The following is a 56,602-nucleotide window of genomic DNA, read 5'->3' on the forward strand; positions in this document are numbered from 1 at the left end:
CTGGGCGAGGACCATCGCGGCGCCGTGGGCCTCCTCCTCGGCCCACAGCGCCCGGCCGGCGGCGAGCAGCTCACCCAGCGTGGTGACGGCCGCGAACCGGGCCCGGTAGCGGCCCACCCGTTGCTCGGTGGTGCGCCGGGCGGCCTCGGCGAGCAGCGCGTCCACCGTGTCGAAGTGGTAGAAGATCAGGGCCTGGTTCACGCCGGCCGTCCGCGCGATGCTGCGCGCCGACGTCCCGCCGAGACCTTCCGCGCGGACGGTGTCGATGGCCCCGTCGAGGAGCTTGCGGCGGGTGTCGGCAGCGCTCACGGGTCGATCATGCCCCTGACGCGCGGCGGGGGCGACGCAGGCAGCGGCGGGCTGCCGGGGTGAGTGGTGACGGCGGCAGCAGAACCACGACGAGGGCGGTCGCCACCGCCGCCACCCGCCCGCACCGGGCCGCGGCCAGCCCGACCGCCGCGACCCGCACCCCGGCGTCGGCCAGCGCGTTGCGCAGCGCCTGCTCCGGGGTGATCCCGCGCTCCACCCACAGGCGGAGCCGGTCGAACGCCCACGCGGTGCGCCAGCCCATGAGGGGGCGGAAGGCGCGGTCCGCAGCGCGGCCCGCGATGCCCCAGCGAACCTCGTAGTCGCGGGCGGTGTGGGACGGTGCCTCGCCCGTGGACTCGGCGCGCAGCAACGACAGCAGGTGCGGCGAGCGGAACCGCAGCAGGGACCCGGCACATCCGTCGGCCCGGCGCTCGGCGTCGAGGTCGGGGACCTCGACCCCGGGCAGCACGCGCACGGCGTGGCGGAGCTGCCCGGGAGCGGCCGGTTCGATCGTGGTGAAGCGCAGGTCCCAGCGCCGGTGCTGGCGGGGGTCCTGGCTGCGGGCCCAGAGCGTGGGCAGGTCGCCGCGCACCGTCGTCTCGACGTAGATCCGCCGGTTTGAGCGGGCGCTCAACATGGGGCGGAGCGTAGCGTGCGATTGAGCGGCCGCTCAAGAGTGCGGGGTCAGCGGCGCTGCAGCGCCCGCACGTCCTCCACCACGGCCTTCGCCCGCTCGCGGATGCCGCGCAGCTCCGTGAGGTAGAGCCAGTAGTCCGGGTGCACCCCGGTGAGCCGTTCCTGCGCGTGCTCCAGGCGCACCGCCTGCGCGTCGAGGATCGGTCCGAACCGGGCCACCAACCCGCGGTCGACGACGAGCCGCTGCGCGTCGCGGAGCACGAACCGGGTGCTCGCGGCCTCCTTCGTCGGGTCGGCCTTCACCTCGCGCAGCTGGGTCAACCGGTCGGTGGCCGCCTGTGCCCGTTCCTCGGCACGGCCCAGCTCGGCGCGGGCCCTGGCCACCGCGTCGGCGGCGTCGTCCCAGTCGCCGGAGCCGGCCAGCCGCTCGGCGTCACCCAGTGCCGTGCCTGCCGCGGCCACCGCGGCCCGCGCCACCCGCTCCGCGTCGACGAGGTCGCGGGAGCACGGCTCGGAGAACTCGCGGCGCAGGGCCGACAGTGCCGGCTCGATCCGCTCGATCTTCGTGGTGGCCGCCTCCCGGCGGGTGCTGACGCTGCGCAGCGCCGAGCGCACCGCCGACGCCGTGTTCGGCGCCTCCGCTGCGAGGCTCGCCGCCGCCCGGGCCAGTTCCACCGTGCGCTGCGCCGCGCTGCTGCGCTCGCGCAGGCCGGGCGCCGTGTCGATGCCGCTCTCCGCCCGGACGGCCTCGACGAGCTTCTCCGCGGCCCGCCGCGACGGGAACCCGGCCGCCTCCGCCGCGCTGACCGCCTTGTCGGCGTCGACGAGCGCCACCCTGGCCAGCTGGATCGACTGCGGCAGGTTGCGGATCAGCATGTCCGCCTCGTCGATCTGCCGGGAGTGCTGCGACCGGAAGCGCGTGATGGCCTGCCGGGCCGCCTGGATCTCGCGCAGCGCCTGCTCGTCGGCCGCCTTCGCCCCGCGCAGCGACACGCTGCCGTCGAGCGGGAACTGCTGCGTGGCCGCCAGGTACGCCTCGGTGGCCCGGTCGCACTGCGCCGAGACCTGCTCCCACTGCGGCCACAGCCGCGCCCCGCCGGCCAGCTCGTCGGCCGCCCGCACCGCCTCCGCCGCCGCGCGCTGCTCGTCGTCGAGGGCGAGGAAGCCCTGGGTGGCGGCGTTGCGTGCGGCGAACGTGGCTTCGTCGGGCACGGGGGACGGTCGGTCGTTGCGTCGGAACAACGCGCCTCCTCCCGCTCCGCCCGGCTCTCCCTGAACGTTACCCGGACGGGCATGCTCTGGGGCGTGCTGCGCGCCCTCGCGACCCTCCTGCTCCTCCTGCTGGCGGGCTGCGGCGCACCGCCCGCCGGCTCGGACCGCACCCTCACCACGAACACCGCCGACGGCGACCGGACGGCGCTCGTGCACCGGCCCGCCACCGCCCGGCCGGGCGCACCGCTCGTCGTCGTGATGCACGGAGCGCGGGGCACCGGCGCCACCGCCCGCAGCCGGTTCGGCTGGGACGCCCTCGCGGACGAGGAGGGGTTCGTCGTCGCCTACCCGGACGGCCTCGACCGCACCTGGAACGCCGGCACGTGCTGCGGCACGTCCGCGGCACGCGGCGTCGACGACGTCGGGTACCTGCACGGTCTGGTGGCCCGGCTGGCCGCCGAGGAGGGCATCGACCTGCACCGGGTGATCGCGGCCGGCTTCTCCAACGGCGCGATGATGGCCTACGCGTGGGCCTGCGCGCGGCCGGGTGACCTCGCCGGCATCGGGCCTGTCGCCGGCCAGCTGCTCGTCCCCTGCGCGCAGCCCGGACCGCTCCCCGTCGTCGCGGTGCACGGGCTGGCCGACGACCGGGTCCGCGTCACCGACCCACCGCCCGGCCAGCCCACCGCCCAGCAGAGCATCGCGCCGTTCCGGGCGGGCTGCGCCGAACCGCCCGCCGTCGACCGCGACGCGCCGGCCACGATCACGACGTGGACCTGCCCCGGCGGGCGGACGGTGACCCTCGACCTGATCGACGGGTTCGGCCACGCCTGGCCCGACGACGCCGCCGAGTTCCTGTGGGCCCGGCTCCGCCCCTAACGCTCGCCGCGGGCGTGCGCCCGCAGCCGCTCGGCCCACGACCGCGCCACCGGCGGTGCGCCGACCTCGGCGAACCACCGCCCGTCCCGCTCGACGACGGGGTACGTGCGGAGCCGGTACTGCGGGGTGGTCGCGCACGCGCCCGTCGCCAGGTCGAAGCGGTACCAGTGCCACGGGCACACCAGCGTGCCGCCGTCGCGCACCCAGCCCTGCGCGAGCGGACCCTTGTTGTGCGGGCACACCGCGTCCGTGACGCGGAACTCGACGCCGGACTCGTCGCCCACCCGGAAGACGGCCAGCTCCCGCCCGTCGTCCGCGCGCACCGTCCAGGCGGGCGCGTCGCGCGGATCGAGCGGGACGAGCGTCATCTGCGTCCGGAGGCCCGCAGCTCGGCCAGCGTCTCGCCGCCGGCGAACCACAGCTCCGGCTCGCACTCGGTGAGCACCACCCGGATCGACTCCCGCTTCGCCCCGATCGCCTGCTCGGCGGCGTCGGTGAGGGCCTGGCCGAGCGCCCGCAGCTGCTCCGGCGTGCGGCCCTTCGCCAGCGTGACCTGGATCAACGGCATGCGGTTCTCCTCGTGACGCTCAGACGCAGCCCAGCTCGACGGTGCCGAGCCGGTCGATCGACGCGACCACCACGTCGCCGGGGCCCACCGGTACGGCTGCCGTGAGCCCGCCGGAGAGGACCACGTCACCTGCCCGCAGCCCGTCCCCGTCGGCTGCCATGGTGCGCACCATCCACGCGACCGCGGCAGCGGGATGCCCGAGCGAGGCGGCGCCCGACGCGGTCGCCACGACCTCGCCGTTCTTCTCCAGCACCACGCCCACCAGCCGCAGGTCGATGCCCGCCGCCGGCACCGGGGTACCGACGACGAACCGACCGGCCGAGGTGTTGTCGGCCACCACGTCGGCCATCGTGAACCGGTAGTCGCGGTAGCGCGAGTCCAGCACCTCGATGCCGACGGCCACCCCGGACGTCGCGGCGAGCACGTCGGTCGCCGTGACGTGCGGGCCGGAGAGGTCGCGCCCCATCACGAAGACGATCTCGGGCTCGCAGCGCGGCTGGATGCAGGTCGCGGTGTCCAGCGGCTCGCCGAGGTCCAGCGCCGACGCTGCGGGGAGGAACCCGAACACCGGGCTCGACACGCCGACCTGCGCCTGCTTGGCGCGGCTGGTGACGCCGAGCTTCCAGCCCGCCAGCGGGCCCGCCGCCTCGCGGAGCACCCGTTGCACCGCGTAGCCGCCGGCGAGGTCGAGGTCGGGGACGTCGGTGGAGAGCTGCTCGATGGCCGTGCGGTCCGCGACGGCCTTCTGCAGCCGCGTCGCGAGCTCCTGGATGTCCATCAGGCCCCCACTCGGATCGTGATCGGGCCGAGCCGGTCGAACTCGGCCCGGAAGACGTCGCCAGGGGTCAGCGGCACCGCCGCGTGCAGGGCGCCCGTCATCACGACCTGGCCCGGCTCCAGCGCCACGCCGTTCTCGCCGAGCACGTTGGCCAGCCACGCGACGACGGCGATCGGGTCGCCCAACGCGGCGGCGCCGGCGCCGGTGTCGACCAGCTCCCCGTTGCGCGTGAAGGTCATGCCGATCAGCCGGGTGTCCAGCACTCCGTCGATCCCTGACAGCGGCACCACCCGGCTGGACAGCGCCAGCGCGCCGTTCGAGGCCAGGTCGGCGACGGTGTCGGCGAGCTTGATCCGCCAGTCCGCGATCCGCGAGTCGACGATCTCCATGCCGGCGACCGCACCGGCGATGGCCGCGGACGCCTGCGTGACCGTCACGCCCGGGCCCTGCAGCCGCTCGCGCATCACGAACACGATCTCGGCCTCGACCTTGGGGGCGATGAACTCCCCGAGCGGGATCGTGTCGCCGTCGCGGTACACGGTGGAGGCGAGCACCGGTCCGTGGTCGGGGGAGTCGACGCCCACCATCTTCTGCATCGGCTTGCTGGTCAGCCCCACCTTGCGGCCGATGATCGTGTCGCCGTCGGCGAGCAGCAGCTTGATCAGCTCCTGCTGCACGGCGTAGCCGTCGGCCATCCCCAACGTCGGATCGGCGTCGGTGAACGGTGCGATCGGCACGCGGGTGCGGCGGGCGTCGTAGAGGGCGCGGGCGAGCGCCGGCGCATCGGAGACGGTCACCGCCCGATCCTGGCGCGCGGGGCGCGGTCGGTCACCACGGACGTTCCGGTGAGCGGAACATGCCCGGCCTCCGGGCTCCACCCCAGCCGCCGGCTGACGGCCTCGCCCGCCTCCACGAGCGCTGCGGCCAGCCGGTCCCGGGGCACGGCGCGGAACCGCGCGAGCGGCGCCCCGATGCTCACGGCGGCGACCACCTCGCCGGACGCGTCCCGGATCGGAGCGGCGATGCTCGCCACCCCGATCTCCCGCTCGTTGACCGCGTCGGCCCACCCGCGCTTGCGCACGACGGCGAGCGCGGCGCGCAGCACATCCGGGTCGACGACGGTGTGCGTGGTGAACCGGGGGAGCGGCGCGGCGGTCAGCACCTTCTCCCGGTCCGGCTCGGCCAGGTGGGCCAGCAGCACCTTGCCGGAGCTGGTGGCGTGCGCCGGGACCCGCCGTCCGGTCTCGGTGAACAGGCGCAGCGAGTAGGCGCTCTCCAGGCGGTCGACGTACACCACCTCGCCGCCGTCGAGGATCCCGACCTGCGACGACTCGCCCGTCTGCTCGCGCAGGTGCGCCAGCACCGGCCCGGCCGCGGCGTGCAGCTCCTGGTGCACGGCCACGGCCGCGCCGAGCTCGAACACGACGAGCCCGAGCCGGTACCCGCCCGTCCGCGGGTCCTGCTCGACCAGCCCTTCGGCGACGAGCGTGGTGAGCAGCCGGTGCACCGTCGACTTGCCCAGCCCGAGCTGCCGCGCCAGCTCGGACACCCCGATCGGGCCGCCGGTGTGCCGGAACGCCTTGAGCAGCCGCGCCGCGTTGCGGACCGTGGAGAGCGTCGCGTCGGTCACCGGCATGGCCTCCGGTCCTGGTCGGATCGGGCCGTCACAGCGGCTGCTCCGGCGTCCAGCCCGTCCGGCCGCCGACCGCCTCCAGCAGGGCCTTGCGGATCGCCACCGGGTCGGGGTCGGCCGCCGTCACCAGCTCGTCGAGCGACCGGTTGTGCGGCACGATCGCCTTGGCCAGCAGTGCCGACGCGTGCGGCAGCCCGGCGGTCGTCGCGCCGATCAGCTCGTCGACGAGCCGTTCGCGTCCGCGGACGCGGCTGCGGATCGTCTCGAAGTCGCGCGCGGCGGCCGAGTCGCCCGCGGCCAGCCCCGACCCGACGTGGCCGGCGTGGTGCGCGCTGAGCCCTGACCCTGGCTGGGCCACGACGTGGTAGACGGTGGTGGCGACGCCCAGCGCCTGGCGGACCTCGGCGTAGGCGGGCCCGGCAGACTCGTCGACGGTGCCCAGAGCGGGCGTGACGACGGGGTCGTAGAACCGCAGCGACCAGGCGAGGCCGGGCAGCTCTCCCGTCAGCTCGACCTCCTGCCCGCGCAGCGGCCCGAGCCCTTCCCGGGTGGCGAGCAGGTGGAGGTTGCGGGCCCCGACGGCGGCCACCGTGAGCGGTCCGCCGGTCAGGAGCGGCATCCGGCCGCGCACCGCCGGCGGGAACGTGTCGGCCTGGGCGAGGTAGGCCGAGTGCAGCGCGGTCACGTAGCTCGCGACGGCGGCGCGCATCTCCTCGGGTCCCGGCATCGCGTCTCCGATCGGCGTTCCGATATGCGGAACGAGCAGTCTTTCATCTGGAACGTTAGGAGGGTTACCGTCGGGCGGTCAAGCGCAGGAGGCCCGACCAAGGAGCGGAAATGGGCATTCTCCGGCTCGCTCACATCGACGTCCGCACGCCCGACCTCGACCTCGCCGCGGCCTACTACACGCAGGTCATGGGCCTGCAGCAGGTGCAGCGCGACACGGTCGACGGGTCCGACGCCATCTGGTTCAAGTGCTGGGACGAGGAGGACCACCACTCCCTGCGGATGCGCTACCACCCGCGCGCGGGGATGGACTCGTTCACGTTCCGCGTGGAGGCGGAGGACGACCTGCACCAGCTGGAGAACCGGCTGGAGGCCTACGGCGCGCAGGTCACCAGGGTCTCCCGCGGCGAGGCCGTGGGGCAGGGGGAGTCGATCCGCTTCGAGGTCCCGTCCGGCCAGATCATGGAGCTGGTCTGGGACATCGAGAAGACCGGCAACGTCCTCGGCAAGCGCAACCCGGCGCCCGTCCCGCCCCCGGACCTGCCGGGCATCGCGCCGCCCCGCATGGACCACATGCTGGTCAACGCCGAGGAGGTGGCCGAGGCCAGCCGGTTCTTCATCGACGTGCTGGGCCTGCGCCTCACCGAGCAGGTCCTCGACGGCAACGGCCACCAGCTGGGCGTGTGGCTCGCCGGGCGCACCAACTCGCCGCACGACATCGCGATCGTCAACGGGCCGAACGGGGCCCTGCACCACTGGGCGTACTGGCTCGACGACTGGGACCAGATCCGCAAGGCGGCCGACATCCTCGCCTACAACGGCGTGCAGATCGACCAGGGCCCGACGCGGCACGGGGTCACCCGCGGCAACACGATCTACTTCTTCGACCCGCTCGGGATCCGCAACGAGGTGTTCACCGGCGGCTACTGGGTCGACCCCGACAAGGAGATCATCACCTGGACCGAGCAGGAGTTCGGGAAGGGCCTCTTCTACTACGAGAACGTCGTCAGCCAGCGCTTCCTGAGGATGCACACATGACCGATCGGATCCTGCGCCTGCAGCACGTCGAGATCAGGGTCCCCGATCTCGAGCTGTGCACCGCCTACTATACCGAGGTGCTCGGTCTGATCGAGACCGCGCGCACGGACAACCAGGTGTTCCTCAAGTGCTGGGACGAGCAGGAGCACCACTCGGTGATCCTGCGCCAGGCCCCCACGTACGGGCTGGACCACATGTCGTTCAAGGTCGCCGAGCTGGGCGACCTCGACCACTTCACGCGGAAGCTCGAGGCCGCGAGCGTGCCGGTCAAGCGGTACGCCGCCCGGGAGCTGGGGCCGGGATGGGGCGAGGCGATCCGCTTCGAGGCGCCGTCGGGGCACCTGGTCGAGCTCGTCCACGGCATGGAGCGCGTCGGCAACATGCTGCCGATGACGAACCCGCCGCCGCGACCGCAGGACCTGGTCGGGATCGCGCCGCCGCGGCTGGACCACGTGTTCGTCATGGCGGAGGACGTGGAGGCGTTCACGCGGTTCTTCACCGAGCTGCTGGAGTTCCGCCTCACCGAGCAGATCGTCGCGAACGACGGGCACCAGCTCGCCACGTTCCTCGAACGCAGCCACACCCCGCACGACATCGCCGTCATCACCGGTCCGAACGGCGGCCTGCACCACTTCGCGTTCTGGATGGACGACTGGAACGGCATCCGCGAGGCCGCCGACACCCTGGCCTACCACGGCGTCGAGATCGACGTGGCGCCCACGCGGCACGGCGTGACCCGGGGCTACACCACCTACTTCTTCGACCCCGTCGGCAACCGCAACGAGCTCTTCACCGGCGGCTACTGGGTGGATCCCGACTTCGAGCCGATCACCTGGACCGAGGAGGAGATGGGCCGGGCGATCTTCTACTACCAGCGTCAGGTCAACGAGCGCTTCTTCACGGTGCACTCATGACGCGCCCCGTCGACCGCTACGAACCGCCGAACTACCTGTCGAAGTACCGGGAGCGCCGCAGGCGGGTCGCGACCGCTCCGCAGGCCGACGACGCGACCCCGCTGTACCTGCGACGGTTCCGCGAGCGCGTGGCAGCGCCGGCTCCGCAGGTCGTCGAGCACGAGGGCGCCACGTTCACCCCGGCGCTGGCCGCCGCCACCCGCGGCAAGGAGATCGCCGCGCCCGTCGAGCGGAAGGCGACGGAGCGGTTCGTCCGCGAGATCTCGATCATCCGCCACGGCATCACGCAGGGCTACTCCACCGACGCCGGCCTGACGCCGATGGGCGGCTGGCAGGCCCATCAGCGCGGCCACGAGCTGGCTCGCCGCTGGGACGACGGCGACCGCGTGCGGCTCGTGCACGCCGACACCAACCGCGCCCGCCAGACCGCGATCCAGCTCTACAACGGCGCAACGGACGGCATGGACATGTGGGGGAAGAAGATCACCCTCACCGAGCCGGAGCCGATCCCGGAGCTGCGCAACTTCGGCGTCTGGACCCCCGACGGGCTGCGCGACGTCACGTCGGCGTTCCGCCAGTACCAGTCGACGATGGAGAAGCTGGAGCGGATGGCGGTGGGGGAGCGCCCGCGCTGGCTCGTCGAGATCGACCGCTTCTACCGGGTGCAGCTGGGCGGGGCCGACCCGATCCAGATGTGGTTGACGATCCCGTTGATGTACTTCGAGCCGCCTGCACTGTGCGTGCGGCGGTTCTGGCGGGGGTTCCACCGCCTCATCGCCGAGTACCCCGACGACCAGCGGATCCTCGCCGCCACGCACTCCGGGCCGATGCGCGCGTTCGCCACGTGGGCGCACGGCTACGACCCGGGGGAGCCGCTCAACACGGAGGAGATCCGGGTCAAGGTGCGGGAGGGCGGGCAGACGGCGTTCGTCTCCTACCGCAACCGGGTCACCGAGGTGAACGTGCCGCCGCCGGACGAGTTCCCTGCCTGGGAGGCGTGATGACGCTCGCGGACCTCGAGATCAGCGCTGATCTGCGGGTCATCCCGCCGCTGGAGCCCGTCGAGCGGGAGGACGGCCCGCTGCGGTCGGTGTCGATCGCGATGGCGGTGCTCGGCTGCTTCGAACGCGAGGCCGAGCTGGGCGCCACCCGGGTCGCCCAGGAGCTGGGCGTCGCGAAGAGCACGGCGTGCCGCATGCTGGCCGCGCTCGCCTCGGGCGGGATGCTGGAACGCACCACGTCCGGACGCTATCGGCTCGGGCTGCGCCTGTTCGAGATCGGCCAGCTCGCCGTCGACCGGCTGATGCTGCGCGAGCTGGCGCTGCCCGTGCTCGGTGACCTGCGCGACCTGCTGCGCGAGACGGCCCAGCTGGCCGTGCCCGTCGGCGCCGACGTGCTGTACGTAGACCGGCTGGAGGGCAGCGGGGCCGGCACGATGTTCCACACCGAGCTGTACCGGCGCGGACCGGGGCACTCGTCCAGCGCGGCCAAGGTGATCGCGGCGCACAACCCGTCGATGGCACGGTTGATCCTGGAGCGCGGGTTCGTCCGGCGCACCCCGTTCACGATCGTCGACCCCAACCGCTACCGGCAGGTGCTGGCGCAGGTCCGCAAGGACGGGTTCGCCGCCTCCCGGGAGGAGCACACACTGGGCATGTCGTCGATCGCGGCCCCGGTCGTCCTGCGCCGTGGTGATCGAACGGTTGCGGTGGCGGCCATCTCCGTGGTCGGCTCGACCTCGCGCGTGCTGGGCGCCCGCAAGATCGCGGTCGTGCAGAGCGTGCGGAGGGCCGCGGCCACGGTCTCGGCGGCACTGGAGCGTTCGCAGGAGTGATGCCATGACGGCACAGGAGCTCGGCCCGGTCGAGATCGATCTCGGCGACCGCTACCGCAGCGGCGGAGGTCCGGTGCTCCTGACCGGGGTGCAGGCCATCGCGCGCCTGCTCGTCGAGCAGTACGCCGCCGACCGCGCCGCCGGACTGAACACCGCGACGTTCGTGTCCGGGTACCAGGGCAGCCCGCTCGGCGGGCTCGACCAGACCCTCGCCCGTGCCTCCGAGCTGCAGGAGAACGCCGGCCTCACGCTCGTCCCCGGCGTCAACGAGGAGCTGGCCGCCACGGCCGTGTGGGGCAGCCAGCTGGAGGTGCCCGACCACGACCGGTCCGTCGACGGCGTGGTGGGCGTCTGGTACGGCAAGGGCCCCGGTGTCGACCGCGCGGGCGACCCGATGCGGCACGGCAACATGTGCGGCGCGCACCCTCGGGGCGGGGTCCTCGTGCTGGCCGGCGACGACCCGAGCTGCAAGTCCTCGACGATCCCGTGCATCAGCGAACGCACCCTCGCCGGGTACGGGCTGCCGGTGCTCTTCCCCGGCGACGCCGAGGAGGTCGTCCGGCTCGGGCGCTACGGCGTGGCGCTCTCCCGCGCGTCCGGCATGTGGGTCGGCATGAAGATCGTCGCCGACGTCGCCGACGGCCTCTTCGCGGTCGGCAAGGACATCGCCGACGTGTCGCCGGTCGTCCCCGAGCTGGAGTGGGAGGGCGCGCCGTTCGCCTATCGCCAGTACCCGATCCTCGCCCCGCCCCACTCACTGGACGCGGAGGAGCAGCTGTACGGGCCGCGCTGGGCGATGGTGCACGCGTTCCTGGCGGCCAACCCGGTCAACACCGTCGAGCTGGACCCGCCCGACGCCCGGATCGGCATCGTCGCGGGCGGCAAGACGTTCACCGACGTCCGGCAGGCACTGGCCGACCTGGGCCTCTCCGACGCCGACCTGCGCCGCGCCGGGGTCCGGCTGCTCCGGCTGGGCATGATCCACCCGATCCAGCGCGACCTGGTGCGCGAGTTCGCCCGCGGACTGGACCGGGTGCTGGTGGTGGAGGAGAAGTCGTCGTTCGTCGAGGCCGCGGTGCGCGACGTCCTCTACGGCATGCCCGACGCCCCGTCCGTGGTCGGCTCGACCGATGCCGACGGACGCCCGCTGGTGCCGGTGGCGGGGGAGCTGACCGCGGAACGGCTGGTCGGCCCGCTGCGCCGGGTGCTCTCCGCTGTGGTCGAGCTGGCGCCCGAGCGGCGGCAGCCACCTGCGCTGCAGCTGCTGCCCGTGCAACGCACTCCGTTCTTCTGCTCCGGCTGCCCGCACAACCGCTCCACGAACCTGCCGGAGGGGGCGGTCGCGGGCGGCGGGATCGGCTGCCACGCGATGGTCGCGTTCAGCGTCACCCGCGACTCCAGCGCCGTCAGCTCCATCACGCAGATGGGCGGCGAGGGCGCGCAGTGGATCGGGCAGGCGCCCTACACGTCGGCGCGGCACATGTTCCAGAACATGGGTGACGGCACGTTCGCGCACTCCGGGCAGATGGCCGTGCAGGCCTGCGTCGCCGCCGGGGTCTCGATCACCTACAAGCTGCTGTACAACCGCGCCGTCGCGATGACCGGTGGGCAGGACGCCGCCGGCGCACTGGAGGTGCCGCAGCTGGCCGCGAAGCTGCTGGCAGAAGGCGTGGCGCGGGTGCTCGTGGTGGCCGACGAGCCGGAACGGTTCCGCGCGCTCGACCCGCTGCCGCGCGGCGTGGACCTGTGGCACCGCGACCGCCTTGACGAGGCCCAGCGGGCGCTCGCCGCCGTCGACGGCGTCACGGTGCTGATCTACGACCAGCGGTGCGCCGCCGAGTCGCGGCGGCTGCGGAAGCGCGGTGAGCTGCCGGTGCGGCCGATGCGGGTCGTGATCAACGAGGCGGTGTGCGAAGGGTGCGGCGACTGCGGCGTGGCCAGCAACTGCCTGTCCGTGCAGCCCGTCGAGACGGAGTTCGGGCGCAAGACCCGCATCGACCAGACCTCCTGCAACACCGACTACTCCTGCCTCGCCGGCGACTGCCCGTCGTTCGTGACGGTGGAGGCGCCGGCCCGCCCGCCGAAGCGGCAGGTGGACCGGGCCGAGCCGCCCGCGGTGCCCGACGTCGAGCCGCCCGTCGCGGGCGAGGTGTTCCTGGCCGGTATCGGCGGCACCGGCATCGTCACCGTCAACCAGGTGCTGGGGTCCGCCGCGATCCGCGACGGGCGCGCCGTGCACGGCGTCGACCAGACCGGGCTCTCGCAGAAGGCCGGCCCGGTCACCTCGCACCTGCGGATCGCGCCGGACGAGGCCGGGCTGGGGCCGGCCAACCGCGTCGGCACGGCGTCGGCGTACCTGGCGTTCGACGCGCTCGTCGGCGCCGACGCGAAGAACCTCGCCCGTGCCTCCGCGGAGGCAACCACGGCGATCGTGTCCACGAGCCCGGTGCCCACGGGCGCGATGGTCGCCGACGTGCAGGTCGCCGCCCCGGACGTCGACGGGCTGGTCGCGCGGATCGGTGAGCGGTCCCGCGCGCTCGTCCGCCTGGACGCCCAAGCGGCGGCACAGGCCCTGTTCGGCGACGCGATGCCGGCGAACCTGCTGGTCGTCGGCGCCGCGTACCAGGCAGGAGTGCTGCCGCTCTCTGCTTCGGCGATCGAGTTCGCCATCGAGCTCAACGGCGTCGCGGTGGCGGCCAACACCGCCGCGTTCCGGTGGGGGCGGGTGGCGGTCGCCGACCCGGAGGCGTTCGGCGCGGCCACCGCCGGACCGGCCGCGGTGGCCCCGCCCACCTGGGACGACCTGGGGGAGCTGGCGGGGGAGACCCGACGGCTCGCGGGCATCCGCGCCGCCCAGCTCGTCGCCTACCAGGGCGAGCGCACCGCCCGCCGCTACGTTGCCGACGTGCAGGCAGTCTGGCGGGCCGAGCAGCGGCTCGGCGTGGGCAGCGCCTTCGCCGAAGCCGCTGCCCGCGGCCTGCACAAGCTCACCGCCTACAAGGACGAGTACGAGGTGGCCCGCCTGCTCACCGATCCGGCGTTCGAGGCCCGCCTGGCCGCGGAGGTGCCCGGCGGCACGCGGCTGCGTTACCGCCTGCACCCGCCGATCCTCAAGGCCGCCGGACGGCAGGAGAAGATCGCGCTCGGGCCGTGGATGCGGCCGGTCCTGCGGCTGCTCGCGAAGGGCAAGGTACTGCGCGGCACGCCGCTCGACCCGTTCGGTCGGATGGCGATGCGCCGCACGGAACGCCGGCTGCGCGACGACTACCGCGCCATGGTGCTGCGGCTCGCCGGCGAGCTCACCTCCGAGAACCACGCGACGGCCGTCGCGGCCGCGCAGGCCGCCGACCTGGTGCGCGGCTACGAGGACGTCAAGCTCGCCGGCGTGGCGCGGTACCACGAGCGGCTCGCTCAGCTCGGGATCCGCGCCGGTCACTGACGAAGGAGCGGGGGCGGATGGCCGGCTCGGTGAGCCGAGCGCCCCCAGCTTGGGCCTGTTCCCCGGCACCGCTGCCGCCGATCGACCGCACGTCGCTGCTCCGTATGCAGCAAACGGGGGAGACGCCGGGTCGCTGCGGCGAGCGGCGACCGCCTCGGACCGGCGTGTCGGGGCGACACGCCGTAGGTGCCGCTCGTCGCGGCTCCCCGTCCGGCGGGCTCGGCGAAGGCGCCGATCCCTTCCGAGACGCCGATCGCTCGTTAACGTTGCTCTCGGATCGATAACGGCCTGGTGACAGACCGGACAACGGACCGCATCCCCGAGCGGTCCGCCCGACCCCCGACGGGACGTCCGACCAGGCCGGGATCCGGAAGGAAAGGTAGTGGCACGGCACCGCTCCCCCTCGGGCCGGCGCGCACACCTCGGGCTCCCGCTGACCGCCGCCCTGGCGGCAGCGGGAGCCGGTGGCGGTGCGACCCGCCCCCACTCGCGCGCCGCGAACCGCGTGGCGGCGACCCCGTTCGCTGAGGTCGTCGCGTCCACACCGCTGCGTGCGGTCGCTGCTGTCGTGGCCGGCGGCGCGCTCGCCGCCGCCGGCCAGCAGGCGCTCGACGGCTCCCTCCCGGCCGTGCTCGACGGCCTCGGCGGCGCGTTCGGCGCCGCCGCCACCGTCGACGTCCCCGCCGACCAGGTGGCGCCCGCCGGCCTCGCCTCGACCCTGGCGACCGAGCTACCCCAGACGGCCGCTTCAGCTGTCGACCACATCGCGCCCGAGCCGCAGATCGCCGACGCGGCGGCCCTCATCAAGGCGGCCGACCTCAACCAGGCCGCCCAGCAGGCGGCGGCGCAGAAGGCTTCCGCGGACAAGGCGGCCGCCGACAAGGCCGCCGCCGACGCTGCCCCCGCGCTCTCGCTCGGCGGCGGCGTCCAGATGATCGTCGGCCGCATCACCTCCGGGTTCGGCGGCCGCTGGGGCACCGTCCACCAGGGCCTCGACATCGCCGCCCCGATCGGCACCCCCATCCACGTGCCCGAGGGCGGCACCGTGATCAGCTCCGGCCCGGCGAGCGGGTTCGGCCTGTGGGTGCGAGTGCAGCACCCCGACGGCACCATCACCGTCTACGGCCACATCAACCGCTCGTTCGTGAAGGTCGGGCAGAAGGTCAACGCCGGCGACGTGATCGCGGAGACCGGCAACCGGGGCCAGTCCACCGGCCCGCACCTGCACATCGGCGTCATGCAGAACGGCCAGTACGTCAACCCGCAGCCGTGGCTCGACGCCCACGGCATCGGCTACTGACCCACCTGCTCCGAGACGTCGAGCCAGGACCGACCACGGACCAGGCGTTGCCGCCAGGCCCGTCGGGCCGTCGATGGTGATCGCCGACTCCGCCTGACGGCTCGCACGCGTGGGAGACGGAGCCGGGTATGGACCCGTACCCGCCCACTCGGGCTGCGTCGCCGCGACCCGCGGGCCCGGTCGTGCCGCCCGGACCGGCCGTCGGCCGGGGCAGGCGCGGCAGGGTAGCCGCGCCCACCGACATTTCCCGCGCCGCCGCCCCCATCCATCCCCAACGGAATCGCGACCTGGGCCTTTTCCTCGTCTATCCACAGGCTCGCCCGAGCCCCGACGCACGCCGCCGCGAAAACCTCCACCCTGCACCCATGACCACGTTCCCGTCCGACCTTCCCGCCTCCCGCGTCCGCCTCCCGGAGACCGTGCGCCGCGGCACCCTCCGCAGCCGCGCCGCTCGCCAGCAGGTGGGCAGCCCTGGGGAGCTCGTCGCTGCGCTGCCAGGCCTGCTCGGCTTCCATCCGCGGGCATCGGTGCTCGCGGTGGCGCTGCGCGGGCCGACCCGTCACATCGAGCTGGTGGTGCGCAGCGACCTGCCCGACCCACGACCTGATCCCGAGCGGCTCGACGACTTCGCCACGCACCTGGTCGCCGCACTGATGCGCGCAGCGCCCGACGCCGCCGCGATCGTCGTCGTCCCGGAGGAGCACGTCGAACCAGACGGCGACCCGCCGTGGTCGGCCGCCGTCACCGCGCTCACCGAACGGCTCCGCGAGGTCGGCATCCCGCTGCACAGCGCGCTGTGGGCCAGTGGCACCCGAGCAGGCGACACCCTGGGCTGCTACGAGCGTTGCCGCTGCCGGGACGAGGTGCCGCAGGGCGCGGCGGGGGCCTTCGCGGCCGGTGCCGCGCTGGGCGGGATCGTCGTCCACGACGACCGGGAGGCGCTGCTCGAGCTGGTCGAGCCGGTCGACCCGCTGCGCCTCGAGCACCGCGAGCAGCTCATCGCCGCGGCGATCGACCAGTACGCCGCCACCGGCGGCGCACCCGAACCGTCGACGGGGTGGGCCGTGGTGGCGGAAGCGCTGGCCGACGCTGCACGCGGCACCCTCACCATCGACGACGAGCGCGCCGTGGCCCTGGCCGTCGCACTCGGGTCGACCGAGGTCGTCGGCGCGGCGATCGTCCGCATGGCCGTCCTCGCGCGGGAGGGCGCCGAGCAGGAGCGCGCCGCAGCCGAACAGCTGTGGGCGGCGCTCACCCGCGAGTCACCGGAGCCCGAGGCGGCCGCCGCGGCGAGCCTGCTGGCGGTGTCGGCGCTGCTGCGCGGCGACGGTGCGCTGGCCAACGTGGCCCTCGACCGCGCCGAGGAGGCCTGGCCGGGCTACCTGCTCAGCAGTCGCCTCCGGGCCGTCGCCGCCCTGGGCGTACGGCCGGAGGAGTTCCGTGACGGCGTGCTGTCCAGCTTCATCGGGAGGTGGTGATCGTGCTGACCATGCTGGGTCGTGTCCTGGGCGCCGTGGTGCGGCGCGCCTCGAAGCTGCTCGGAGTGCGCGCTGCCCTACCGGGCCCGCACGAGCACGGCGTGGGCGATCAGCGGAGCCACCGTGCCGGGCGGGGTGCCGTCGCCTGCCACCGGCACGGCGTCGCCGAAGCGGGAGATGGAGGAGACCGCCACGTCCTGGCCGGGCACGATCCCCGCGGTCTTCAGCTCGCCCATCAGGTCGGCGTCGTTCTGCACGTGCTCCGCGATCCGGCGCACCTCCACCTGTCCACCGCCGCGGCGCGCGAACTCGTCCAGGCGCTGCAGGCCCACCTCGAGCGCCGGCGGAGCCGACGCGCTGCGGCTGGGCTCCGAGGGCGGCGAGGTCAGCTCGTCGAGGCCGGGGATCGGGTTGCCGTAGGGGGAGGTGGTCGGGTTGTCGAGCAGGGCGACGAGCTTGCGCTCCACGGCCTCGCTCATCACGTGCTCCCAGCGGCAGGCCTCGGCGTGCACCAGCTCCCACTCGAGCCCGATCACGTCGATGAGCAGCCGCTCGGCCAGCCGGTGCTTGCGCATCACGGAGACCGCGCGGGCGCGACCGGCCTCGGTGAGCTCGAGGTGCCGGTCGCCCGCCACCACCACCAGTCCGTCGCGTTCCATCCGCGCCACGGTCTGGCTCACGGTCGGTCCGCTCTGTCCGAGGCGTTCGGCGATCCGTGCGCGCAGCGGAACGACGCCTTCCTCTTCAAGCTCGTAGATGGTGCGGAGGTACATCTCGGTGGTGTCGATGAGCTCATTCACGCGCGGGGCCCTTTCGTCAAGACCTCATGCTACCCAGTGATGTCGTCGCAAACCCACGCCATACCGGGGAGGATGCAGCGATGGTCGACCCTTCCGCTTCCCGGTCAGCGCCAGAATCAGCGCCGGAATCAGCGCCCGGATCAGCACCCCGTTCGGCGCCCCTCGTCGGTGTCCCTGAGCTCGCTGCCGAACTCGCCGCCGGGTCGACCGTCGTCCTCGACGTGCGCCACCGGATCGGCGGGCCGCCGGCCCTGCCCGACTACCTGGCCGGGCACATCCCCGGCGCGGTCTTCGTCGATCTCGACCACGACCTCGCCGACCCGCCCGGGCCCGCCGGCCGGCATCCGCTTCCCGATCCGCGCCGGCTGGAGTCGGTGTTGCGGGCCGCCGGGATCTCCGCCGAGTCGCGCGTGGTGGCCTACGACGACGGGAACGGGCTCGCCGCCGTCCGCGCCTGGTGGCTGCTGCGCTGGGCCGGCCTGCCCGCCACCCAGGTCGCCGTGCTCGACGGCGGCTGGGCCGCATGGCAGGAGGCGGGCCGGCCGGTCACGACCGACGTCGCCACCCCGGAGCCCGGCGAGCTGGTCGTGCTGCCCGGCTCGATGCCGACCGTCGACGCCGACGAGGCTGCCCGCATCGGTCGGGAGGGCGTGCTGGTCGACGCCCGCGCGGCTGTGCGCTACCGCGGTGAGTCCGAGCCGATCGACCCGGTCGCCGGGCACGTGCCGGGCGCGCACAACGTGCCGGTGCTGGAATTCACGGGCGCCGACGGCCACTGGCTGGCTCCCGCAGAGCTGGCTGAGCGGTTCGCCGGCGTCGACGTGGCCGCCGACCTGCAGGGCGACGCGAGCAGCCGGCCTGTGGCTGCCTACTGCGGATCCGGCGTCACCGCCGCGGCTCTGGTCCTGGCCGCGGAACGGTCCGGGCTGCGTCCGGCGGAGGCTCCGCTGCCGCTGTACCCGGGCTCGTGGTCGAACTGGGTGGCCGATCCGGGCCGGCCCGTGGCCACCGGGCCGTACGCCCCGGCGGGTGACCCGGGGTGACTCCACGTGTCGCCGCAGGCCCGGCACGGCCTACGGTGACGCGCATGAGCGGGCGCGCCTCCGTCGTCTGGACGCCGGAGTTCCTCGGCTACGACCTCGGCGGTGGGCATCCACTGGACCCGGTCCGGCTGGACCTGACGATGCGGTTGGCCACCGAACTGGGGGTGCTGGAGGGTGTCGAGCTGCTCGTACCCGAGCAGGCACCCGACAGCGAGGTCGAGCGGATCCACACGTCGGCCTACCTGTCGGCGGTGAAGTCCGCGCCGGAGGTGCCGTTCGACATCGGGCACGGGCTCGGCACCGACGACAATCCGATCTTCATGCACATGCACGAGGCCAGCGCGCTGGTGTGCGGTGGGTCGCTGCTCGCGGCACGGGAGATCGCGGAGGGGCGGGCCGACCGCGCGGTCATGATCGCGGGCGGTCTGCACCACGCGATGGCCGATCGGGCAGCCGGGTTCTGCGTCTACAACGACTGCGCGGTCGCGATCTCGTGGCTGCTCGACAACGGTTTCGACCGGATCGCCTACGTCGACGTCGATGTGCACCACGGCGACGGGGTGCAGGCGGCGTTCTACGACGACCCGCGCGTGCTGACGATCTCCCTGCACCAGCATCCGCTGACCCTGTGGCCGGGCACAGGGTGGCCGGGGGAGTACGGCAAGGGCGCCGGCGCCGGCTACGCGGTGAACGTGCCGCTTCCACCGGGCACCGGTGACAGCGGGTGGTTCCGGGCCTTCCACGCCGTGGTCCCCTCGCTGCTGGAGGCGTTCCGGCCGCAGTTGCTGGTCACGCAGTGCGGGGTCGACACGCACGCGGAGGACCCGCTGGCCAACCTGGGGTTGTCGGTCGACGGTCACCGGGAGATCTACCGGAGGCTGCGCGAGCTGGCCGGGCGCACCGCGGGTGGCAAGTGGCTGGCCACCGGTGGCGGCGGCTACGGGTTGTTCCGGGTGGTGCCGCGGTCGTGGACGCACCTGCTGGCCACCGTCCTCGACCGGGACGTGCCGGACGGACGGGCGGTGCCGCCCGCGTGGACGGCGCACACCGCAACACTCACCCGCCAGGAGCTGCCGAGTGCGATGACCGACGGCGTCGACACCGGGTACCTGCCGTGGACGGAGGGCGGCGACCGGGTCGACACCGCGATCCTCGAAGCGCGCCGCGCGGTGTTCCCGCTCCACGGGCTCGACCCCGACGACCCGCGGGACTGACCGTGCCCGACCCTGCTCCCGAATCCGCCGTTGCCTCGGAGACCGGGGCCGGTCCGCCGCCGGCCCCGTACCCCCGCCACTGGGAGGCCGACGTCGTCGCTTCCGACGGCGGGATCGTGCACCTGCGCCCGATCCTGCCGTCCGACGCCGACGCGCTGGTGCGGTTCCACGCCGGCCTGTCGGAGCGCACCCGGTACCTGCGTTACTTCGGGCCGTACCCGCGGATCCCGGCGCGGGACCTGGAGCGGTTCACCACTGTCGACCACCACCACCGGGTCGGGCTGATCTGCCTGCTGGGCGACGAGATCGTGGCGGTGGGGCGCTACGAGGGGCTGCAGGCGGCCGATGCGGAGGACGGTGCGCCGCCGACGTCGGCCGAGGTGGCGTTCGTGGCCACCGACTCCCACCAGGGGCGGGGCCTGGGCTCGATCTTGCTGGAGCACCTCGCGGCCGCAGCGCGGGAGAACGGGGTGCGCCGGTTCGAGGCGGAGGTCCTGGCGGAGAACCGGGCGATGGTGCGGGTGTTCCGGCAGGCCGGCTACCAGGTGAGCCGTCAGTTCGACGGCGGCGTGCTGCACCTGGAGTTCGACATCGATCCGACGGAGCGATCGCGGGCGGTGCGGGACTCGCGGGAGCAGCGGGCCGAGGCGCGGAGCGTGCACAACGTGCTGCACCCCGAGTCCGTGGCGGTGATCGGCGCGTCCACCGACCCGGCCAAGATCGGCCACGCGGTGCTGGCGAACCTGCTGCGCGGCAACTTCACCGGTCCGGTCTTCCCGGTGAACCCGGAGGCCCGGTCGGTGCGGGGCGTGCGGGCGTACCCGTCGGTCACCGACATCCCCGACCCGGTGTCCCTGGCGGTCGTGGCGGTGCCGGCGTCAGGGATCGACGAGGTCATGGACTCGTGCCTGGAGAAGGGGGTGCGGGCGCTGGTCGTCGTCAGCTCCGGCTTCGCCGAGGCGGGCGAGGGCGGGGTGGTGGCGGAGCAGAAGCTGGTGGCGGAGGCCCGCGCGCACGGGATGCGGGTGGTGGGCCCGAACGCGCTGGGGGTGGCCAACACCGCGGCGACGGTCCGGCTGAACGCCACCCTTGCGCCGGCGCTGCCCGGACGCGGGCACGTGGGGTTCTTCTCGCAGTCCGGCGCGCTGGGCACCGCGATCCTGGCCAGCGCCACGCAGCGCGGTCTGGGCCTGTCGACGTTCGTGTCGGCCGGCAACCGCGCCGACCTCTCCGGCAACGACCTGCTGCAGTACTGGCAGACCGACCCGGCCACCGAGGTGGTGCTGCTGTACCTGGAGACGTTCGGCAACCCGCGCAAGTTCTCCCGGCTGGCCCGCCGGCTGGCGCGCACGAAACCGATCGTGGCGGTGAAGAGCGGTCGCCACACCGGGCCGGTGGCGGCGCTGGCGCCGATGGCGGCGCCGATCGACGACGCGAGTGTGCGGGCGCTGTTCGAGCAGGCCGGCGTGATCCGGGTGGAGACGCTCTCGCAGCTGTTCGACACGGCGCTGGTGCTGGCCTACCAGCCGTTGCCGGCGGGTCCGCGGGTCGCGGTGGTCGGCAACTCCAGCGCGCTCGGGCTCCTCGTGGCCGATGCCCTGCTCGACGAGGAGCTGGAGCTGGCCGGGAAGCCGGTCGACGTCGGTGCGTCGGCGTCACCCGAGCGGTTCGCGGCGGCGGTGTCGGCGGCGCTGGCGGTCGAGGGCGCCGACCGCGCCGACGCACTGGTCGCGGTGTTCGTGCCGCCGGTGGCGGTGCCCGGGGCGGCCTACGCGCGTGCCTTGCGGGAGGCCGTGGCGGGCAGCGACCGGCCGGTCGTGGCGGTGTTCCTCGCGGCGGAGGGCGTGCCGGCCGAGCTCGCGGTGTACCCGGACGACTCCGACGATCGCACGCCGGGTCGCGGATCGGTCCCGAGCTTCCCGAGCCCGGAACGGGCGGCTGCGGCCGTGGCGCGGGTGAGTCGCTACGCGCGGTGGCGGTCGCTGCCCGTCGGCGAGTTCGTGGTGCCCGACGGCGTGGATGCCGAGGCGGCGCGGGCACTGGTCGACGGCTGGCAGGTGAGCGAGCGCCGGACGCTCGGCGACGACGCGGCCACGGAGCTGCTGAGCTGCTACGGGATCGAGATCGCGCCCTTCCGCCGGGCCGTCGACGCGGAGTCGGCGGTGGCCGCGGCGGAGGAGATCGGCTACCCGGTGGTGCTGAAGTCCATGAGCCCCCGGTGGCGGCACCGCAGCGACCTGGCCGGGGTGCGACTCGACATCGCCGGTGCCGACGGGGTGCGGACCGCGTACGCCGATGTCCTCCGGGTCACCGGAGGCGGTGACGTGTACGTGCAGCGGATGGTGCCCCGCGGGGTGTCGTGCGTGATCGAGATCGTGGAGGATCCGTCGTTCGGGTCGTTGCTGTCGTTCGGGGTGTCCGGGATGGCCACCGAGCTGCTGGGGGACCGGGCGTTCCGGGTGGTGCCGATGTCGGACCAGGACGCGGCGGCGCTGGTCAGGGCGCCGCGCGCGGCGCCACTGCTCGCCGGGTACCGGGGTTCGGAGCCGGTGGACCTGCCCGCCCTGGAGGAGCTGGTGCTGCGGGTCGGCCGCATCGCCGAGGACCTGCCGCAGGTGCGGACGCTCGCGCTCGACCCGGTGCTGGCCGCCCCGGGCGGGGTCGCGGTGGCGGGCGCCCGCATCGTGGTCGGCCCACCACCGCAGCGCGACGACACCGGCCCCCGCCGGCTGCGGTGAGGATCAGGTCGGCCCGCTACCGGCGGAAGGTCACCTGCAGGGTCGGCTGGCTGACGCCCGCGAAGAAGTCGTTCCCCTTGTCGTCGACGACGACGAACGCGGGGAAGTCCTCGACCTCGATCTTCCAGACCGCCTCCATGCCCAGCTCGGGGTACTCGAGCACCTCGACCTTGCGGATGCAGTCCTGGGCGAGACGGGCGGCCGGTCCGCCGATGGAGCCGAGGTAGAAGCCGCCGTAGGTGGCGCAGGACGTGGTGACCTGCTGGGAGCGGTTGCCCTTGGCGAGCATCACCATCGAGCCGCCGGCGGCCTGGAACTTCTCGACGTAGGAGTCCATGCGGCCGGCGGTGGTCGGTCCGAAGGAGCCGGACGCGTAGCCCTCGGGGGTCTTGGCCGGGCCCGCGTAGTAGACGGGGTGGTCGCGCAGGTACTGCGGCATCTCCTCGCCGGCGTCGAGCCGCTCGGCGATCTTGGCGTGGGCGATGTCGCGGGCGACGACCAGCGGCCCGGTCAGCGAGACGCGGGTCTTCACCGGCAGCGCGGAGAGCTGCTCGCGGATCTGCGACATCGGCCGGTTGAGGTCGATCTCGACGACGTCGGACGGGAGGTCCTCGGCGCCGGTCTCGGGCAGGAACCGGGCCGGGTCGGTCTCCAGCTGCTCGAGGAACACCCCCTCCGGGGTGATCTTCGCCTTGGCCTGGCGGTCGGCGGAGCACGACACGGCGATGCCGACGGGCAGGGAGGCGCCGTGTCGGGGGAGCCGGATCACCCGCGCGTCGTGGCAGAAGTACTTGCCGCCGAACTGGGCGCCGATGCCGAAGTTCCGGGTCATCTCGAGGATCTGCTGTTCGAGGTCGTGGTCGCGGAAGGCGTGCCCGAGCTCGGACCCGGCGTCGGGCAGCGTGTCGAGGTAGCGCGCGGACGCGAGCTTGGCGACCTTGAGCGTGTACTCGGCCGACATCCCGCCGACGACGACGGCGAGGTGATAGGGCGGGCAGGCCGCGGTGCCGAGGGACCGCAGCTTCTCCTCGAGGAACGCGCCGAGCCGCTTCGGGTTCAGCAGTGCCTTCGTCTCCTGGTAGAGGAAGGTCTTGTTGGCCGAGCCGCCGCCCTTCGCCATCACGAGGAACTCGTACTTGGGGGTGCTGCCGGGCGCGGCGTACAGCTCGATCTGGGCGGGGAGGTTGGTGCCGGTGTTGCGCTCGTCCCAGAACGACGTGGGCGCCATCTGCGAGTAGCGCAGGTTCAGCTGGTCGTAGGCCTCGAAGACACCGCGGGAGACGGCTTCCTCGTCGTTGCCGCCGGTGAGCACGGTCTCGGTGCGCTTGCCGATGACGATGGCGGTGCCGGTGTCCTGGCACATGGGGAGCACGCCGCCGGCGGAAACGCATGCGTTGCGCAGCAGGTCGGTCGCGACGAACCGGTCGTTGGCGGACGCCTCCGGGTCGTCGACGATCGCGCGGAGCTGCGCGAGGTGCGACGGCCGCAGCAGGTGCTGTATGTCGTGCACGGCCTCGCGGACGAGCGCGGTGATGGTGGCGGGGTCGATCTCGAGGAAGGTGCGACCTGCTGCCTCGACGACGCGTCCCGCCGGGAGGTCGAGCCGCCGGTAGGCGGTGTCGTCAGGGCTCAGGGGCAGGACATCCGTGTGGTGGAACGGCACGGGCGCAGACGGTACCCGGGAGCCGTGGCGGATGCCGCTGTGCGGCCTGTGACATGGGTCGGGAGGCCGGACCGGCCCCCGACCGGTCCGACCTCCCGGGGTTCACGAGGCCGCCGGAGAGCGTTCTCGTGGAAGTTCTGGAGCACTTTCACCCGGCGCGGGCCGGCAGTCAACCGAGAGCACGGACGCAACGACGGATGCGCGTGCGGCCGCACGGGCACCGGGCACCCGAACGGGGTCCGAACACGGACCGTGAACCCGCCAGGAGATGTTCTGACATTCGGGTGATGCGTGCTCACGCACCGTCGACGATGTGCGGATGTGTGGGGGTAATTCCCGACCGATCATTTCGCCGTAATGGCCGCATATCCTCACCCTTCGCAATGTAGATCACACGATGGTGGTAGCTGATGGCTACATCGGCAGACGATCCGGCTAGCTTTCTTCTCGGCCGGCGAGGCTCCCCGCAGACGCCGGAGAAACGAAGGCTCAGACACCATGAGCCGGGACCACCCGACAGGAGAATGACTGTGTTGAAGAAGGCTGGAATCGTCGTTGCGGGCTCCGCTGCGGTCCTGCTGGCGGTGAGCCCGCTCGCCTTCGCCGGGGACAAGGGCCACGGGCACGAGGGCGGCGGGCGTGACGGCGTTCAGGTCAACCACGTCGAGAAGAGCGGCAGCACCGCGAGCGGCCTGATCGCGCTCGGCGAGATCAACGCGCTCAACAACATCAACGTGTGCCCGCCCATCGGGGTCGGCGTCGCGCTGGGCGACGTCCTGGGTCTGCTCGGCCCGGGTACCGCCACCGCCAACCCGTCGAACGACGACACGACCTGCGTCGTGGACGAGAGCATCGACCAGGACAACGACGACTGATCACCCGCTGATCGGCACAACGCGCCGGACCGCTCTGCGGTCCGGCGCGTTGCCGTTTCCGCGGGTGGAATGCAGTTTCCCGGAAATGCACGCGCCGTGCTTTCCTCGGCCTGGTGCACGAGGAGAGCTGCGCGTCGGTCCATTCGGCCATGGTGCCGGTCGTCGCCTCCGTTCCGGGCGCGACGCGCCGACCTCGAACGGGTCTGCCGTGCCGCGGCCGTCCGGCCGCGGCTGGTCCGACCGGGTCCCCCGTTGCGCGCCGCGCCGGTGGGTCGATGCAGACTCAGCGGCGTGACGCGACTGGGAGTGAAGCGATGAGACTGGCGACCATCCGTACGGCGACCGGGCTGCGCGCGGTCCGGATCGATGAGCAGGCCGGTCGGGCCGTCGAGACCGGTGATGCCGATGTGCGCGCGCTGCTGGAGCACGCCGACTGGGCGGAGCGGGCAGCTGCAGCCGCGGGACCGGTGCACGACCTCGAGGGCCTCGACTACGCGCCCCTGGTCCCGACGCCCGAGAAGATCATCTGCGTCGGCTTGAACTACCGCGACCACGTGGCCGAGATGGGCCACGACATGCCGACGCACCCCACGCTCTTCGCCAAGTTCGCGCCGTCGCTGGTGGGCGCGTACGACGACATCGTGCTGCCGCCCGAGTCGGACCAGATCGACTGGGAGGTCGAGCTGGCCGTCGTGATCGGCCGCCCGGTGCGCCGGGCCGACGCATCGGCCGCGCTGGACGCCATCGCGGGCTACACGGTGCTGAACGACGTCAGCATGCGCGACCACCAGAGCCGCACCTCGCAGTTCCTCCAGGGCAAGACGTGGGAGAAGAGCACCCCGGTGGGGCCGTGGCTCGTCACGAAGGACGACCTGCCGGCGCCGGACGCGTCCGGGCTCGCCGTCTCCACGGTCCTCGACGGTGACAAGGTCCAGGACTCGACCACCGACCAGCTGGTGTTCACCACGACCGAGCTGGTGAGCTACATCTCGACGATCGTGACGCTCAACCCGGGCGACATCATCGCCACGGGCACACCGGGCGGTGTCGGCCACGCGCGGAAGCCACCGCGCTACCTGACCGACGGCGCGACCTTGGTGACGACCATCTCGGGCGTCGGCGAGCTGCGCAACACCTGCCGCGCCGAACACCCGTGAGCCCGGCGCGCCGCCCGGCCACCGACGTCTGATGGGTGGGCGCGAAGAACGCACAGACCCCCGCACCGACCCGGCGGCGACGCTGGCGTGGGCGAAGGACGGGGCCGAGCACCTGCGCGGGCTGATGGGCAGGCTGGGCGGTGACACGTTCGCGATGCCGTCCGGCCTGCCCGGCTGGACGCGTGCGCACGTGCTCACCCACGTGGCCCGCAACGCGGACGCGTTGATCAACCTGCTCGACTGGGCCCGCACAGGCGTCCGCACGCCGGCCTACTCGGGGGAAGGTCAGCGCAACGCCGACATCGAGGCGGGCGCCCGGCGCTCGGCCGCGGAGATCCGTGCCGACGTCGTGGCGTCGTCGGACCGGCTCGCCGACGCCGTCCGCGCGATGCCCGCCGAGGCCTGGCGGGCGACCGTGGAGATCCGCGGGCACCGCATCCCGGTCACCGACGTGCTGTGGCTGCGGGCGGTGGAGACCTGGGTGCACGCCATCGACCTCGACGCGGGTGCCTCGTTCACGGACCTGCCGCAGCCGATGCTGCGCGCGCTGGTGGGCGAGCTCGCCTCGGTGATGGGGGAGCGGCCCGACGTGCCCGCGATGGTGCTGGTCGCCACCGGGGAGCCGGCGGGCCGCTGGACCGTGGGTGAGCCCGGCGCGGACGCCCCCGAGTTCTCGGGGAGCGCGGCCGAGCTCGCGGCGTGGCTCTCCGGTCGGGCCCCCGGACGGCACCTGCGCAGGCCCCCCGGGGTGCGGCTGCCGCACCTGGGCCGCTGGAGGTAGGCCGTGCCCGCGATGATGGGCGCGTGGCGGTCGAGGTGTCCGGGCGCGAGGCAGAGGTGCTCGACGCGGTCGGGGCCGGCATGTCCAACGCGCAGATCGCGCACCGGCTCCACCTCTCGGTGCGCACGGTCGAGGGGCACGTCTCCTCGCTGCTGCGCAAGTACGGCGTAGCCGATCGGAAGGCACTGGGTGCGGTAGCGGCGGCGGTCCCGGCGTCCGCATCGGCCCGGCCGGGCCTGGTCGCCGGCCTCCCGCCGTCCCGCACGACGTTCGTGGGACGGGTGGTGGAGCGCGAGACGGTGGCGTCCGCGCTCGCCGGCGGAGCCGTGGTGACGCTGGTCGGGCCCGGTGGCGTCGGCAAGACCCGCCTGGCGACGGTCGTGGCGGAGGGGACGCGGTTCCCGTTCGGCGGCGCGTTCGTCGATCTCGTCCCGGCCCGGGCCGAGTCGCTGGTGGCAGCCGTGGCCGCCGCGCTGGACGTGTCGGAGCGCGGGCACCCGACGTTGGAGGCGGCGGTCGTGGACCGGCTCGGCCGCGGCCCGGCGCTGCTCGTGCTGGACAACTGCGAGCACCTGCTGGGACCGGTCGCCGCGTTCGTCGACGGCCTGCTCGCCGCCTGCCCGCAGGCTGCGGTGCTCGCGACCAGCCGGGAACGGCTGGGGATCGCGGGGGAGCGGACCGTCGTGGTGCGTCCCCTTCCGGTGGGATCGGACGCCGAGCAGCTTTTCGTCGATCGCGCGCGGGCCCTCGATCCGGGCTTCGGCGCGGACCCGGACGCGGTGCGCGAGCTCTGCGCGCGCCTGGACGGCCTGCCGCTCGCCATCGAGCTGGCTGCCGCGCGTTCCGCGACGCTGGGCGCGGCCGGGCTGCTGGCCGGCCTCGGCGACCAGCTGCGACTGCTGGCGGGCAACCGTGGCACCGTCGTGCGGCACCGGTCGCTGCGCGCGGTCATCGGATGGAGCCACGACCTGCTCGACGACGAGGAGCGCGCGATCTTCCGGCGGCTCGCCGTCTTCGCCGGCCACTTCGACCTGGACGCCGCCGCGGCCGTCGCCGGTGGGGGTGACGTGGCGCTCGTCGCGGACGTGCTCGGACGTCTGGCGGACAAGAGCATGGTGCTGCGCCCGCCGGGCGAGCCGCCGCGGTGGCGGATGCTCGACGCGGTGCGCGCCTACGCGCGCGAGCAGCTGGACGGCAGCGCCGACCACGCCGAGGTGCGGGCGCGCTACCTGGAGTGGGTCGCCGGCGCCGGCGGGCACCCGTCGGACGACGTCCTCGGGGACCTGCGGGCCGCGCTGGCCACGGCCTCGCCCGGCCCGGACCCGGTCGTCCACCGGATCGCGGTGTCGCTGGCCAGGGCGAGCTTCCGCCGCCGCTTCGTGCACGAGGCGCTCGGCCACTTCCGCACTGCTGCCGGGCACGCGCCCGAGGCGGCGTCGGCGATGCGCGATCTGGCGGGTGCCGCGGACTGCGCGCTGGTCGTCAACGACACCGATCTCGCCTTCGAGCTCCGGCTGGCCGGCGCCCGGGCCGCGCGGGAGGCCGGAGACGGCAACGGCGAGGCCGTGGCACTCGCCCGGGCCGTCGAGATGGCGGCCCGCTACCCGGTGACGTTCCGCACCGAGGTGCCGCACGCCCGCCTCGTCGAGCTGCTGGCGACGGCGAGGTCGCGCGGTGACGCGGGCGATCCGGTCGTGGCCGCCCGGTTGGCGCTGGCGTCGGCGTGGGTCGCGACGCCGGAGAAGCTGTCGCCGGATCCCGTCCTTGCGGACGCCGCGGTCGAGGCGGCCGCGACGACGGCCGACCCGGTCCTGCTCAGCGCCGCCCTGGACGCGGTGCGGACGGTCGCGACGAGCACCGGTCGAGCAGGCGACGCGCACCGCGTCACGATGCGCCGCCTCGCGCTGGTGGAGCGGAGCGGATGGACGGCCACGACCCGTACGCCGCCGCGGAGATCGAGGACTCGGTCGGGCTGGCCGCGTTCGACGCGGTCGCCGCCGGTGACGTCCCGGCGGCGGTCCACGCCGCCGGGCTGGTGCTCGCCGACGAGCCCGACGCGGAGCCGTCCTACCTGGCCGCGAGCAAGGTCCTTCCGGTCGTCGTGCTCGGCGGCGACCTCGACGACGCCGTGTCGCTGGCATACCGGATGTGGCAGGGCTGGCAGCGCGCCGGCCGCCCGCCGGTGTTCTGGATGCAGGTCGGCGTGCACTTCGCGGCGCTGGCGCACGGTCTGCTGGCGGACCCCGGCGGGTTCGACCGGTGGCGCGACCGCGCCCGTGAACTGGCCGCGACGCCGTACGCCTTCCAGTCACGGCTGGCGCCGCTGGCGCTGTACGTCGAGGCCAGGACGGCACTGCACCTCGAGACGTTCGACACCGCGGAGGCGCTGACCGCCGCCGCGTTCGGTGACGGGGTGCAGGGGCGCTACCTGCCGTTCGCCCGGGCTGCCGCCGCCGAGCTCGCCGTGGCGGCCGGACTGCCGAGCGCGCCCCAGCGGACGGCGGCCGCGCAGGATGCGGACGACCCGTGGAACGCCGCGGTGCTGGAACGCGCCAGCGGCCGGCTCGCCGGCGATGCCGAGGCCGTGCGCCGTGCAGCGCGCCGGTGGGCGGATCTGGGTGCGCGCTTCGAGGAGGCGGCCACCCTGCGGTTGCTCCGACCGTGAGCACGTGGTGGTCAGGTGGTGGGCACGTGGTCGGCACGGGTGCCGGCAGCCTGCCCTCGACCAGAGGATGACGACGTCAGAGTTCCTCGACGAAGGAGTCCGCTGCGATGGCCGACAACAACAACGCACTGGCCGGCAACCTGCCCGCGACACCGCACCCCGCACTGCGCGCGCTGGACTTCATGGTCGGCACGTGGAAGGAGACCGGCCCGGTGGCGTCCGGGACCACCACGTCCGAGTGGATGGAGGGCGGGTTCTTCCTGGTCCGCCACATCGACTTCCACACGCCGGGTGGCCGGCACATCAAGGCCGTGGAGTACGTCGGGTTCGACGAGGACACCCAGACCCTGCGTTCGCACCTGATGGACAACCACGGGGCGAACTTCACCTACACGTACGACATCGACGGCGACACGCTGACGTACTGGTTCGGCGAACGGGGTTCGGACAACTTCTACCGCGGCACCTTCGACGCCGACCGCACCGGCTTCTCCGGACGCTGGCAGTGGCCGGGCGGCGGCTACGAGCTCGACGCGACGAAGGTCGGCTGATCATGTCGCGGGTCTTCGCGCAGGCGTCCATGTCGCTGGACGGCTTCGTCGCCGGCGCAGGCGAGACCGGGTTCGAGCACCTCTTCGACTGGTGCGGCAACGGTGACGTCGAGATCCGGGTGGCCGACGTCGAGCGGACCTACCGGGTCTCGGCCGCGAGCGCCGACCACGTGCTCGACATGCTGGACGGCACGGGCGCCATCGTGGTCGGTCGCCGCCAGTACGACGTGACGAACGGGTGGAACGGGCGGCACCCCAGCGGTGCGCCCGTGTTCGTCCTGACGCACCGGGCTCCGCCGGAGCCGGTGCCGGGGTTCACGTTCGTCACCACCGGGATCGTGGACGCCGTCGAGCGGGCGCGCGCGGCCGCCGGCGACCGCGACGTGGGCATCGGGCCGGGGACCGTCGTCGGCCAGGCGCTGGACGCCGGGTTGGTCGACGAGCTGCGGATCGACCTGGTGCCGGTGCTGCTCGGCGACGGGGTGCGGCTGACCGGGACGCTGGGCAAGACCCCGGTCGTCCTCGGGACGCCACGCGTCGTCGAGGGCCGCAACGTCACGCACCTCAGTTACGCGCTCGCATAGCGGTCGGCAGCGCGGGCGGGCCGGGTCGTGGGAGGCTCACCCCGTGCCCAGCACCGGTGCCCAACCCGATTTCGCCGCGGTGCGGCAGGAGTTCGGCCTGCCCACCGGCTTCCCGCCCGAGGTGCTCGCCGAAGCGGACGCGGCGGCGGCCGACGGCTCGACGAGCGACCCGGACCGGGTCGACGCGACGGACGTCGAGCTCGTCACGATCGACCCGCCGGGCTCGAAGGACCTGGATCAGGCCGTCGGCATCGAGCGCGTCGGCGACGGTTTCCGGGTGCACTACGCGATCGCGGACCTCGGTGCGGTGGTCGTGCCCGGTGGCGCGCTGGACACGGAGGTGCGCCGGCGCGGGCAGACGGTGTACCTGCCGGACGGGTCGGTGCCGCTGCACCCGCCGGTGCTGTCGGAGCAGGCGTCCAGCCTGCTGCCGGACGGGCCACGACGGGCCGTGCTGTGGACGATCGACCTGGACGCCGACGGCGCCGTCACGGCCACGGAGGTGCGGCGGGCGCTCGTGGCGTCGCGGGCACGGCTGGACTACGCGGGCGTGCAGGCCGAGCTCGACGCGGGTGCTCGGTTGCACCCGGCGATCGAGGCGTTGCCGGAGGTGGGGCGGCTGCGCCGGGCAGCGGCGGTGGCGCGGGGCGCGATCGAGCTGGAGCTGCCCGAGCAGGAGGTCGTGCCGGACACGAACGGCGGGTGGACGGTGCGCGTGCGCACGCGGCTGCCCGTCGAGGACTGGAACGCGGAGATCTCGCTGCTCACCGGCACCGTCGCGGCCGGCATGATGCTGCAGGCGGGGGTCGGGGTGCTGCGCACGTTGCCGGCGCCGGATGCCGAGGCCGTGGCCGGGTTGCGACGCACCGCGCAGCGGCTGGGCATCGAGTGGCCGGACGGGGCGAGCGCGGCGCAGGTGCTGGCCGGCCTGTCCGACGACGCGTCGGCACCGGTGCTGGCGCTGCGGCGGGCCGCGACGACGCTGCTGCGCGGCGCCGGTTACGCCGCGTTCGGTGCGGGGGTGGCGCCACCGGTCGATCCCGGCCACGGCGGGATCGGCGCGCCGTACGCCCACGTCACGGCGCCGCTGCGGCGCCTCGTCGACCGCTTCGGCACCGAGGTGTGCCTCGCCATCGCCGCGGGTGAAGCGCCGGCCCCGTGGCTCGCGGAGGCGCTGCCGCGGCTGCCCGAGCTGATGGGCGCGTCCGACTCGCTCGCCGGCAAGGTCGAGCGGGCGTGCGTGGACCGGACCGAAGCGGCCCGGCTGGCAGATCGGGTCGGTGCGTCCTTCGATGTGATCGTGCTGCGCGCGTCCAGTGCGGACGGGGAGCCGGGCGAGGTGTTCCTGCTGGAGCCCGCCGTGTTCGCGCGGTGCGCCGGCGTACCGACGGCGGGGGTGACGGTGGCGGCCCGCCTGACCGAGGCCGATCCGGCGACGGGCCGGGTGCTGTTCACGGCGAATCCGGAGTGACGGTCTACCTCACCGCCCGCAAACCCACCGACTCCGTCACGCTCGGCCTCCTGCCGGCCGCGGCCCGGCTGGGCCTGCCGGTGGTGCTGCTCACCGACCAGCCGGGCGCGCACGAGGCCGCGTACGCCGGGTTGGCGACGGCACCGGTCGCAGTGGTCGGCGCGGAGGTGGGCGACGCCGGCGCGGTCGCCTCGCGGGTCGCGGCGTTGGGTGACCGCTACGGCCGACCTGGTGCGCTGCTCTCCAACAGCGACCACCTCCAGGCCGCGACCGCGCTGGCCGCCGAGCTGCTCGACCTCCCGGCGAAGCCGTGGCGGGCCGCGGTGCGGGCGAAGAACAAGGCGCTGATGCGGCAGCGCCTGGCCGGGCTCGACGCCGTCGTCGCCGTCGAGCTGGGGCCGGACGATCCGCCGGTGTTCCCGACCTTCCCCGCGGTGGTGAAGCCGCGGGAAGGGGTGGCCAGCGAGGACGTCCTGCTCGTCCGCGACGAGCACGAGCTCGTGGCCACCGTGGCGGCGGTGCGAGCCCGGCGGCCCGGGGCGGCGCTGCTCGTCGAGGAGTACCTGGAGGGGCCGCTGCTGACGTTCGACACGCTCGGCGACGGCACGCGCCGCTGTCACACCGGCACCTGGCGGACCATGCTCGGTCCGCCGCCCGCGTTCACCGAGGTCCGGCTCGACTGGGCGCCGGCGGCGCTGGCCGGCGTGCGCGCGCAGCTCGACGCCCAGCTGGACGCGCTCGGCGTCGGGCTGGGGGCGTGCCACACCGAGGTGGTGCTGCAGGGCGAGCGGGTGCGGATCATCGAGGTCAACTACCGGTTGATCGGCGACCTCATGGACGTCGTGACGGCGGACGTGCTCGGCGTGGACCTGTTCGAGGCCGTCCTGCGCGTGCACGCGGGGGAGGCGCTGCCGGCCGCCGTGTGTGCGGCGCGCGGGGACCGGCACGGCCGCGTCGACTACGTGCTGGCTGAGCGTCCCGGCACCCTGGTCGCCGCGCCGCCGGACGAGGAGCGCTCGACGGGCGGGCTGACCGTGGGGCACCGGCGGATGCGCGCGGTCGGGGTGACCGCGCCGCTGGACGGCAGCAACCGCGACTACCTCTCCGCGGTGTGGGCCACCGGACCCGACGTGGAGGCCGTCGACGCCGCGGTGGACGGCTACCGGGAGACCCACGAGTGGCGCATCACCTGACGGGCCCGGAGGCGGAGCTGGTCGAGCGGGTGCTGGCCGCGCTGCTGCGCGAGGACCACCTCGGGCTGCACTCCCGTGGCCGGCTGGAGGACGGTCGCTGGGTCGTCGACCTCCCCGACGGGCGGCGCGCGGTGTTCGGCGTGCGGCGAGACGGGTTCCTGGCCGACCTCGCCGCCACCGACCTCGCCGTCGACGGGCAGCCGCTGCAGGACCTGGCCGGTGTGCTGGCCGTGCTGGCGCCGGACGCGTCCGACGCGGAGGCGACCGCCGGGTGGGCGGACTTCGGCGCCGAGTGCGCGTCTGCACTGGAGACGGCGCGGGACGCGGTGCCGGTCGACCCGCCCGGCCCGCGCACGGGGTTCGCCGGGCTGCTGCGCTACGACGCGCTGGCAGCGACCCGCGAGCATCCCGTGCACCCGACGGGCCGGGCCCGACCCGGACTGGACACCGCCGCCCGCCGCGCGTACGCGCCCGAGCACGCCCGACCGTTCCGCCTCCACTGGCGCCGGGTGCGCCGCGCGGACGTGCGGATCTCGCCCGCGCTCGCGGCCGATCCACCCGGCTGGTGGCCGCCGGGCACCGCGGGCGAGGTGGCCGTGCCGGTGCACCCGCTGGCCGGGGGAGAGCCGGCCGGGCCGCTGGTGGTGCCGACCCTGTCGATGCGCACGCTCGCGCTGGTCGAGGACCCGGGCGTGCACGTGAAGGTGCCGCTGCCCACCGCCACCCTGGGCGCCCGCAACCGCCGCACGATCAAGCCGGGGACGCTCGCGGACGGCGCCGCGATGCACGAGCTGCTCGGCGCGGTGCTGGCCCGGGAGCCCGACCTTGCCGCGACGGTGCTGCTGGCCGACGAGCGCCGCTTCCTGGAGGGCCCGGACGAGCACGTCGCGGCACTGGTGCGCGTCCTGCCCCCGGACATCGCGGACGACCGGCTGGTGCCGCTGGCCGCGCTGCCGGTGCGCGATCCACGCGCCGGCGGCACGACCGTCCTGGACGAGCTGGCCGCCGGCGACCGGTCCGGGTGGTTCGACCGCTACCTCGCGGTGCTGCTCGACTGGCACGTCGCGCTGTGGGTGCGCTACGGCATCGCGCTGGAGTCGCACCAGCAGAACATCGCCGTGGCGCAGAGCGACCGGCTCCGGCTCGTCTACAAGGACGACGACGGCGCCCGCGTCGACGCCGCGCACGCAACGGCTGCCCTGGGCGCGCCGCTGCCCGCCTTCAGCGACGCCCGCATGCTGGTCACCGATCCGAGCGAGCTCGCCGACCTGTTCGTGACGATCACGCTGCACCTCTGCGTGCGGGCGTTGCTGCCGGCGAGCGTCCTGGATGCTGTCCGCGACCGCATCGTCGACGCCGCCGACCGCTGGTGCGACACCGCCGAGCCGCGGTCGGTGGCCGCCCGGGCAGCCGTGCACCGCATGCTGACGGCCGACCGGTGGCCGGTGAAGGCGATGGTGACGGCCGGCACGTTGCTGCCGAAGGCGCGCGTGGCCTGCACGGACATCAACAAGCACTACATCCGTTCGGGTCCGAACTACCTGCGCCGCTCCGGTTCGTGGTGAGGTGAGGGTGTGCTAACCGAGCGGCGCATCCCGGCCCTGGCGGGAACGGCTGACACCGTCGCCGCGCACGCGCTGTTCGGCGTGCTGGTCCGCGACGTGGCCGGGCCCGCCGGTGTCGTGCAGGAGGCCGGGGAGCACCTGGAGGTAGACCTTCTCCCGGCCCGGCTGCGGGTCCGCCTGCGCGCCCGCTCGACGGTCCATGCGCACCGGTTCACCGGCCCCGTGCAGGAGGGGACGGCCGACGGGTGGGTCGACATCGGGCTCGAGCGGCTGCTGGAGCTGGTCGCGGCCGCCCTCACCCAGCGGTGCGGGCCGGCCGGCGGACAGCTCCTCGACGAGGTGCGCGCCGGTCGGGCGGCCCTCGCGGCGGTGCTGGCCGATCGCCCGGACCACCCGGCGCGCCCGCTGGCCGAGCCCGCCGCCGGCTACGTCGACTCGGAGCAGGCGCTGCTCGCCGGCCATCCCCGCCATCCGGCGCCGAAGTGGCGTTCCGGGACGCCGCAGGAGTGGCGCCGCTGGTCCCCGGAGGCGCGCACCGCGTTCCCGCTGCACTGGTTCGCCGTCCGCGACGACCTGGTGCAGGAGTGGAGCATCGGGCCCTCGCTGATCGACGAGCTCGCCCCCGAGGTGCCGGACGGCCACCGCGCGCTGCCGCTGCACCCGTGGCAGGCACGGATGCTGGCGCCCGAGCTGGCGGCCCGAGCCGGGCTGGTCGACCTGGGACCGGGCGGCCCGCCGTGGCACCCGACGTCCAGCGTGCGGACCCTCTACCAGCCCGAGGCCGACGTGTTCCTCAAGACCAGCCTGACGGTGCGCATCACCAACTGCGTGCGGCACTCGTCGGTCGCCGATCTGGAGGGCGCGGTCCTGCTGACCCGGCTGCTGGCCGGCGCCGGTGCGCCCGGGTTCGCGCTGCTCGGCGAGCCGTCCGCACGGACGGTCCGCGTGCCGCAGCTGGCCGGCCGGGTCGGGGTGATCGCCCGGTGCGGGCTGGGCCTGGCACCGGGGGAGCGGGCGCACCTGGCCGGGACGCTCGCCGCGCAGGAGGTGGATCCGGCCGCTATCCCGACCCGGTTGGCCGACGTCCTGCAGGGCGGGGACCCGCTGGACTGGTGGGACCGCTACGTCGCGCTGGTGGTGCCGCCGGTGCTGCGGCTGTGGGCCGGGCAGGGTGTCGTGCTGGAACCGCACCTGCAGAACGTCCTGGTCGTCACCGGGACCGACGGGTCGCCGCGCCGGGTCCTGCTGCGCGACATGGAAGGGGTGCGGCTGCGCACCGACCGGCATGCCGCACTGCTCGCGTCGCTGGCCCCGCCGGTGGCGGCAGCGACCGCCTACGACGCCGAGCAGGCCGCCGCGCGGATCGGCTACTGCCTGCTCGTGAACAACCTGGGTGAGCTCGCCGTCGCGGTGGCCGAGCTGGGGGGCGTGCCCGAGCAGCGGCTCTGGACGCCCGTGCGTGACGCGGTCGCCGCCGTCGCGGCCGAGCTGGGCGAACCGGCCGAGCTGCGGCAGCTCCTGACCGGCCCGACGCTGCCGGCCAAGGCGAACCTCGTGGTGCGCTGGCGGGGCGCCGAGGACCCGGACGCCCCGTACGTGCCGGTGCCCAACCCGCTCGCCCGGTGATCACGCCCGCGGTCGAGACGGCCGCTCGCACGGCTCCGCTCCCTGCCTACGTCTACGACCTCGACCACCTCGACGGGCACGTGGCCGCGATCGCGGCGACGATGCGGGCGGGGCCGGGCCGCGTCGAGATCCACTACGCGGCCAAGGCGAATCCCGACGAGGGCGTGCTGGCCACCGTCGCGCGGCACGTCGACGGCGTCGAGGTGGCCAGCGGCGGTGAGCTGGCTCACGTGCGGCGGGTGCTCGGGCCCGACGTGCCGGTCGCGTTCGGCGGGCCCGGCAAGACCGACGAGGAGCTGGCCGCGGCGGTGCGCCACGCCGACCGCGTCCACGTCGAGAGCCGGCACGAGCTCCGGCGGCTCGCCGCCGCTGCCCGCGCCGCCGGCGTCACGGCCCAGGTGCTGCTGCGGGTGAACGTGCCGGGCGGCCCGGGCGGGGTGCTGCGGATGGGTGGCGGGCCGAGCCCGTTCGGCATGGACCCGGGCGAGATCGACGCCTGCGTGGCGGAGCTCCCGCCCGAGATCGCGCTGGTCGGGGTGCACGCGCACCTCGCCAGCGGCCTCGACGCCGCCGACTGCGCCGCCCAGGGACGCGCGGTACTCGACTGGGCGGGCGGGTTCGCCGCGCGGCACGCCGTCGCGCTCGCCGAGGTGGTGATCGGCGGCGGGATGAACGTCGACTACACCCGCCCCGACGAGGGGTTCGACTGGGCGGCCTACCGCGCGGCGCTGCGGCTGCCCGACCGCGGCCCGACCGTGCGCATCGAGCCGGGCCGGGCGATCACGGCGTACTCGGGCTGGTACGTGATCGACGTGCTCGACCTCAAGCGCAGCGCCGGCGAGTGGTTCGCGATCTGCCGCGGCGGCACCCACCACCTGCGCACCCCCGTGGCGAAGGGGCACGACCAGCCGTTCACTGTGCTGCCCACCGGTGCCGGACCCGGGCACGCCGGGCCCGTCACCGTGGTGGGCCAGCTCTGCACCCCGAAGGACGTGCTGGCCCGCCGCGTGCCGGTCGACCGGATCGCGGTGGGCGACCGGGTGGTGTTCGCCCTGGCCGGCGCGTACGCGTGGAACATCAGCCACCACGACTTCCTGATGCACCCGCCCCCGACCCTTCTGCGGGTCGGGGGCGGGGCCGATCAGGTGTAGGAGTGCTCCTCGGCGGGGTAGCTGCCGCCGCGCACGTCCTCGCCGAAGCGCTTGGCCGCGTCCAGCAGCACCGCGCCGACGTCGGCGTACTGCTTGACGAACCGCGGCTTGCGCCCTCGGTTCATGCCGGCCATGTCCGACCACACGAGCACCTGCGCGTCGGTCTCCGGGCCGGCGCCGATGCCGATCGTCGGGATCACCAGCTCGGCGGTGACCCGCTTCGCGACGTCGGCCGGCACCATCTCCAGCACCACCGCGAACGCGCCGGCCGCCTGCATGGCCAGCGCGTCCTCGACGAGCTTGTCGCCGCCGTGCCCGCGGCCCTGCACCCGGTACCCGCCCAGCGCGTGCTCGCTCTGCGGGGTGAACCCGAGGTGCGCCATCACCGGGATGCCGGACGCGGTGAGCGCCTCGACCTGCGGCGCGAACCGCGCCCCGCCCTCCAGCTTCACCGCGTGCGCGCCGGCCTCCTTCATGAACCGGAACGACGTGGTCAGGGCCTGCTCGGGGGAGATCTGGTAGCTGCCGAACGGCAGGTCGGCCACCACGAGCGCCCGCGTCGTGCCGCGCACCACGGCCTTGACCAGCGGCAGCAGCTCGTCGACGGTCACGGGGATGGTGTTGTCGTAGCCGAACACGTTGTTGCCGGCCGAGTCGCCGACGAGCAGGACCGGGATGCCGGCCTCGTCGAAGATCTCGGCGGAGTACACGTCGTAGGCGGTGAGCATCGGCCACCGCTCCCCGCGTTCCTTCAGCTCGCGCAGGTGGTGCACCCGCACCCGCTTCGGTGGTGCCGCGGTCCGGTACGGGTTCTCTGCAGCGCCCGAATCTGTGCCAGACATCGTTGTCCGTCCTCCCTCGAGGCCCGCGTGCGGGTCCCCGGGTCGTCAGGTGGTTGACGCGCTCAGCGTGACAGCGGGGGCCGGGCGCGGCACGCCGGTGTCGTCAGGTTCACAGTGCGGTCAGAGCGCTGCGGCGAGCACCTCCTCCACGAACGCGACGACCGCCTTGCCGCGCGCTGCGGGCTCTGCGGGCGGGTCGGGATCGACGCCCGTGGCGCGGTAGCCGAGCGCGGTGCGCACGAGCGGGTGCCAGCGCTCGTCGTAGGTGGCGAGCGCGAATCGGCCGGCCCCGTCCTTCGAGGTCATGGCGCCGGTGGCGAGCAGGTGGTGCAGCCGCGGCGCCCCCAGCACGAACCACGTGACGAGCTGCGGGTCGAACCCGGAGTCGGGGTAGGTGCGGACCAGGTCGATGCGCGTGGCCCAGTACTGCTCGAGGTTGCGGCGGGTGAACGCGCGCAGCGCGGCGGGGTCGGTCCACACGGGCGGCAGCTGCCCGCGCACGGAGATCCCCCGCTCGGCCAGCTCGTGCCAGGTGACCGGGTTGATCCCGGCGCGGTTGACGGCGAACGCACGGGCGAGCGTCGTCGGGACGTCCGGGCAGTCGTCGGGCGGCCTGGCCAGGTCGGTGGCGAGCAGGTGCGCGACGTCGAGGTCGGGCCCGCCCTCGGCGGCGAGCGTCCCGTGCACCGCGCGCAGCGCAGCCAGCTCGCTCTCGTCGGGACGGTGGGTCAGCACGGCCACCGCGTCGACGTCGGAGCGGCCCGCGTGGTACTCGCCGAACGTGAGCGACCCGTGCAGGTGCAGGCCGGCGAGCAGGCCCGGCACCGCCGCGTCGACGAGGTCGGTGAATCGGCTGCACACGCGGGCGACGTCGGCGGGGAGCTCCACGGCGCAACGGTAGCGACCTGAGCAGCCGGAACAGCCCTGCGCGGCTCACCTGCGCCGACGCTGGCATGCTGTGCCGGGTGAGAGCCCGTCGCCGTTCGCTCCTCGTTCCCGCCGTCGTCGCGGCGCTCGCCGTCGCTCTGGCGGCCTGCGCGACCGCGCCGAGCGGCCAGGGCTCCGGCGCCGGGGCTCCCGTCGATGCCGGCCTCCAGAAGTTCTACGACCAGAAGCTGAGCTGGGGCCCGTGCGGCGACTTCGCCACGGCGAAGGAGGACCAGGAGCGCTACGCGCAGCCGCGGTTCGAGTGCGCCAAGCTCGAGGTGCCGCTGGACTACGCCAAGCCGGCCGAACGCACCGCCCAGATCGCGGTGCTGCGGCAGAAGGCCACGGGTCCCGACCGGATCGGCTCGCTGCTGTTCAACCCCGGCGGCCCGGGGGCGTCGGGCAACCGGCAGGTCGTCTACACCGCGCCGGACCTCGAGCAGAGCCCGCTGTCGAAGCGGTTCGACCTCGTCGGGTTCGACCCGCGCGGCACCGGAGCGTCCACCCCGGCGCTGGACTGCATCGACGACAAGGAGTGGGAGGCCGAGCGGCTCGACCACGACATCGACCCGTCGCCGGCCGGCGTCGCGCAGACGGAGAAGGAGAACCAGGACTTCGTCGCCGGCTGCGTCCGCCGCTCCGGCGGTGCCGACGTGCTCGCCAACATGGGCACCCGCGACGCCGCCCGCGACATGGACGTGCTGCGTGCCGCGCTCGGCGACGCGAAGCTGTCCTACATCGGCTACTCGGCCGGCACCCGGCTCGGCTACACCTACGCCGAGCAGTTCCCGCAGAACGTGCGGGCCCTGGTGCTCGACGGGGCGCTCGACCCCAAGCAGTCCACGATCGACCGCATCGTGAAGCAGAACGCCGGGTTCCAGCTGGCGTTCGACAACTACGCGGCCGACTGCGCGAAGAACCCCAGTTGCCCGCTCGGCACCGACCCGAAGCAGGCCACCGCGCGGCTGCAGGCGCTGACCCGGCCGCTGGTCACGAAGCCGATGCCGGTCGGTGCCCGGCAGATGTCGTACAACGACGCGCTCACCGGCGTCATCCAGGCGCTGTACAGCAAGGACTTCTGGCGCTACCTCACGCAGGGCCTCTCGATGTACGCGAACGGCGACGGGCGGCTGCTGATGAGCCTTGCCGACGCCTACTACGACCGCGGCCAGGACGGTCACTACTCGAACTACATCGAGGCGTTCCGCAGCATCAGCTGCCTCGACGAGGAGCGCACCACGCGCGAGGAGCAGGGCGAGCTGTCCAAGGCAGCGAAGGCCGCCGCGCCGTTCTCCGACGACGGCACCCCGCCCGTGGCGGCGGAGGACATCTGCTCCTTCTGGCCCACGCCGCCCACGTCGCAGCCGCACGTGCCGTCGGTGCCGGGGCTGCCGAAGATCGTCGTGATCTCGACGACGGGCGACCCGGCCACGCCGTACCAGGCGGGGGTCGATCTCGCGCAGGGGCTCGGCGCCAGCCTCATCACGCACGAGGGAGAGGGGCACGGGGTGGCGCTCAAGGGGGTGGCGTGCATCGACGACGCCGTCGCCGCGTACCTGATCGATCTGAAGGATCCGGCGGCCGGGATGCGCTGCGCAGGGTGAGGACCACCCGTTTCGGCACGTCACAGTGGTCTGTGCGGAGCCGGAAACATAGCCGTAACAGGCCGTTCCTAGGCTCGGTCAGGCACGGTCGACGCAGGAGACGGGACGGGTAGGGAATGGATCGCCAGCAGGAGTTCGTGCTCCGCACGCTCGAGGAGCGCGACATCCGCTTCGTGCGGCTGTGGTTCACCGACGTCCTCGGGTACCTCAAGTCCGTGGCGGTGGCGCCCGCCGAGCTGGAAGGCGCGTTCGCCGAGGGCATCGGGTTCGACGGCTCGGCGATCGAGGGCTTCGCCCGCGTCTACGAGTCCGACATGGTGGCGCGGCCCGACCCGTCCACGTTCCAGGTGCTGCCGTGGGAGACCAGCTCGGGTGACCACTACTCGGCCCGGATGTTCTGCGACATCGCGATGCCCGACGGCTCGCCGTCGTGGGCGGACCCGCGGCACGTGCTGCGGCGGGCGCTGTCGAAGGCGGCCGAGGCCGGGTTCACGTGCTACGTCCACCCGGAGATCGAGTTCTACCTGCTGCGCGACCTGACGGCCGACGGCACGCCGCCGGTCCCCGCCGACTCCGGGGGCTACTTCGACCAGTCCAGCCACGACGTCGCCCCGCACTTCCGGCGCAACGCGATCGAGACGCTGGAGTCGATGGGCATCTCGGTCGAGTTCTCCCACCACGAGGGCGGGCCCGGCCAGCAGGAGATCGACCTGCGCTACGCCGACGCGCTGACGATGGCCGACAACATCATGACCTTCCGGTACGTGGTGAAGGAGGTCGCGCTCACCCAGGGCGTGCGGGCCTCCTTCATGCCGAAGCCGTTCTCGGCGCACCCCGGCTCGGCCATGCACACCCACTTCTCGCTGTTCGAGGGCGACCGCAACGCCTTCCACGACCCCGACGACCCGTACGAGCTCTCCGAGACGGGCAAGGCGTTCGTGGCCGGCGTGCTGCGGCACGCCCGCGAGATCACCGCGGTCACCAACCAGTGGGTGAACTCGTACAAGCGCCTGATCGTCGGCGGCGAGGCCCCGACGGCCGTGTCGTGGGGCCACGCGAACCGGTCCGCGCTGGTGCGCGTGCCGATGTACTCGCCCGGCAAGTCGTCGACGCGACGGGTGGAGATCCGCACCCTGGACAGCGCCTGCAACCCGTACCTGGCCTTCGCGGTGATCCTGGGCGCCGGGCTGCGCGGCGTCGCGAAGGGCTACGAGCTGGGCCCGGCCACCGAGGACGACGTCTGGTCGCTCACGGAGACCGAGCGCAAGGCGATGGGCTACGAGTCGCTGCCGCAGAACCTCACCGAGGCGCTGGCGGCGATGGAGCACTCCGAGCTGGTGGCCGAGGTGCTCGGCGAGCACGTCTTCGACTTCTTCCTGCGCAACAAGCGGGTCGAGTGGGACGGCTACCGGCGCCAGGTCACCCCGTACGAGCTCGCCACCTACCTCCCGGTCCTCTAGTCGCCCGGCGGCGCCGCGAGGTTGAGGTAGTCGCGGAACCGCCGGATCCGGCCGTCGCGGACCGTCAGGATGACGAGGTTCGGCGCCGTGAACGGGCGCCCGGCCCGGGTCGTCCCGCTGGCCTCCTGCTCGACGACGATGGTGTTCGGGTCGGTCGTCTCGAGCAGCGAGACGGTCCGGTAGCGCTCGACGCGCAGCGGACTCCGCTCCCAGTTGGCCGCGATGAACGCCACGATGGCGTCGCGACCGCTCACCCGGCTCGGCACGCCGGGCACGGTGAAGGGGAAGTCGTGGACGGCGTCCTCGGCGTACACGCGGGCCATGCCCTCGACGGAGTGGGCGAGGCTCGCGGCCCGGAAGAGCTCCAGTACCTCGCGCGGGCCCGGCGGTGGCTGGTCGTCCGACACCTCGCCCAGCCTAGGAGTTCCGCCGGAGAAGGGGCGGCTACCGTGCAACCATGCACGTCCTCGTCTCCGGCGGAGCCGGCTACATCGGGTCCCACACGGTCCTGGCGCTGATCAGGGCCGGGCACAGCGTGGTGGTCGTCGACGACTTCTCCAACAGCAAGGCCGCGGTCGTCGGCCGGCTGGAGGCGCTGGCCGGCCAGCAGATCCCGGTGCAGGCGTTCGACCTCACCGACCGCGACAAGACCGACCGGCTCTTCGACACCGAGCACGTCGACGCCGTCATCCACTTCGCCGGGTTCAAGGCGGTGGGGGAGAGCGTCGCGAAGCCGCTGACGTACTACACCAACAACCTCGACACGACGTTCTCGCTGCTGCGCGCGATGGAGCGGCACGGCACCCCGAAGCTGGTGTTCTCCTCCTCGGCGACGGTGTACGGGCCGCGTTCGGTGCTGCCCTACCGCGAGGACGGCGAGGAGCCGATCGAGGCGGTCAACCCCTACGGACGCAGCAAGGTGATGCTGGAGCACGTCCTCACCGACGTGGCCGCGGCCGCGCCGGCGCTGAAGGTGGCGCTGCTGCGCTACTTCAACCCGGTGGGCGCGCACCCGTCCGGCATGATCGGCGAGGACCCTGGCGGCATCCCGAACAACCTGGTGCCCTACATCGCGCAGGTCGCGGTCGGGCGCCGCGAGAAGCTCAGCGTCTTCGGCGGCGACTACGACACCCCCGACGGCACCTGCCTGCGCGACTACATCCACGTCGAGGACCTGGCCGAGGGGCACGTCGCCGCACTGGAGTACCTGACGACGGCCACCGAGCCGGCGCGCGCGTTCAACCTCGGCACCGGGCACGGCACGTCGGTGCTGGAGATGGTGCACGCGTTCGAGCGGGCGGCCGGCAGGCCGATCCCGTACGAGATCGTCGACCGCCGCCCCGGTGACCTGCCGGTGAGCTACGCCGACGTCAGCCGGGCCGCGGCCGAGCTGGGCTGGCGCGCGACCCGCAGCGTCGACGACATGTGCGTGGACGCCTGGCGCTGGCAGTCGCAGAACCCGGAGGGCTACCCGGACGCGTGAGCGGCGCGTCGGTGGAGGTCGTCCTGCACGCGGACGGGGCCCGGTTCGCCGCGCACGCCCAGGAGTTCTACGCCCGCGATCCCGAGCGGCACACGCTGGCGCTGACGGTGCTCGACGGCGTCGTGCGCCACGGCGACCCGGCGTCCGCGCTGGCCACGGTGCACGCGGCCGGCGCCGTGGTGGGCGCGCTCCTGTGCAGCCCGAGACGGCCGCCGATCGTCTCCGGGGTGGCGCCCGACCAGGCCGGTGCGGTCGTCGACGCGCTGGCCGACGGCGGGTTCCGCGCCATCGGCGCGCGCGGCCCCACCGCGGAGGCGCAGGCGTACGCCGCCGCCCACGTGGCGCGGCACGGCGGCAACGTCACCGTGGGTAGGGCCACGCGGCTGTTCGCGTTGGGCACGCTGGTCCCGCCGGTGGGGGTGCCCGGGCGTGCCCGGCCGGCCGACGTCGCCGACGCCGAGCTGATGCACGGGTGGCGGCACGGGTTCGAGGCAGAGGCCGAGCCGCCCGGCCACGTCGTCCACACCGTCGAGACGGTCGCGCGGGACATCGCGCGGTCCGACGGCGGGGTTCTGCTGTGGACCGTCGACGATCAGCCCGTCGCGTGGGCCACCGCCCGCGTGCCCGTCGGCGGGATGTCGCGCATCGGACCCGTCTACACCGCGCCGGAGCACCGCGGCCGTGGCTACGGGGCAGCCGTCACCGCGGCGGCGGCGCGGTGGGCTCTCGACCACGGGGCGGACCGGGTCCTGCTGTTCACCGACCTGGCCAACCCGGTGTCGAACCGGCTCTACCCGCGGATCGGCTTCGCACCCGTCTACGACGGGCTGGACCTGGACTTCAACGACTGAAGGCCGACGCTAGGCTGCCGCGCATGACCGAGTCCGACGGCCTGGTGTGGCGGCGCGGCAGCACCGCCACGGCGGCCGACGAGGGTGCCGTGGAGATCGCGGTGCTGCCCGCCGGCGACGTCCTGCTGCGCACGACCGCGTCGACGGCCGCGGGCCGGCCGCCGCTGCGCTACACGCCGGCCGAGTGGCGGGAGTTCCTCGCCGGTGTGCGGGCCGGCGAGTTCGACACCCCCTGAGCCGCCGGGCAGGATCGAGGGGTGGATCGACGGACCGGTGCCTCGCTCACACTGCTCGGCCTCACCGAGAGCTGGGCGGAGGCCACACTGACCGGCCTCGGCTGGTGGGGCGAGGAGGGACCGGTCGAGGGCGCCGAGCCGATCATGTGGGCGCTCGCCCGCAGCCCGGACCCGAACGCCGCGCTGCGCGGCGTCGAGCGGCTCATCGCGGCCGTGTCGGATCCGGCGGCACTCGACGGCGCCCTGCGCTCCGACCCGCGGCTGCGCGGCCGGCTCACCGCGCTCCTGGGCAGCTCCACCGCGCTCACCGACCACCTCGTCACCCATCCCGACCGCTGGCACCGGCTCGCCGGTGACGTCGGGCCGCCCGACGCGGAGGGCGCGGCCGCCACGCTGTTGGCCGCGGTGGGCGCCGACCCGGACGGGCCGCCGGCCGGTTCGCCCGGCGGGAGCGCGGCGACGCTGACCGGCGCCGACGCCGTCACCGCGCTGCGGGCCGCCTACCGCGACGAGATCATGGCGCTGGCGGCCGCCGATCTCGGCTCGGTCGGTGAGGCGGAGCTGCCCGTCATGGCGATCGAGGACGTCACCGCGCGGCTGTCCGACCTCGCGGCCGCGGCGCTGCGCGCGGCGCTCGCGGTGGCAGTCGCCGAGGTGGGGGACGTAGGTCGGCTCGCCGTCATCGCCATGGGCAAGTGCGGCGGGCACGAGCTCAACTACGTCAGCGACGTCGACGTGGTGTTCGTCGCCGAACCGGCCGACCAGGCCACCACGAAGCTCGCCAACCGGTTGATGCGCATCGCGGGGGAGGCCTGCTTCCAGGTCGACGCGAACCTCCGGCCGGAGGGCCGGCAGGGCGCGCTGGTCCGCACCCTCGACGGGCACGTCAGCTACTACCAGCGGTGGGCGAAGACCTGGGAGTTCCAGGCCTTGCTCAAGGCCCGTCCGGTGGCCGGGGACGCCGAGCTGGGCAAGGCCTACACCGAGGCCGTCGCGCCGATGGTGTGGAACGCGGCGAGCCGGGACGACTTCGTCGCCGAGGTGCAGGCGATGCGCCGCCGCGTCGAGGAGCACATCCGGCCCGATCTGGCCGACCGCGAGCTGAAGCTGGGGCCCGGCGGTCTGCGGGACGTCGAGTTCGCCGTGCAGCTGCTGCAGCTCGTGCACGGCCGCACCGACGACGCGCTGCGCTCGCCGACCACCCTCGACGCGCTCGCCGCGCTCGCCGACGGCGGTTACGTGGGCCGTGACGACGGCGCGAACCTGGCCGCGTCCTACCGGTTCCTGCGGCTGCTGGAGCACCGGCTGCAGCTGCAGCGGATGCGGCGCACCCACCAGCTCCCGCCCGCCACCGACACCGAGGCGCTGCGCTGGCTCGGTCGCGCCGCCCGGATGCGGCCCGACGGGCGCAACGACGTCGTCGGCGTGCTCACCGCGGAGTGGCAGCGCAACGCGCGCCGGGTGCGGCGGCTGCACCAGAAGCTGTTCTACCGGCCGCTGCTCACCGCGGTGGCGCGCCTCCCCGTCGACGTCGGACGGCTGTCGGAGGACGCGGCGAAGGCCCGGATGTCGGCGCTCGGCTGGGTGTCGCCGGAGGGTGCGCTCAACCACCTCCGCGCGCTCACCTCGGGACTCTCGCGGGCCGCGTCGATCCAGACGACGCTGCTGCCCGTCCTGCTCGACGAGCTGGCCCGCACGCCCGACCCGGACCGCGGCCTGCTGGCCTACCGGCGGGTCTCGGAGGCGCTCGCCCGCACCCCGTGGTACCTGCGGCTGCTGCGCGACGAGGGCCAGGTCGCGGCCCGGCTCATGCACCTGCTGGGCACGTCGGCGCTGGTGCCGGACCTGCTCGTGCGGGCGCCCGAGGTGCTGCGCATGCTCGCCGCACCCACCGCGGGCCAGACCGACGAGCTGACCCGTGACCCGGCGGAAGTGGCGGCCTCGCTGCGCACCTCGGTGGGCCGCCAGACCGACCCGTCCGTCGCCGCAGCCACCGCGCGCTCCTTACGCCGCCACGAGGTGCTGCGGGTCGCGTGCGCCGACCTACTGGGCGTGCTGCCCACCCGGGAGGTGTGCGCCGCGCTGTCGTCGGTGTGGGTGGCGGTGCTGCAGGCCACGCTGGACGCCGTCGAGCGCACCCTCGCCACGGAGAGGGGCGCACCGGCCGCCCGGATCGCCGTCATCGGCATGGGCCGGCTCGGTGGAGCCGAGCTGGGCTACGCCAGCGACGCCGACGTCCTGTTCGTGTGCGAACCCGTCGAAGGCGTGGGGGAGCAGGAGGCGGTGCGGTACGCCACCACCGTCGCCGAGAGCGTGCGGCGCAGCCTCGGCGCGCCCAGCCCGGACCCGGCCCTCGTCGTCGACGCCGACCTGCGACCGGAAGGCCGCAACGGGCCGCTCGTGCGCACCCTGGAGTCCTACCGCGCCTACTACGCCCGCTGGTCGGAGGTGTGGGAGGCGCAGGCCCTGCTGCGCGCCCGCCCGGTGGCGGGCGACGTCGGGCTGGGGCGGCGGTTCGTCGAGATGGTCGACCCGATCCGGTACCCGCCGGACAGTCTCGACGCCGCCGCCGTCGCCGAGATCCGCCGGATCAAGGCCAGGGTGGACGCGGAGCGGCTGCCCCGCGGGGCCGACCGCAGCCTGCACACGAAGCTCGGGCTCGGCGGGCTCGCCGACGTCGAGTGGACCGTCCAGCTGCTGCAGCTGCAGCACGCCGGCGACCTGCCGGAGCTGCGCACCACGTCCACCCTCGACGGCCTGCGCGAGGCGGTCGCCGCCGACCTGCTCACCGAGGAGGACGCGGCTGAGCTGGAGGCGGGCTGGACCATGGCCACCCGCGCCCGCAACGCCGTCATGCTGGCCAAGGGGAAGCCGGGCGACCAGCTGCCACGCTCGGGCCGCGAGCTCCTCGCCGTCGCGCACGCGATGGGCTACCCGGCCGACGGCGACCCCGGGGTGTTCCTCGACGACTACCGCCGCTGCACCCGGCGGGCCAGGGCCGTGGTCGAGCGGGTGTTCTACGGCTGGTAGGCACGGGCGTGCTCACCGGTTAGCGTGACAGTGTGCCCTCCCTGCAGACCGTCGTCGCGTTCGTGCTCACCGGAATGGTGCTGGTGGTGGTGCCCGGGCCCAGCGTGCTGTTCATCGTCGGCCGGGCGTTGACGTACGGGCGGCGGGCTGCGCTGGTGAGCGTCGCGGGCAACATGACCGGGGTGCTGCTGGTCGTCGGGGTCGTGGCGCTCGGCTTCGGTGCGGTCGCGGCACACTCGATCGAGGTGTTCACGGTGCTGAAGCTCGTCGGCGCCGCGTACCTGGTGTACCTGGGGGTGCAGACGTTCCGGCACCGCGGGGAGCTGGCTGCGGCCGTGGGCGCGCCGGCGGAACCGCTGACGGCGCGCATCTACCGGCAGGCCGTCGTGGTGGGCGTGACCAACCCCAAGGCGCTGGTGCTCTTCGCCGCGATCCTGCCGCAGTTCACCGATCCGGCCGCGGGTGCGCCCGGGGTGCAGATGGCGGTGCTGGGAACGCTGTTCACCGTGCTGGCCGCCGGGGTGGACGCGGTGTACGCGGTCGGTGCCGGGGCAGCTCGGTCGTGGTTGGCGACGTCGCCGAAACGGGTTCGCCGGCTCGGCGCCTCCGGGGGCGTTCTGATGGTCGCGCTGGGCACGGGGCTGGCGGTGGCGACGCGGGAATGACCGCTGAGTGAACGGTATTGCCTTCGCAGCCCCGTCCGGGCGATCATTGGGTGTCCACCGTCCGAACGTAGACGGCTACATTGTGTAGTCGCCGTGAACGGTGGGCGCGAGGAGCCGACGATGTCGAACGACGTTGACCAGGCAGGGGACTACTCCTACGACCTCGCTCAGGAGGCCCGCACGGCGTCCGTGCCCACCCAGCGTCGTACGTCGTCGGTCGAGGGCCTGCGTGGCATGCCCTTCGAGCGCGACGACGACGGCGACTACGGCTACGACCAGGCGCACGCGGGGTAGCCGGCCACCACACCCGGCCGTCCCGGCACGATGGGGCCGTGGGGCAGCAGGATCTCTCGAACGTCCGCGCGACCGTCGACACGGTCCTCCAGACGGTCATCGACCAGCGGGCGGCACTGTTCGCGCTGGTGCTCGCGCTGATCGCCGTCGGATGGTCGGTGGTGTGGCGCTGGACCCGCACGGTCGTCACCATCGCGCATGAGGGCGGGCACGCCCTCGTCGCGGTGCTGGCGGGCCGCGGCCTGACCGGCATCCGCCTCCACCCGGACACCTCGGGGCTGACCGTGTCGACGGGCGCGCGCCGCGGCCCGGGGCTCGTGCTGACGTTCCTGGGCGGTTACCCGGCGCCGTCGCTGATCGGGCTGGGCGGCATGGTGCTGGTCGCCCGGGACCTGCCGCACGTGCTGCTGTGGATCGTGGTGGGCGCCCTCGCCGTGACCCTGGTGTGGATCCGCAACGCGTTCGGGGCGCTCGCCGTGGTCGCGACCGGTGTGCTGGTCGGCGCCGTGGCGTGGTGGGGGTCCCCGCGCCTGCAGGACGGGTTCGCGGCGGCGCTGTGCTGGTTCCTGGTGCTGGGTGGGCTGCGCGCGGTCCGGGAGCTGCAGCGCGGCCGGCTGCGCGATCCGCGGCGGCGCGGCGGCGGCACGTCCGACGCCGACATGCTGGCCGCTCTCACGCGACTGCCCCGCGGAATGTGGATCGCCGTGTTCTGGTTGATCGGGCTGGCGGCCGTGATCGCCGCCGCCTGGGTGCAGTTCGGCTGAGTGAGGACGGGTTACGTGAGCGATTGGAATGCCGGCATCATCGCGGAGTTCCGGGCCAACGCGGGCAAGGTCGGGGGGATGTTCGAGGGTGCACCCATGATCATCCTGCACACGATCGGGGCGAAGTCGGGCCAGGAGCGCGAGATCCCGCTGGTCTACTTCCCGCAGGACGACGGTTCGATGGTCGTCGTCGCCTCGGCCGGCGGCGCACCCAAGCACCCCGCCTGGTACCACAACGCGAAGGCCAACCCGCAGTTCGACGTCGAGGTGGGCACCGAGCGGTTCCCGGTGGACGCGGTGGAGATCACCGGTGAGGAACGGGACCTGCTCTGGAAGCAGATCGTGGCCGAGCGGCCCGGCTTCGGGGACTACCAGCGCAAGACCGACCGGCTGATCCCGCTGCTGCGGCTCACCCGCGCCTGAATCGGCGCCACCACGCACGTGCCGGCGGCGCGGTCGCCGGTGACGGCCCGGTATCCGGCTGGTCGGCCGCCCGCTGAGCGCGCCAGCGCGTGAGCACCTCGTCCACCTTCACCGGGGCGACGGGCACGCGCGGCCCGCTCGGGAAGCGGATGTGGTCGGCGATGCGGCGGTTGAGCTGGCCCACCACATCCCGCACCTCGACCTCGCTGCGCAGTCTGCGCACCGTCTGCGGGAGTCGCTCGACCTCCCTGCGCAGCAGGATCGAGGTCGGCAGCAGTGCCTCGGCGGTGACGCCTTCACGTTCGAGCCAGCCGCGGACCCACCAGTCCTCGTCGTAGGGCCGGTCGAGACCCGGCAGCGGCTTGCCCTTGCCCGGCAGGTCGTCGAACGCGCCGCGTTCCTGGGCGAGGCGGATCTGGCGGTCGATCGCGGATTCGAACCCGTGCTCGGACGTCATGGCAGCCTCCTCGCCCACTGATTCTACGTGGCGTAGAGGATCAGCGCCGTGCGGCGATCCGGCGGCGCACGGTCCGTTCGAGGATGCCGAGGGTGGCCTTCAGCGCGCTCTCCGGGAGGATCGGGAAGATCGCGCGCTCCCGCCACACCGGGTCGATGTCGGACCAGTCGTAGAACGAGGTGACGACCGTCGCGTCGCTCCCGTCCGGCGTGAGCCGGTATCCGTACACGTGCCCGATGGGTGGCCGGACCGCGCCGAGGATCGTCCAGGAGATCTCGCGGTCCGGCTCGTAGGTGCGGATCGCGACGGTGACGTCGTAGCGGCCCAGCGGCACGTCGCCCAGCGACTCGCGGTCCATGTGGATCACGAAGGTGTCGCCGGCCGCGGAGACCGGTTCGCCGGTGAAGTCCTGCAGCATCCCGCTGGAGTCGATGTCCACATGGCCCTGCGGGTCGCGCAGCACCGCGAAGATCTCCGACGGGGACGCCGGGATGGTGCGGCTGACCTCGAACCGCTCGACCGTCTCGTCGCTCATGCCCCCACCCTGCACGGTCGGGGAATCAGGGTCCGGATGGGGGCTTACCCCACTGTGACGGCGGTCGCCGATCGCTAGCGTCCGACGCATGAGCACGTGGGGGAGCAGGACGGCCGTCGTCGGTGCGGCGGCGCTGGCGGTGTTGGTCGTCGCAGGATGCGGTCTGCAGCCTGCGGTGGTCGCGGGGACGGGAGCGATGACGACCGAGAACCGGACGATCGCGAACGTCACCGGCGTCGACCTGAACGCGTCCGGGCAGGTGGAGATCACCAACGGGCCCACGCTGGCGCTGACCATCGAAGCACCGTCCGACGTGCTGCCGGTCCTGACCAGCGAGGTGACCGACGGGGTGCTGCGGTTGTCGGTGCAGAACCGCACCGTCGTGCGCAACGGCGACAAGATCCACTACCGGTTGACGGTACCGGCACTCGACCGCATCTCCGTCTCCGGCGCGGGCAGGGTGCGCCATCCCGACCTGAAGGTCCCGTCGATCCGGGTGGACATCGACGGCTCCGGCGACGTCGTCCTGCGCGGCGCCGTCGACCGGCAGGTGGTCTCGATCAGCGGGTCCGGCAGCTACTCCGCTCCCGAGCTCGCCACGCGCACGGCGGAGGTCGAGGTCGACGGCAGCGGCGATGCCGACGTGCGGGTCACCGAGGCGCTGAAGGTCGACGTGTCCGGCAGCGGGACCGTCACCTACCACGGCACGCCCACGCTGAAGAAGGACGTCTCCGGCTCGGGGGACGTCACACAGGCGCCATGAGTCAGCCGTCCGGCTCCGGGACGACGACGGGCGCCGGCACCGGTCGCCCGAACAGCAGGGCCACGGCGTCGCTGACGGTGTGGACGCCGTCGGCGAGCGATCCGGCCGGGTCCACCTGGTAGCCGACGGCCACGACGTAGCGCTCGGCCGGGCCGGCGAACCCGACGGTGTCGGTGACCCAGTGCCGGCCGTACGCGTCGGCCTCGAAGGACCAGCCGTCCTTCACGCCGGGTCGCTGGTCTGCACCGGCGGCCCACACACCCCACTGCTGGTTGGTGGCGACCCCGCGCAGGGCCGCCACGAGCAGGGTGCGGTCGCGCGGGTCGGCTCCGGGGTAGTCACCGTCGAGGACGTGCCGGGCGAGCGTCGCGAGGTCGGCGGTGCTGGTCTTGAGGAAGCCCCAGTAGGTGGTGCGGGTGAAACCCGGCACGAACGCGAGGGTGCGCATGCCGTAGTCGGTGCGGAAGCGGTCGAGCATCGCGTCGCCGCCGTAGGCGCGCCACAGCCGGTCCGACGCCGCTTCGTCGGAGAAGTTCAGCATGGTGGCGATGTCGTGGCGGTCCGCGCTGCTCAGCGAGATCGTCCCGGAGCGGTCGCGGGCCAGCAGGTCGGCAGCGATCGCCAGCTTGATCGTCGACGCGGTCCAGCCGGGCCGGTCCGCGTCGCCGGCGGTCCAGGTGGCGCCGCTCTCGCGGTCGGTGACGACGACGGCGAGGTGGGCCTGCGCGCCGGGCACGTGGACGACGAGCTGGTGGACGGCGGCGAAGTGCGCCTGCTGCTCACAGGTCCACGGGCCCGGGCACGACGGGGCCGGCGGGGGAGGCAGGGCGGCCGGCGGGGCCTGCGGCACCGCGCACCCGGCCACCACGAGCGCCCCGGCCAGGCAGCGCGGGAGCCTCACCGGTCCCGCCACGCCGGCAGCATCCTGTGCGCGGCTGCGTCCGCGACAGCGAGGCTCACCGCATCGGGGGGCGGGGGCGCGTCCACACGGTGATCCTAGTGGCTCGGTAACTAGATAGCTTTACCGGCAGGCTGCTTCGCGGGATCATGGTGTGTGGCGTTGACTGTGTCGGTGGAGGTGCCGGGGCGGGATCGTGAGGTTCTGCAGTCGTGGTTGCGTGCTACCTCGATTCCGGCCGGGCTCGCGCAGCGAGCGCGGATCGTGCTGCTGGCCGCGGACGGGGTCGCGGTCAAGGACATCGTGGAGCGGGTCGGGGTATCGAAGCCGACGGTGATCGGGTGGAAGAAGCGCTACGCCGCAGAAGGCATCGCGGGTCTGGAGGATCGCCCGAAGCCGGGCCGGCCGGCGGTGATCGACGAGGTCGCGGTGGTGCTCGCGACGCTGGAACCGCCACCGGAGCGGCTCGCGGTGACGCACTGGTCGTCGCGGTTGCTCGGTGTCGAGCTGGGGATCTCGCACGTGTGGATCGGCAAGATCTGGCGCCGGTGGGGGCTGCAGCCCTGGAAGGCCGAGACGTTCAAGTTCTCCACCGACCCCGAACTCGAAGCCAAGGTCCGCGACGTCGTGGGTCTGTATCTGAACCCGCCCGACAAGGCCGTCGTGCTCTGCGTGGACGAGAAGTCCCAGGTCCAAGCCCTGGATCGGACCGCGCCGATCCTGCCGATCCGGCCCGGGATCCCGGAGAAACAGACCCACGACTACGTCCGCCACGGCACCACCACCTTGTTCGCCGCGCTGGAGGTTGCCACCGGCAGAGTTGAGCAGGTGTGCCTGCCACGGCACCGCCACCAGGAGTTCCTGCGCTTCCTCAAACAGGTCGCCAAGGCCTACCCGCGGCGGAAACTGCACCTGGTCGTCGACAACTACGCCACCCACAAACACCCTGCCGTGCGCGCGTGGCTGGCCCGCAACCCGCGGATCACCCTGCACTTCACCCCGACCTCGGGCTCGTGGCTGAACCTGGTCGAGGTCTTCTTCTCGATCATCACCCGCCAGGCCATCCGCCGCGGCAGCTACAGCAGCGTCAAGGACCTGATCGCCGCGATCGGCCGGTTCATCGACGGCTGGAACGAACGCTGCCACCCGTTCGTCTGGACCAAGACCGCCGACGACCTACTCGACCACTGCAGACCAGGTCAACGAACATCGTTTACGCGACACTAGGAACGAGGCCGGACCCGCCCCTGCAGTGTTCCGGCTGCAGACGGGGCCAGATGTTCGTGATCAAGGGCAAAAGGTCGTACTGAACCGATCCCGGAACGACCATCTGCCCTTGATCGACTCCCCCCGGCAGGACCGTTTCCGATACCTCACGCCGGCCACTACGCCTGGGTCGTGGACCTTGTCTCCAGCATCGCGTCGAGCCGGGCCGGGTCCACGACCGGCACGGTTCCCTCGAGCTCCATCCGCCGGTACGCCTCGATCTTCCCCTCGATCACCTCGAGCTCCTGCCGGGTGCGGGCCATCCGGTCCAGCACACTGTCCCGGTGCGCTTCGAGCAGCTCCCGGCGCCGTCCCGGCTCCAGGTCGCCGTCGACGGCGACGAAGCGGCGCAGGTCGGCCATCGACATCCCGCTGCTGCGCAGGCATCGCAGGATCCGCAGCCAGCCCACGTCGCCCTCGGTGAACGTGCGCGCCCCGCCCGTCGTGCGGGGCAGCGCGCCGAGGATGCCGAGCTTGTCGTAGTAGCGGATGGTGTCGATGGAGAGCTCGGACTGGCGGGCGGCCTCGGCGATGTTCACGCTCACGATGGTGCCTGGAGCCGGGCGTCGATGTCAGCCATGGTGGCGGCGTCGAGCGGGCCGAACGCCAGCGCGCCCGCCTGCTCCTTCGCCTGCGCCACCGTCCGCACGCCGGGGAGCGCCACCGCCCGTCCCGAACGCGCCCACACGTAGCCCAGCGCACCCTGGACGAGGGTGCGCCCGTCACTGGTGAGCAGCTCGCGCACCGCGTCGATCCGCTCCAGCCACTCGGGCATGCGGTCGGCGTCGAACCACGTCCACCAGGGCGTGTTGCGCCGCACGTCGCCGGCGGGCAGCTGCTCCGGTGAGGTGTAGCGGCCCGACAGCAGGCCCATCGCGAGCGGGGTCCTGGCCAGCACGGCCAGGTCATGGCGCTCGCAGGCCTCGAGCGCCGCCGCGTCGGCGCTGAACACGTTGAGCTCCTGCTGCACGGACACGCCGTGCTCGCCGGCGGCGACGGCCTCGATGTAGGCGGACTCGGTGGCACTCGTCCCGTAGGCGCGGATCTTGCCTTCCGTGACCAGCTCCTCGAACGTCGCCACCACCGACCGGGCGAGCTCCGGATCCGCGCCGCCGGGGTGGACCTGGTACACGTCGATGTGGTCGACCCCGAGCCGCCGCAGGCTGGCCTCGCACGCACGCCGGATGTACGCCGGCGACAGGTCCTCGCCCGCACCGGTGCGGGCCTCCTCGTCGAAGAGCAACCCGACCTTCGTGGCGATCAGCACGTCGTCGCGGAACGGCGCGACCGCCCGCCCCACCACGCGCTCGGAGTGCCCGCAGCCGTACACGTCGGCCGTGTCGATGAGCCGCACCCCGCCCTCGTAGGCGGCGCGCAGCGCGGCGATCGACTCGGTGTCGTCGACCGCGCCCCACCCGGCCGGTTTCCCGTCGAAGTCCCAGTCGCCGCCGAGCGCCCACGTCCCGACACCGAGCGCGGGAACCCGCTGGTCGCCGATCGCGACCGTCAGCTCCGTCTTGGTCATGGCCTCGAGCGTGCACCCTGGAGCGCGCTCCAGGTCAAGCTCGAGGGGCGGGCAGGAGAGAATCGGCCATGCGTCATCGCAGAGCGGTCGAGAGGTTGCGCATGCTGGCCGAGGCGTGCCAGGAACTGAGGCACCGGTCGCCCGAGGAGCCGTTGCTGCACGAGGCGTGGGTCTTCGGCGACGTGCTCGACGGCGCCGATCCGATCGAGTCGGTCCGGCTCGCGCTCGCCATCGACCTACCGCCGGACGATGTGCCGTGGTGCTCCAACCCGCCGGAGTCGGTGTGGCTGGTGGACACCCTCCGGCTGAACAAGGGTGGCTTCACGTACTGGTGGCGCTCCCGGCACGAGCCGGTGTGGAACCACCTCATCCGCGAGCCGGTCCGTTTCTGGTCGCTCGACGGGCCCGACGAGGCGGTGCTCGACGCCCTGCGCGAACGCCGCCTCACCGACCTGCCGAGGGCGTCAGGGACCCCGGATGAGCTACGGCGACGCACCGCGGTGGAACTCGACCGTTCGCTGGACCGGCTCCGCGAGATCCGGGAGCGGTACCGGGACCGCGACTGGCGCCAGGAGCATCGCCGCGCCGGCCGGCATCCCGAGGACCACCTGTGGGACGCCGTGGACGGCTACGTCGACCTCGTGGACCAGCTGCGCCGCCCGCACGCGCAGGAGTGAGAGGACGACGAAGGCCCGGCACCCACGGGCACCGGGCCTTCGCGTCACGCAGCGATCAGACGCAGCGGATCACACGTCGTA

General features: G+C 73.7%; 55 protein-coding genes and 1 pseudogene (2 of these 56 only partly in view). 36 read left to right on the forward strand and 20 right to left on the reverse strand.

Annotated elements, in window-relative coordinates; translation table 11 throughout:
- The 3 genes in view from ACQEVB_RS37965 to ACQEVB_RS37975 are tightly spaced (at most 47 nt apart) and all read right to left on the reverse strand, a layout consistent with a single transcriptional unit that may run on beyond the window.
- Positions 1-309, reverse strand: the 5' portion of a protein-coding gene (locus ACQEVB_RS37965; protein WP_432983759.1) for a TetR/AcrR family transcriptional regulator. 315 nt of this gene lie to the left of the window's left edge; 309 of the gene's 624 nt are visible here — the first part of the coding sequence; it begins with the start codon at positions 307-309; the stop codon falls past the left edge of the window.
- A gap of 7 nt (positions 310-316) precedes the next feature.
- Entirely contained in the window at positions 317-946 is a 630-nt protein-coding gene (locus ACQEVB_RS37970; RefSeq protein ID WP_432983762.1) for a hypothetical protein, read from the reverse strand.
- Positions 947-993: 47 nt separating this feature from the next.
- On the reverse strand, positions 994-2,157 hold the full coding sequence (locus tag ACQEVB_RS37975; RefSeq protein ID WP_432983765.1) for a hypothetical protein: 1,164 nt from the start codon (positions 2,155-2,157) through the stop codon (positions 994-996).
- An 81-nt stretch (positions 2,158-2,238) separates the two neighbouring features.
- Between ACQEVB_RS37975 and ACQEVB_RS37980 the strand changes: the two genes are divergently transcribed.
- Positions 2,239-3,036: an alpha/beta hydrolase family esterase gene (locus ACQEVB_RS37980; protein WP_432983768.1), complete on the forward strand. Its 798-nt coding sequence runs from the start codon at positions 2,239-2,241 to the stop codon at positions 3,034-3,036.
- On the opposite strand, the gene ACQEVB_RS37985 is transcribed toward ACQEVB_RS37980, so the two are convergent.
- The 6 genes from ACQEVB_RS37985 to ACQEVB_RS38010 are packed head-to-tail and all read right to left on the reverse strand — an operon-like array spanning position 3,033 to position 6,742.
- Entirely contained in the window at positions 3,033-3,404 is a 372-nt protein-coding gene (locus ACQEVB_RS37985) for a Rieske (2Fe-2S) protein (protein WP_432983771.1), read from the reverse strand. The genes ACQEVB_RS37980 and ACQEVB_RS37985 overlap by 4 nt on opposite strands.
- A complete protein-coding gene (locus ACQEVB_RS37990) occupies positions 3,401-3,604 on the reverse strand; it encodes a tautomerase family protein (RefSeq protein ID WP_432983774.1) in 204 nt (67 codons plus the stop codon). Before ACQEVB_RS37990 ends, ACQEVB_RS37985 begins: the two co-directional genes overlap by 4 nt.
- A 19-nt stretch (positions 3,605-3,623) precedes the next feature.
- Positions 3,624-4,382: a 2-keto-4-pentenoate hydratase gene (locus tag ACQEVB_RS37995; protein ID WP_432983777.1), complete on the reverse strand. Its 759-nt coding sequence runs from the start codon at positions 4,380-4,382 to the stop codon at positions 3,624-3,626.
- Entirely contained in the window at positions 4,382-5,179 is a 798-nt protein-coding gene (locus ACQEVB_RS38000; RefSeq protein WP_432983780.1) for a 2-keto-4-pentenoate hydratase, read from the reverse strand. The genes ACQEVB_RS37995 and ACQEVB_RS38000 overlap by 1 nt, the downstream gene beginning before the upstream one ends.
- Positions 5,176-6,018 carry an IclR family transcriptional regulator gene (locus tag ACQEVB_RS38005; RefSeq protein ID WP_432983783.1) on the reverse strand — a complete coding sequence of 281 codons (843 nt, stop codon included), beginning with the start codon at positions 6,016-6,018 and terminating at the stop codon, positions 5,176-5,178. The genes ACQEVB_RS38000 and ACQEVB_RS38005 overlap by 4 nt, the downstream gene beginning before the upstream one ends.
- Before the next feature lie 28 nt (positions 6,019-6,046).
- Positions 6,047-6,742 (reverse strand): hypothetical protein, encoded by a 696-nt coding sequence (locus ACQEVB_RS38010; RefSeq protein ID WP_432983786.1) that lies wholly within the window; start codon positions 6,740-6,742, stop codon positions 6,047-6,049.
- 110 nt (positions 6,743-6,852) lie between these two features.
- On the opposite strand from ACQEVB_RS38010, the gene ACQEVB_RS38015 reads away from it, so the two are divergent.
- From ACQEVB_RS38015 to ACQEVB_RS38045, 7 genes are all read left to right on the forward strand, one after another.
- A complete protein-coding gene (locus ACQEVB_RS38015) occupies positions 6,853-7,779 on the forward strand; it encodes a catechol 2,3-dioxygenase (RefSeq protein WP_432983789.1) in 927 nt (308 codons plus the stop codon).
- On the forward strand, positions 7,776-8,693 hold the full coding sequence (locus ACQEVB_RS38020; RefSeq protein WP_432983792.1) for a catechol 2,3-dioxygenase: 918 nt from the start codon (positions 7,776-7,778) through the stop codon (positions 8,691-8,693). Before ACQEVB_RS38015 ends, ACQEVB_RS38020 begins: the two co-directional genes overlap by 4 nt.
- Entirely contained in the window at positions 8,690-9,694 is a 1,005-nt protein-coding gene (locus tag ACQEVB_RS38025; RefSeq protein ID WP_432983795.1) for a histidine phosphatase family protein, read from the forward strand. Before ACQEVB_RS38020 ends, ACQEVB_RS38025 begins: the two co-directional genes overlap by 4 nt.
- Positions 9,694-10,527 carry an IclR family transcriptional regulator gene (locus ACQEVB_RS38030; protein ID WP_432983798.1) on the forward strand — a complete coding sequence of 278 codons (834 nt, stop codon included), beginning with the start codon at positions 9,694-9,696 and terminating at the stop codon, positions 10,525-10,527. Before ACQEVB_RS38025 ends, ACQEVB_RS38030 begins: the two co-directional genes overlap by 1 nt.
- A gap of 4 nt (positions 10,528-10,531) precedes the next feature.
- Positions 10,532-13,966, forward strand: a complete 3,435-nt coding sequence (locus ACQEVB_RS38035) for an indolepyruvate ferredoxin oxidoreductase family protein (RefSeq protein ID WP_432983801.1) — start codon at positions 10,532-10,534, stop codon at positions 13,964-13,966.
- 382 nt (positions 13,967-14,348) lie between these two features.
- A complete protein-coding gene (locus ACQEVB_RS38040; protein ID WP_432983804.1) occupies positions 14,349-15,266 on the forward strand; it encodes a M23 family metallopeptidase in 918 nt (305 codons plus the stop codon).
- A gap of 365 nt (positions 15,267-15,631) precedes the next feature.
- On the forward strand, positions 15,632-16,744 hold the full coding sequence (locus ACQEVB_RS38045; RefSeq protein ID WP_432983807.1) for a DUF4192 domain-containing protein: 1,113 nt from the start codon (positions 15,632-15,634) through the stop codon (positions 16,742-16,744).
- A 77-nt stretch (positions 16,745-16,821) separates the two neighbouring features.
- Here the strand turns inward: ACQEVB_RS38045 and ACQEVB_RS38050 are convergent, their stop codons facing one another.
- The gene (locus ACQEVB_RS38050; RefSeq protein ID WP_432983810.1) at positions 16,822-17,544 is read right to left on the reverse strand and encodes a metal-dependent transcriptional regulator; all 723 of its coding nucleotides are present in this window, start codon (positions 17,542-17,544) and stop codon (positions 16,822-16,824) included.
- Between the two features lie 158 nt (positions 17,545-17,702).
- On the opposite strand from ACQEVB_RS38050, the pseudogene ACQEVB_RS38055 reads away from it, so the two are divergent.
- The 3 genes and pseudogenes from ACQEVB_RS38055 to ACQEVB_RS38065 form a co-directional block, all read left to right on the forward strand.
- Positions 17,703-18,587 (forward strand): annotated as a pseudogene (locus ACQEVB_RS38055) (sulfurtransferase); the annotation flags it as partial.
- Positions 18,588-18,631: 44 nt separating this feature from the next.
- On the forward strand, positions 18,632-19,801 hold the full coding sequence (locus ACQEVB_RS38060; protein WP_432983813.1) for an acetoin utilization protein AcuC: 1,170 nt from the start codon (positions 18,632-18,634) through the stop codon (positions 19,799-19,801).
- Between the two features lie 2 nt (positions 19,802-19,803).
- Entirely contained in the window at positions 19,804-22,539 is a 2,736-nt protein-coding gene (locus ACQEVB_RS38065) for a GNAT family N-acetyltransferase (RefSeq protein ID WP_432983816.1), read from the forward strand.
- 16 nt (positions 22,540-22,555) lie between these two features.
- Here the strand turns inward: ACQEVB_RS38065 and ACQEVB_RS38070 are convergent, their stop codons facing one another.
- The gene (locus ACQEVB_RS38070; protein ID WP_432983819.1) at positions 22,556-24,202 is read right to left on the reverse strand and encodes a fumarate hydratase; all 1,647 of its coding nucleotides are present in this window, start codon (positions 24,200-24,202) and stop codon (positions 22,556-22,558) included.
- A gap of 524 nt (positions 24,203-24,726) precedes the next feature.
- Between ACQEVB_RS38070 and ACQEVB_RS38075 the strand changes: the two genes are divergently transcribed.
- The 12 genes from ACQEVB_RS38075 to ACQEVB_RS38130 all read left to right on the forward strand — a co-directional run bounded on the left by ACQEVB_RS38075 (position 24,727) and on the right by ACQEVB_RS38130 (position 37,821).
- Entirely contained in the window at positions 24,727-25,077 is a 351-nt protein-coding gene (locus ACQEVB_RS38075; protein ID WP_432983822.1) for a hypothetical protein, read from the forward strand.
- Positions 25,078-25,391: 314 nt separating this feature from the next.
- Positions 25,392-26,234 carry a fumarylacetoacetate hydrolase family protein gene (locus tag ACQEVB_RS38080; RefSeq protein ID WP_432983825.1) on the forward strand — a complete coding sequence of 281 codons (843 nt, stop codon included), beginning with the start codon at positions 25,392-25,394 and terminating at the stop codon, positions 26,232-26,234.
- A gap of 31 nt (positions 26,235-26,265) precedes the next feature.
- A complete protein-coding gene (locus ACQEVB_RS38085; protein ID WP_432983828.1) occupies positions 26,266-27,015 on the forward strand; it encodes a maleylpyruvate isomerase family mycothiol-dependent enzyme in 750 nt (249 codons plus the stop codon).
- Positions 27,016-27,038: 23 nt separating this feature from the next.
- Positions 27,039-29,405: an ATP-binding protein gene (locus tag ACQEVB_RS38090; protein WP_432983831.1), complete on the forward strand. Its 2,367-nt coding sequence runs from the start codon at positions 27,039-27,041 to the stop codon at positions 29,403-29,405.
- Between the two features lie 23 nt (positions 29,406-29,428).
- Positions 29,429-29,680, forward strand: a complete 252-nt coding sequence (locus ACQEVB_RS38095) for a hypothetical protein (RefSeq protein WP_432983834.1) — start codon at positions 29,429-29,431, stop codon at positions 29,678-29,680.
- Between the two features lie 107 nt (positions 29,681-29,787).
- Positions 29,788-30,231: a hypothetical protein gene (locus ACQEVB_RS38100; protein WP_432983837.1), complete on the forward strand. Its 444-nt coding sequence runs from the start codon at positions 29,788-29,790 to the stop codon at positions 30,229-30,231.
- A gap of 2 nt (positions 30,232-30,233) precedes the next feature.
- Positions 30,234-30,815: a dihydrofolate reductase family protein gene (locus tag ACQEVB_RS38105; protein WP_432983840.1), complete on the forward strand. Its 582-nt coding sequence runs from the start codon at positions 30,234-30,236 to the stop codon at positions 30,813-30,815.
- Positions 30,816-30,858: 43 nt separating this feature from the next.
- A complete protein-coding gene (locus ACQEVB_RS38110; protein ID WP_432983843.1) occupies positions 30,859-32,286 on the forward strand; it encodes an RNB domain-containing ribonuclease in 1,428 nt (475 codons plus the stop codon).
- Complete coding sequence (locus ACQEVB_RS38115; RefSeq protein ID WP_432983846.1) at positions 32,283-33,479, forward strand: ATP-grasp domain-containing protein; 1,197 nt, start codon at positions 32,283-32,285, stop codon at positions 33,477-33,479. Before ACQEVB_RS38110 ends, ACQEVB_RS38115 begins: the two co-directional genes overlap by 4 nt.
- On the forward strand, positions 33,464-35,044 hold the full coding sequence (locus ACQEVB_RS38120) for an IucA/IucC family protein (RefSeq protein WP_432983849.1): 1,581 nt from the start codon (positions 33,464-33,466) through the stop codon (positions 35,042-35,044). Before ACQEVB_RS38115 ends, ACQEVB_RS38120 begins: the two co-directional genes overlap by 16 nt.
- 9 nt (positions 35,045-35,053) lie before the next feature.
- Positions 35,054-36,670, forward strand: coding sequence for an IucA/IucC family protein (locus tag ACQEVB_RS38125; protein WP_432983852.1), 1,617 nt, complete (start codon positions 35,054-35,056; stop codon positions 36,668-36,670).
- The gene (locus tag ACQEVB_RS38130) at positions 36,667-37,821 is read left to right on the forward strand and encodes an alanine racemase (protein WP_432983855.1); all 1,155 of its coding nucleotides are present in this window, start codon (positions 36,667-36,669) and stop codon (positions 37,819-37,821) included. The genes ACQEVB_RS38125 and ACQEVB_RS38130 overlap by 4 nt, the downstream gene beginning before the upstream one ends.
- Here the strand turns inward: ACQEVB_RS38130 and panB are convergent.
- Both panB and ACQEVB_RS38140 read right to left on the reverse strand, forming a co-directional pair.
- Complete coding sequence (gene panB / locus ACQEVB_RS38135; protein ID WP_432983858.1) at positions 37,812-38,663, reverse strand: 3-methyl-2-oxobutanoate hydroxymethyltransferase; 852 nt, start codon at positions 38,661-38,663, stop codon at positions 37,812-37,814. The two genes, ACQEVB_RS38130 and panB, sit on opposite strands and share 10 nt — an antisense overlap.
- 120 nt (positions 38,664-38,783) lie before the next feature.
- The gene (locus ACQEVB_RS38140; protein WP_432983861.1) at positions 38,784-39,551 is read right to left on the reverse strand and encodes a hypothetical protein; all 768 of its coding nucleotides are present in this window, start codon (positions 39,549-39,551) and stop codon (positions 38,784-38,786) included.
- Between the two features lie 77 nt (positions 39,552-39,628).
- Between ACQEVB_RS38140 and ACQEVB_RS38145 the strand changes: the two genes are divergently transcribed.
- Complete coding sequence (locus ACQEVB_RS38145; protein WP_432983864.1) at positions 39,629-41,194, forward strand: alpha/beta hydrolase; 1,566 nt, start codon at positions 39,629-39,631, stop codon at positions 41,192-41,194.
- A 116-nt stretch (positions 41,195-41,310) separates the two neighbouring features.
- The gene (locus ACQEVB_RS38150) at positions 41,311-42,654 is read left to right on the forward strand and encodes a glutamine synthetase family protein (protein WP_432983867.1); all 1,344 of its coding nucleotides are present in this window, start codon (positions 41,311-41,313) and stop codon (positions 42,652-42,654) included.
- Here ACQEVB_RS38150 and ACQEVB_RS38155 read toward each other — a convergent pair.
- Positions 42,651-43,061 (reverse strand): nuclear transport factor 2 family protein, encoded by a 411-nt coding sequence (locus tag ACQEVB_RS38155; protein WP_432983870.1) that lies wholly within the window; start codon positions 43,059-43,061, stop codon positions 42,651-42,653. The two genes, ACQEVB_RS38150 and ACQEVB_RS38155, sit on opposite strands and share 4 nt — an antisense overlap.
- A gap of 50 nt (positions 43,062-43,111) precedes the next feature.
- Between ACQEVB_RS38155 and galE the strand changes: the two genes are divergently transcribed.
- From galE to ACQEVB_RS38195, 8 genes are all read left to right on the forward strand, one after another.
- A complete protein-coding gene (gene galE, locus ACQEVB_RS38160) occupies positions 43,112-44,137 on the forward strand; it encodes a UDP-glucose 4-epimerase GalE (RefSeq protein ID WP_432983873.1) in 1,026 nt (341 codons plus the stop codon).
- On the forward strand, positions 44,134-44,988 hold the full coding sequence (locus ACQEVB_RS38165) for a GNAT family N-acetyltransferase (RefSeq protein WP_432983876.1): 855 nt from the start codon (positions 44,134-44,136) through the stop codon (positions 44,986-44,988). The genes galE and ACQEVB_RS38165 overlap by 4 nt, the downstream gene beginning before the upstream one ends.
- Positions 44,989-45,011: 23 nt before the next feature.
- Positions 45,012-45,224: a DUF397 domain-containing protein gene (locus tag ACQEVB_RS38170; protein ID WP_432983879.1), complete on the forward strand. Its 213-nt coding sequence runs from the start codon at positions 45,012-45,014 to the stop codon at positions 45,222-45,224.
- Positions 45,225-45,245: 21 nt separating this feature from the next.
- Positions 45,246-48,254 (forward strand): bifunctional [glutamine synthetase] adenylyltransferase/[glutamine synthetase]-adenylyl-L-tyrosine phosphorylase, encoded by a 3,009-nt coding sequence (locus tag ACQEVB_RS38175; protein WP_432983881.1) that lies wholly within the window; start codon positions 45,246-45,248, stop codon positions 48,252-48,254.
- Between the two features lie 32 nt (positions 48,255-48,286).
- Complete coding sequence (locus ACQEVB_RS38180) at positions 48,287-48,919, forward strand: LysE family translocator (protein WP_432983883.1); 633 nt, start codon at positions 48,287-48,289, stop codon at positions 48,917-48,919.
- Positions 48,920-49,039: 120 nt separating this feature from the next.
- Positions 49,040-49,213, forward strand: coding sequence for a hypothetical protein (locus ACQEVB_RS38185; protein WP_432983885.1), 174 nt, complete (start codon positions 49,040-49,042; stop codon positions 49,211-49,213).
- Between the two features lie 38 nt (positions 49,214-49,251).
- Positions 49,252-49,977, forward strand: a complete 726-nt coding sequence (locus ACQEVB_RS38190) for a M50 family metallopeptidase (RefSeq protein ID WP_432983888.1) — start codon at positions 49,252-49,254, stop codon at positions 49,975-49,977.
- 15 nt (positions 49,978-49,992) lie between these two features.
- The gene (locus tag ACQEVB_RS38195; RefSeq protein WP_432983891.1) at positions 49,993-50,400 is read left to right on the forward strand and encodes a nitroreductase family deazaflavin-dependent oxidoreductase; all 408 of its coding nucleotides are present in this window, start codon (positions 49,993-49,995) and stop codon (positions 50,398-50,400) included.
- Here ACQEVB_RS38195 and ACQEVB_RS38200 read toward each other — a convergent pair.
- Both ACQEVB_RS38200 and ACQEVB_RS38205 read right to left on the reverse strand, forming a co-directional pair.
- Positions 50,387-50,857, reverse strand: a complete 471-nt coding sequence (locus ACQEVB_RS38200) for a DUF1992 domain-containing protein (RefSeq protein WP_432983894.1) — start codon at positions 50,855-50,857, stop codon at positions 50,387-50,389. The two genes, ACQEVB_RS38195 and ACQEVB_RS38200, sit on opposite strands and share 14 nt — an antisense overlap.
- Positions 50,858-50,897: 40 nt before the next feature.
- Complete coding sequence (locus tag ACQEVB_RS38205) at positions 50,898-51,392, reverse strand: SRPBCC family protein (protein ID WP_432983897.1); 495 nt, start codon at positions 51,390-51,392, stop codon at positions 50,898-50,900.
- 88 nt (positions 51,393-51,480) lie between these two features.
- Between ACQEVB_RS38205 and ACQEVB_RS38210 the strand changes: the two genes are divergently transcribed.
- Positions 51,481-52,155: a head GIN domain-containing protein gene (locus ACQEVB_RS38210; RefSeq protein WP_432983900.1), complete on the forward strand. Its 675-nt coding sequence runs from the start codon at positions 51,481-51,483 to the stop codon at positions 52,153-52,155.
- A 1-nt stretch (position 52,156) separates the two neighbouring features.
- Here the strand turns inward: ACQEVB_RS38210 and ACQEVB_RS38215 are convergent, their stop codons facing one another.
- Positions 52,157-53,068 (reverse strand): tat pathway signal sequence, encoded by a 912-nt coding sequence (locus tag ACQEVB_RS38215; RefSeq protein WP_432983903.1) that lies wholly within the window; start codon positions 53,066-53,068, stop codon positions 52,157-52,159.
- 141 nt (positions 53,069-53,209) lie between these two features.
- Here ACQEVB_RS38215 and ACQEVB_RS38220 point away from each other — a divergent pair, with 141 nt between their 5' ends.
- On the forward strand, positions 53,210-54,280 hold the full coding sequence (locus ACQEVB_RS38220) for an IS630 family transposase (RefSeq protein ID WP_432966308.1): 1,071 nt from the start codon (positions 53,210-53,212) through the stop codon (positions 54,278-54,280).
- Between the two features lie 158 nt (positions 54,281-54,438).
- On the opposite strand, the gene ACQEVB_RS38225 is transcribed toward ACQEVB_RS38220, so the two are convergent.
- Positions 54,439-54,858: a MerR family transcriptional regulator gene (locus ACQEVB_RS38225; protein WP_432983906.1), complete on the reverse strand. Its 420-nt coding sequence runs from the start codon at positions 54,856-54,858 to the stop codon at positions 54,439-54,441.
- Between the two features lie 2 nt (positions 54,859-54,860).
- Positions 54,861-55,844: an aldo/keto reductase gene (locus ACQEVB_RS38230; protein ID WP_432983909.1), complete on the reverse strand. Its 984-nt coding sequence runs from the start codon at positions 55,842-55,844 to the stop codon at positions 54,861-54,863.
- A gap of 68 nt (positions 55,845-55,912) precedes the next feature.
- On the opposite strand from ACQEVB_RS38230, the gene ACQEVB_RS38235 reads away from it, so the two are divergent.
- Positions 55,913-56,521 (forward strand): DUF7711 family protein, encoded by a 609-nt coding sequence (locus ACQEVB_RS38235; protein WP_432983912.1) that lies wholly within the window; start codon positions 55,913-55,915, stop codon positions 56,519-56,521.
- A 69-nt stretch (positions 56,522-56,590) separates the two neighbouring features.
- Here the strand turns inward: ACQEVB_RS38235 and glnA are convergent, their stop codons facing one another.
- Positions 56,591-56,602, reverse strand: partial view of a type I glutamate--ammonia ligase gene (gene glnA, locus ACQEVB_RS38240; RefSeq protein WP_432983915.1) — the end only. The gene runs 1,410 nt beyond the window's last position; 12 of the gene's 1,422 nt are visible here — the last part of the coding sequence; its start codon lies beyond the right edge, outside the window; the stop codon is at positions 56,591-56,593.

This window comes from Pseudonocardia sp. CA-107938, assembly GCF_050936315.1.
GTDB lineage: Bacteria > Actinomycetota > Actinomycetes > Mycobacteriales > Pseudonocardiaceae > Pseudonocardia.

Coding starts and splice junctions, on each gene's coding strand:
- panB (WP_432983858.1), bottom strand. CDS start 38,663: ATGTCTGGCACAGATTCGGGCGCTGCAGAGAACCCGTACCGGACCGCG.
- ACQEVB_RS37970 (WP_432983762.1), bottom strand. CDS start 946: ATGTTGAGCGCCCGCTCAAACCGGCGGATCTACGTCGAGACGACGGTG.
- ACQEVB_RS38020 (WP_432983792.1), top strand. CDS start 7,776: ATGACCGATCGGATCCTGCGCCTGCAGCACGTCGAGATCAGGGTCCCC.
- ACQEVB_RS37980 (WP_432983768.1), top strand. CDS start 2,239: ATGCTCTGGGGCGTGCTGCGCGCCCTCGCGACCCTCCTGCTCCTCCTG.
- ACQEVB_RS37990 (WP_432983774.1), bottom strand. CDS start 3,604: ATGCCGTTGATCCAGGTCACGCTGGCGAAGGGCCGCACGCCGGAGCAG.
- ACQEVB_RS38080 (WP_432983825.1), top strand. CDS start 25,392: ATGAGACTGGCGACCATCCGTACGGCGACCGGGCTGCGCGCGGTCCGG.
- ACQEVB_RS38025 (WP_432983795.1), top strand. CDS start 8,690: ATGACGCGCCCCGTCGACCGCTACGAACCGCCGAACTACCTGTCGAAG.
- ACQEVB_RS38015 (WP_432983789.1), top strand. CDS start 6,853: ATGGGCATTCTCCGGCTCGCTCACATCGACGTCCGCACGCCCGACCTC.
- ACQEVB_RS38035 (WP_432983801.1), top strand. CDS start 10,532: ATGACGGCACAGGAGCTCGGCCCGGTCGAGATCGATCTCGGCGACCGC.
- ACQEVB_RS38010 (WP_432983786.1), bottom strand. CDS start 6,742: ATGCCGGGACCCGAGGAGATGCGCGCCGCCGTCGCGAGCTACGTGACC.
- ACQEVB_RS37995 (WP_432983777.1), bottom strand. CDS start 4,382: ATGGACATCCAGGAGCTCGCGACGCGGCTGCAGAAGGCCGTCGCGGAC.
- ACQEVB_RS38170 (WP_432983879.1), top strand. CDS start 45,012: ATGACCGAGTCCGACGGCCTGGTGTGGCGGCGCGGCAGCACCGCCACG.
- ACQEVB_RS38150 (WP_432983867.1), top strand. CDS start 41,311: ATGGATCGCCAGCAGGAGTTCGTGCTCCGCACGCTCGAGGAGCGCGAC.
- ACQEVB_RS38085 (WP_432983828.1), top strand. CDS start 26,266: ATGGGTGGGCGCGAAGAACGCACAGACCCCCGCACCGACCCGGCGGCG.
- ACQEVB_RS38235 (WP_432983912.1), top strand. CDS start 55,913: ATGCGTCATCGCAGAGCGGTCGAGAGGTTGCGCATGCTGGCCGAGGCG.
- ACQEVB_RS38210 (WP_432983900.1), top strand. CDS start 51,481: ATGAGCACGTGGGGGAGCAGGACGGCCGTCGTCGGTGCGGCGGCGCTG.
- ACQEVB_RS38045 (WP_432983807.1), top strand. CDS start 15,632: ATGACCACGTTCCCGTCCGACCTTCCCGCCTCCCGCGTCCGCCTCCCG.
- ACQEVB_RS38105 (WP_432983840.1), top strand. CDS start 30,234: ATGTCGCGGGTCTTCGCGCAGGCGTCCATGTCGCTGGACGGCTTCGTC.
- ACQEVB_RS38030 (WP_432983798.1), top strand. CDS start 9,694: ATGACGCTCGCGGACCTCGAGATCAGCGCTGATCTGCGGGTCATCCCG.
- ACQEVB_RS37985 (WP_432983771.1), bottom strand. CDS start 3,404: ATGACGCTCGTCCCGCTCGATCCGCGCGACGCGCCCGCCTGGACGGTG.
- ACQEVB_RS38075 (WP_432983822.1), top strand. CDS start 24,727: ATGACTGTGTTGAAGAAGGCTGGAATCGTCGTTGCGGGCTCCGCTGCG.
- ACQEVB_RS38230 (WP_432983909.1), bottom strand. CDS start 55,844: ATGACCAAGACGGAGCTGACGGTCGCGATCGGCGACCAGCGGGTTCCC.
- ACQEVB_RS38205 (WP_432983897.1), bottom strand. CDS start 51,392: ATGAGCGACGAGACGGTCGAGCGGTTCGAGGTCAGCCGCACCATCCCG.
- ACQEVB_RS38200 (WP_432983894.1), bottom strand. CDS start 50,857: ATGACGTCCGAGCACGGGTTCGAATCCGCGATCGACCGCCAGATCCGC.
- ACQEVB_RS38005 (WP_432983783.1), bottom strand. CDS start 6,018: ATGCCGGTGACCGACGCGACGCTCTCCACGGTCCGCAACGCGGCGCGG.
- ACQEVB_RS38060 (WP_432983813.1), top strand. CDS start 18,632: ATGAGCGGGCGCGCCTCCGTCGTCTGGACGCCGGAGTTCCTCGGCTAC.
- galE (WP_432983873.1), top strand. CDS start 43,112: ATGCACGTCCTCGTCTCCGGCGGAGCCGGCTACATCGGGTCCCACACG.
- ACQEVB_RS38100 (WP_432983837.1), top strand. CDS start 29,788: ATGGCCGACAACAACAACGCACTGGCCGGCAACCTGCCCGCGACACCG.
- ACQEVB_RS38185 (WP_432983885.1), top strand. CDS start 49,040: ATGTCGAACGACGTTGACCAGGCAGGGGACTACTCCTACGACCTCGCT.